At 68.1% G+C, this 45517-nt stretch carries 45 protein-coding genes and 3 pseudogenes; 44 read left to right on the plus strand and 4 right to left on the minus strand.

From position 1 onward, the window contains the following. The coding region (locus tag F1643_RS18070) for a hypothetical protein (protein ID WP_194914602.1) at positions 1-503 on the plus strand (503 nt) is incomplete at its 5' end. A gap of 41 nt (positions 504-544) precedes the next feature. Beyond that, entirely contained in the window at positions 545-691 is a 147-nt protein-coding gene (locus F1643_RS18075; protein WP_194914603.1) for a hypothetical protein, read from the plus strand. A gap of 682 nt (positions 692-1373) precedes the next feature. Here the strand turns inward: F1643_RS18075 and F1643_RS18080 are convergent. After that, entirely contained in the window at positions 1374-1571 is a 198-nt protein-coding gene (locus F1643_RS18080; RefSeq protein ID WP_194914604.1) for a hypothetical protein, read from the minus strand. On the opposite strand from F1643_RS18080, the gene F1643_RS18085 reads away from it, so the two are divergent. From F1643_RS18085 to F1643_RS18105, 5 genes are all read left to right on the plus strand, one after another. Continuing rightward, positions 1570-1815: a hypothetical protein gene (locus tag F1643_RS18085; RefSeq protein ID WP_194914605.1), complete on the plus strand. Its 246-nt coding sequence runs from the start codon at positions 1570-1572 to the stop codon at positions 1813-1815. The two genes, F1643_RS18080 and F1643_RS18085, sit on opposite strands and share 2 nt — an antisense overlap. A gap of 135 nt (positions 1816-1950) precedes the next feature. Next, positions 1951-2286 (plus strand): hypothetical protein, encoded by a 336-nt coding sequence (locus F1643_RS18090; RefSeq protein ID WP_194914606.1) that lies wholly within the window; start codon positions 1951-1953, stop codon positions 2284-2286. After that, positions 2283-2795 (plus strand): hypothetical protein, encoded by a 513-nt coding sequence (locus F1643_RS18095; protein ID WP_194914607.1) that lies wholly within the window; start codon positions 2283-2285, stop codon positions 2793-2795. Before F1643_RS18090 ends, F1643_RS18095 begins: the two co-directional genes overlap by 4 nt. Further along, positions 2795-3661: a hypothetical protein gene (locus F1643_RS24280; RefSeq protein ID WP_194914608.1), complete on the plus strand. Its 867-nt coding sequence runs from the start codon at positions 2795-2797 to the stop codon at positions 3659-3661. The genes F1643_RS18095 and F1643_RS24280 overlap by 1 nt, the downstream gene beginning before the upstream one ends. Positions 3662-3987: 326 nt before the next feature. Next, entirely contained in the window at positions 3988-4779 is a 792-nt protein-coding gene (locus tag F1643_RS18105; RefSeq protein ID WP_255542999.1) for an EamA family transporter, read from the plus strand. Between the two features lie 140 nt (positions 4780-4919). Here F1643_RS18105 and F1643_RS23845 read toward each other — a convergent pair. Next, positions 4920-5138 (minus strand): annotated as a pseudogene (locus tag F1643_RS23845) (DeoR/GlpR transcriptional regulator); the annotation flags it as partial. Further along, a complete protein-coding gene (locus F1643_RS23850; protein ID WP_255543000.1) occupies positions 5089-5556 on the minus strand; it encodes a DeoR family transcriptional regulator in 468 nt (155 codons plus the stop codon). The pseudogene F1643_RS23845 and the gene F1643_RS23850, both read right to left, overlap by 50 nt. A 554-nt stretch (positions 5557-6110) precedes the next feature. Between F1643_RS23850 and deoC the strand changes: the two genes are divergently transcribed. The 24 genes and pseudogenes from deoC (at position 6111) to F1643_RS18220 (ending at position 29233) form a co-directional block, all read left to right on the plus strand. Beyond that, positions 6111-6515, plus strand: coding sequence for a deoxyribose-phosphate aldolase (deoC, locus tag F1643_RS23860; protein WP_370540682.1), 405 nt, complete (start codon positions 6111-6113; stop codon positions 6513-6515). Positions 6516-6841: 326 nt separating this feature from the next. Beyond that, on the plus strand, positions 6842-7747 hold the full coding sequence (locus F1643_RS18120; RefSeq protein ID WP_370540683.1) for an autoinducer 2 ABC transporter substrate-binding protein: 906 nt from the start codon (positions 6842-6844) through the stop codon (positions 7745-7747). An 85-nt stretch (positions 7748-7832) separates the two neighbouring features. Continuing rightward, positions 7833-8765: an ATP-binding cassette domain-containing protein gene (locus F1643_RS23865; RefSeq protein WP_255543002.1), complete on the plus strand. Its 933-nt coding sequence runs from the start codon at positions 7833-7835 to the stop codon at positions 8763-8765. Further along, positions 8749-9336: an ATP-binding cassette domain-containing protein gene (locus F1643_RS23870; RefSeq protein WP_255543003.1), complete on the plus strand. Its 588-nt coding sequence runs from the start codon at positions 8749-8751 to the stop codon at positions 9334-9336. The genes F1643_RS23865 and F1643_RS23870 overlap by 17 nt, the downstream gene beginning before the upstream one ends. Before the next feature lie 11 nt (positions 9337-9347). Continuing rightward, positions 9348-10325, plus strand: a complete 978-nt coding sequence (locus F1643_RS18130) for an ABC transporter permease (RefSeq protein ID WP_194914609.1) — start codon at positions 9348-9350, stop codon at positions 10323-10325. 11 nt (positions 10326-10336) lie between these two features. After that, positions 10337-11329, plus strand: a complete 993-nt coding sequence (locus tag F1643_RS18135) for an ABC transporter permease (protein WP_194914610.1) — start codon at positions 10337-10339, stop codon at positions 11327-11329. Positions 11330-11866: 537 nt separating this feature from the next. Then, the gene (locus tag F1643_RS23875) at positions 11867-12439 is read left to right on the plus strand and encodes a DUF4432 family protein (RefSeq protein WP_255543004.1); all 573 of its coding nucleotides are present in this window, start codon (positions 11867-11869) and stop codon (positions 12437-12439) included. Between the two features lie 31 nt (positions 12440-12470). After that, positions 12471-13394 carry a ribokinase gene (gene rbsK / locus F1643_RS18145; RefSeq protein ID WP_194914611.1) on the plus strand — a complete coding sequence of 308 codons (924 nt, stop codon included), beginning with the start codon at positions 12471-12473 and terminating at the stop codon, positions 13392-13394. Between the two features lie 21 nt (positions 13395-13415). Continuing rightward, positions 13416-15056, plus strand: coding sequence for an FGGY-family carbohydrate kinase (locus tag F1643_RS18150; protein WP_194914612.1), 1641 nt, complete (start codon positions 13416-13418; stop codon positions 15054-15056). 440 nt (positions 15057-15496) lie between these two features. Continuing rightward, positions 15497-16648, plus strand: a complete 1152-nt coding sequence (locus tag F1643_RS18155) for a penicillin-binding protein activator (RefSeq protein WP_194914613.1) — start codon at positions 15497-15499, stop codon at positions 16646-16648. Positions 16649-16687: 39 nt separating this feature from the next. Next, the gene (locus F1643_RS21810; protein WP_206692551.1) at positions 16688-17044 is read left to right on the plus strand and encodes a branched-chain amino acid ABC transporter permease; all 357 of its coding nucleotides are present in this window, start codon (positions 16688-16690) and stop codon (positions 17042-17044) included. Positions 17045-17103: 59 nt separating this feature from the next. After that, the gene (locus F1643_RS21815) at positions 17104-17559 is read left to right on the plus strand and encodes a branched-chain amino acid ABC transporter permease (RefSeq protein WP_206692552.1); all 456 of its coding nucleotides are present in this window, start codon (positions 17104-17106) and stop codon (positions 17557-17559) included. 97 nt (positions 17560-17656) lie between these two features. After that, positions 17657-18358: pseudogene (locus F1643_RS18165) on the plus strand (branched-chain amino acid ABC transporter permease); the annotation flags it as partial. Positions 18359-18515: 157 nt separating this feature from the next. Continuing rightward, complete coding sequence (locus tag F1643_RS18170) at positions 18516-19304, plus strand: ABC transporter ATP-binding protein (protein ID WP_194914640.1); 789 nt, start codon at positions 18516-18518, stop codon at positions 19302-19304. Continuing rightward, positions 19301-20059 carry an ABC transporter ATP-binding protein gene (locus tag F1643_RS18175; protein WP_255543008.1) on the plus strand — a complete coding sequence of 253 codons (759 nt, stop codon included), beginning with the start codon at positions 19301-19303 and terminating at the stop codon, positions 20057-20059. Before F1643_RS18170 ends, F1643_RS18175 begins: the two co-directional genes overlap by 4 nt. A gap of 215 nt (positions 20060-20274) precedes the next feature. After that, positions 20275-21495: an FAD-dependent monooxygenase gene (locus F1643_RS18180; protein WP_194914615.1), complete on the plus strand. Its 1221-nt coding sequence runs from the start codon at positions 20275-20277 to the stop codon at positions 21493-21495. 11 nt (positions 21496-21506) lie between these two features. Further along, on the plus strand, positions 21507-22262 hold the full coding sequence (locus tag F1643_RS18185; RefSeq protein WP_304488783.1) for an Asp/Glu racemase: 756 nt from the start codon (positions 21507-21509) through the stop codon (positions 22260-22262). Between the two features lie 11 nt (positions 22263-22273). Next, positions 22274-23080, plus strand: a complete 807-nt coding sequence (locus F1643_RS18190; RefSeq protein WP_194914616.1) for an alpha/beta fold hydrolase — start codon at positions 22274-22276, stop codon at positions 23078-23080. Positions 23081-23104: 24 nt separating this feature from the next. Beyond that, positions 23105-24151, plus strand: coding sequence for a 2,5-dihydroxypyridine 5,6-dioxygenase (locus F1643_RS18195; protein WP_194914617.1), 1047 nt, complete (start codon positions 23105-23107; stop codon positions 24149-24151). After that, the gene (locus F1643_RS18200; RefSeq protein ID WP_194914619.1) at positions 24148-24762 is read left to right on the plus strand and encodes an N-carbamoylsarcosine amidohydrolase; all 615 of its coding nucleotides are present in this window, start codon (positions 24148-24150) and stop codon (positions 24760-24762) included. Before F1643_RS18195 ends, F1643_RS18200 begins: the two co-directional genes overlap by 4 nt. Before the next feature lie 88 nt (positions 24763-24850). After that, positions 24851-25582, plus strand: coding sequence for a TetR/AcrR family transcriptional regulator (locus F1643_RS18205; protein ID WP_370540684.1), 732 nt, complete (start codon positions 24851-24853; stop codon positions 25580-25582). Positions 25583-25696: 114 nt separating this feature from the next. Beyond that, positions 25697-26110 (plus strand): hypothetical protein, encoded by a 414-nt coding sequence (locus F1643_RS18210; protein WP_194914622.1) that lies wholly within the window; start codon positions 25697-25699, stop codon positions 26108-26110. 206 nt (positions 26111-26316) lie between these two features. After that, positions 26317-28020 (plus strand): methyl-accepting chemotaxis protein, encoded by a 1704-nt coding sequence (locus F1643_RS18215; RefSeq protein ID WP_194914623.1) that lies wholly within the window; start codon positions 26317-26319, stop codon positions 28018-28020. 535 nt (positions 28021-28555) lie between these two features. Further along, positions 28556-29233 carry a TerC family protein gene (locus F1643_RS18220; protein ID WP_194914624.1) on the plus strand — a complete coding sequence of 226 codons (678 nt, stop codon included), beginning with the start codon at positions 28556-28558 and terminating at the stop codon, positions 29231-29233. 674 nt (positions 29234-29907) lie between these two features. Here the strand turns inward: F1643_RS18220 and F1643_RS18225 are convergent. Next, positions 29908-30846 carry an exonuclease domain-containing protein gene (locus F1643_RS18225; RefSeq protein WP_194914625.1) on the minus strand — a complete coding sequence of 313 codons (939 nt, stop codon included), beginning with the start codon at positions 30844-30846 and terminating at the stop codon, positions 29908-29910. A 433-nt stretch (positions 30847-31279) separates the two neighbouring features. Between F1643_RS18225 and F1643_RS18230 the strand changes: the two genes are divergently transcribed. The 13 genes and pseudogenes from F1643_RS18230 to F1643_RS18285 all read left to right on the plus strand — a co-directional run. Then, positions 31280-32554 (plus strand): FAD-binding oxidoreductase, encoded by a 1275-nt coding sequence (locus F1643_RS18230; protein ID WP_206692553.1) that lies wholly within the window; start codon positions 31280-31282, stop codon positions 32552-32554. A 55-nt stretch (positions 32555-32609) separates the two neighbouring features. Next, positions 32610-33692 (plus strand): ABC transporter substrate-binding protein, encoded by a 1083-nt coding sequence (locus F1643_RS18235; protein ID WP_194914626.1) that lies wholly within the window; start codon positions 32610-32612, stop codon positions 33690-33692. A gap of 186 nt (positions 33693-33878) precedes the next feature. Continuing rightward, a complete protein-coding gene (locus tag F1643_RS18240; protein ID WP_194914627.1) occupies positions 33879-35006 on the plus strand; it encodes an ABC transporter ATP-binding protein in 1128 nt (375 codons plus the stop codon). 1 nt (position 35007) lies between these two features. Next, positions 35008-36795: an ABC transporter permease subunit gene (locus F1643_RS18245; protein ID WP_206692554.1), complete on the plus strand. Its 1788-nt coding sequence runs from the start codon at positions 35008-35010 to the stop codon at positions 36793-36795. Positions 36796-36845: 50 nt separating this feature from the next. Further along, a complete protein-coding gene (locus tag F1643_RS18250; protein WP_194914628.1) occupies positions 36846-37778 on the plus strand; it encodes a dihydrodipicolinate synthase family protein in 933 nt (310 codons plus the stop codon). A gap of 150 nt (positions 37779-37928) precedes the next feature. Further along, positions 37929-38765 carry an IclR family transcriptional regulator gene (locus tag F1643_RS18255; RefSeq protein ID WP_370540685.1) on the plus strand — a complete coding sequence of 279 codons (837 nt, stop codon included), beginning with the start codon at positions 37929-37931 and terminating at the stop codon, positions 38763-38765. 32 nt (positions 38766-38797) lie between these two features. Beyond that, on the plus strand, positions 38798-39952 hold the full coding sequence (locus F1643_RS18260; protein ID WP_194914632.1) for an alpha-hydroxy acid oxidase: 1155 nt from the start codon (positions 38798-38800) through the stop codon (positions 39950-39952). 359 nt (positions 39953-40311) lie between these two features. Next, positions 40312-41101: pseudogene (locus F1643_RS18265) on the plus strand (SDR family NAD(P)-dependent oxidoreductase). Between the two features lie 291 nt (positions 41102-41392). After that, positions 41393-43243, plus strand: a complete 1851-nt coding sequence (locus F1643_RS18270; RefSeq protein ID WP_255543005.1) for a TonB-dependent receptor — start codon at positions 41393-41395, stop codon at positions 43241-43243. Beyond that, a complete protein-coding gene (locus F1643_RS23880; RefSeq protein WP_370540686.1) occupies positions 43189-43875 on the plus strand; it encodes a TonB-dependent receptor in 687 nt (228 codons plus the stop codon). Before F1643_RS18270 ends, F1643_RS23880 begins: the two co-directional genes overlap by 55 nt. Positions 43876-43906: 31 nt before the next feature. Next, on the plus strand, positions 43907-44644 hold the full coding sequence (locus F1643_RS18275; protein ID WP_194914634.1) for a DUF4198 domain-containing protein: 738 nt from the start codon (positions 43907-43909) through the stop codon (positions 44642-44644). Continuing rightward, complete coding sequence (locus F1643_RS18280) at positions 44641-44922, plus strand: DUF3649 domain-containing protein (RefSeq protein WP_194914636.1); 282 nt, start codon at positions 44641-44643, stop codon at positions 44920-44922. Before F1643_RS18275 ends, F1643_RS18280 begins: the two co-directional genes overlap by 4 nt. A 20-nt stretch (positions 44923-44942) precedes the next feature. Next, positions 44943-45517 (plus strand): PepSY domain-containing protein (locus tag F1643_RS18285; protein WP_194914644.1); only part of this gene is annotated, 575 nt, incomplete at its 3' end.

Here is a 45517-nt window from a genome sequence, read left to right on the forward strand (position 1 = left end):
AACCGTGGTCGGCCGCTTCGACCTCGGCCCATCTGTGGATCGGCCGCGCATTCCGCCGACTGGCCGCACAACTGGGGCATGGTGCTGGAGCCGTCGACAACAGCCCGTGGATACCACGCCCGGCGCCGGCGCATTCCGGATCGCCGGCCTGGCGCCGGTGTGTAAAACAGTCGCGCTTCGACGACCTCGCCGAGGATGAGGCGATGCGCATGCACGACATCGGTCTGCGTGCGGGCAAGACCGATCCGCTGCTGATGATCGAGGATGTCGCAAGGCCGTCACCAGTGGCGGCGGGTCAAGCTCGCCACGCTGGAGGATGGGACCATCCCCGTCACGCAGAGCGACGGCGACCTGTGGTCGCCACCCTGAAACTGCTGGATCATCGGATGACGACGACCCGCCCGACCGCGGCGATCGAGCGTTTGCGCGACCGCCACACAACGAGAACGCTTACGATCCGGAGGAAAACCCCGGTGGGCTGGATGAGTCTGATGACGGGCTGACGGCCGGCCATGTCACCAACTTTCCGGCGGCGTTGGCGGATGTGGGGGACGCGGCGGCCTATGTGGGAGAGGCGGCGGCCGATGTCAGCGCGGATGCGGCGGTGGCGCATGGCGACCGCCTGGCAGCCGATGCGGCGGCGGTGGAGGCGGCGCGGCCGCAAGGGCAGAGGCGGCGCAGTCGGCACTGACGGCGGCCAGCATCGTCCAGCACGTCGACGTGACCGAGATCGTGGGGCTGCCGCCGGTCGTCGATCTGCGCTTCTGCGATCCCGGCGGGCGTGCCGGCCTGGGGTGATACAGGGCGGGTCGGGCAAGTGGGTGCGGGCGGACAGTCGGGCTGCTGACCTACGTGCCGGCGGGAGTGCCGCCTATCGAGTATGACGCCGCCGGGGCGGTGCTGGGTCTGCGCTGTGAACGGTTGGCGCCCAACCTCTTGACGGCCAACAACGGTGCCTTTGACGCCGGGCCAGTGGACCCGCGTCGGCGCCAACCGTTGTCGCGAATGCCGGCGATCGGCCCGGACGGGGCGGCGACCAGCCGACAAGGTGGTGGAGGATGGCAGCAATGGTGTTCACACCGTCTACCAGGGCTCCACGGCGACGGCGGGTGCGGTGTGCTGTGGGTCGGTGTATGCCGCGCCCGAGGCCACGCACCCGCGGCGAGTTGATGCTGTACAATCCCGACCGATGGCATCATTTGCCTTGCGCATTTCGACCTGTCGACCGGCGCGGTCGCGCTCGCCACTGGCGTCGGCGACTGCGGCATTGAGCCGTGGGGCCGCTACTGGCGGCCGTGGGTCAGTGGCACCGCCACCGTCGCCGGCACTGCGCTCTATGTCCGGCTCAGATCGGCCACAGGGGCTACGAGCTATCAGGGCGACGGCGTCAGCGGCATGTACCTGGCGGCGGCGCAGGTGGAGCCGGGCACGCGGCCGTCCTCTCCGATCCCGACGCCCACCGGGACGGTGACGCGCGGAAGTGACGCCAGTGCTTTGCCCCTGGCGTCGGTGCCGGGGTGGTCGGCGACGGAGGGCGCGCTGTTTATCAGCTTCAGGCCGCTCGGGGCCATGCAGACCGGCAACTTGGTCTCGCTGCACGACGGGAGCGCAGCCAATTTCCTGCGACTGCTGATCAGCGCCGGGTCCCTCTCCTACGACATCACGGCCGCCGGAGCGTCTCAAGGCTCTCTGCCGGGTGGGGCGGTGGTGGCGGGCATGCCCAAGCGCGTGGCGATCACGTGGCGGGCCGGTAGTTTTGCAATCAGCGCTCAAGGTGCGGGCGCCTGCTACGGCGGCCTCTGGCGCGGTGCCTAATGGCCTGACGACGCTTGGGATCGGCGGGTTCGCCGCGTTCAGCGGGTATTTCGGGCACATCGACCGCTTGACCGTGTGGTCTCGCTCCGTGGGCGTCGACACCCTGCCGCTTTTGACTGCTGCGTAGGAGGGGAAATGCAGACGCTGAGATTGAGGGCAGGAGACGAGCGGGCGCTCATCTCTGCCCTGCCGATGCTGCGGGTGACCGATCCCGATGATGGCGAGCGGTGGCTGACCATCTGTCATGCCTGCTACGTCGATCCCATCGGCCCGCTGGTGCTGACGCCGTCTCTGATCGATCCGGCCAGCGGGCAGGAGGTCGCGCCCGCAGTGGTGGACGCGCGGTGGCACCTCAACATCATCGGCCCTCGCGCCGGCGCTGATCCAGAGGCATGGGCGGCCATCGTGGTCGCCGCCGCCCCCTACACGCTGGCCGAGATCGCCGCCCCGCGGCGGGGGTGGCAGCTATGAGGTACATCGCAAGTCGTTATCGCGCCGGCCTGATGGGGCCGGGGCATGTCGAGGCGGTCGAGCAGCTGCCGGGGCTGGTTGCCACGGTGGCCGCGCACACGGCCGGCCTGACGGCGGCACAGGCAACGGCCGGCGCCGCCCTGCCGCGGGCGGGCGGCGCTCTGACGGGTCCTGTCACCTCCTACGACCTGCAGGTGATGGACGCGGCCACCGTCTCCCTGGATGTGCGGCTGGGCCAAGTGTGGGACTGGACCGTGCCCGCCGACCGGACGCTCGGGCCATTGCTCGCGGTCGGGCTGGCCGACTTGGGGGCGGCGGCGGTCTGGGAGGGGGCGATCTTTCTCCACGCCACCAGTGCCGCGACCGTGACCATCGACCCCAGCTACAAGCTGCCCTCTGGAGCCGCCTACACCATCGTCATGGCCGCCGGGGACGTGTGGCGCGTGCACATCCTGTATCGGAGACGTCGGGGCCGGGCCTCGGCCAGCATCGCCAAGGAGACGCCGTAATGCTGTCCAGTGGCGGCGGGTTGATGATGGCCGGCGAGCGGCGGCTCAAGCGCTACCGCGCGCGCCTGCTGGGCGGCACAGGCGGTGCCGGCGGCGCTGACGGCTCTGTCGCTGGTCAGGATGGCCTCAATGCCATCAATGTGGGGCTTGGGGCGGTGCCGGTCGAATTCGACTTCTATGCCCCACAAGGTGATCTTGCGGAGATCATCATTGGGCGGCGCGGAACCGGGGGTAAGGGTCGCCGGGCGCGCCTCGATCCGGATCCGCGATTTGACCAGGGGGGTGCCGGGGGCGGCGGATGGGGCTGGCGCGTCGGCGGGCGTGGCGGCTGTCCAGGGACGGTAGGAGCCGCCGGGTATGGTGGCGGCGGCGGTGGGTCGACGGCTCTGCGCGTGGCCAGCGTGCTGCGTGGCGTGGCGCCCGGCACGCCGGGTGGCAAGGGCGCCTGTGCCGCCGGTCTATTCATCGTCGCGGACCTCGACCGGTATACGGCTGGCACCTATGCCGGGGCCGACGGTGCAGGGCAAGAGGGTGCATCCCCACCGCCTGGACAGGAGGGGTGTGGCAGCGGCGGCGGTGGTGGCGGGCATGACAAGGGCGGCAATGCTGGCAACTGGGGAAGCGACGCCGGCGGGCCGGCCAGCAACAGTTGTCGCGGCAACAGCTTCAGCGCGGCCGACAACCTGCCCTACAGCGGCACCATTGGCGACTACAGCGCCTTCGCCGGTCGTGGGGAGGGTGGCCTCGGCACCGCGTCGGGTGATGGTGACGGCGCCGATGGGCAGGACGGAAGGGTCATCCTAGAGGATGTCGAGACCGGGCAGAGCTACGTCTACGACGTCGATGCGGCGGTGGCGCTGCCGTAACGTCAAACCACGCTGCGTCTCACGTCAAACCATTTTGCGCGCTACACGCTGGAGGATGCGCAGGATCGCGCGGTCCTGGTCGTCGAGCTGATCCGGAGGCCGAGCGGTTGTTGAGCGCATGGGGGCTCTTGCGAAATAACGATGCGTCGATGGGGCAAAACTTAAGCGCTCAGCGCCATTCCGTCACAGTATCTTTTCGTCCGCACCCACCCTCAATCCGGAGCCCCCGAGCGTGGCGAACGCCTCCACCGATCCGACGACCGCCGGCAGGACGGAGCCTGCGGCGCTTCCCCTGCTTCTCCTGCTGGCCTCGCTGCTGTCGCAATATGTCGGCGGCCGCATCGGCCAAGTCGCTGTTCCCGCTGGTGGGGGCGGAGGGCGTCACGGCGCTGCGGGTCGGGCTGTCGGCGCTGATGCTGGCGGCGATCCTGCGGCCCTGGCGCAGCCGACCCGGCCGCGGCGATCTGCGCAACCTGCTGGTCTACGGCACGACGCTGGGGGCGATGAACCTGTCGATCTACCGCGCGATGGAGCTGATCCCCATCGGCATCGCCATCGCCATCGAGGTGACCGGGCCGCTGGCGGTGGCGCTGCTCGGCTCCCGCCGGCTGAAGGATTTCCTGTGGATCGCTTGCGCCGCGGCCGGGCTCGCCCTGCTGCTGCCCTTGCAACAGGCGGCGACCGCGCTCGACCCGCTGGGCGTCGTCTATGCGGCGGCGGCGGCGCTTTTCTGGGCACTCTACATCGTGTTCGGCAAGCGCGCCTCTTCCCTGCCCGGCGGACAGGCGGTGGCCTGGGGCATGCTGGTCGCCGCCAGCTTCACGGTGCCGCTGGGGATCGCCCATGCCGGCGGCGGATTGCTGGTCCCGTCCGTGCTGGCGGTCGGCCTCGCGGTGGCGGCGTTGTCCAGCATGCTGCCCTACACGCTGGAGATGATGGCGCTCCGCCGCCTGCCCGGCCCCGTGTTCGGCCTCGCCGTCAGCGCGTCGCCGGCCGTGGCGGCGCTGATCGGCTTCCTGATGCTGGGCGAACGGCTGAGCTGGGTGCAGTGGGCGGCCATCGCCTGCATCATGTGCGCCTCGGCCGGCAGCGCGCTGGGCAAAGCCAAATCAGGCTGATCGGCGTTCTGCAGCTTAGGCCGGTACGATGCGGACACCCGCCGCGTGAGCCGCCCTGCCCGCTCGCCGTCGAGGCCGCGGTCGCAGCAGAGGATGTCGAAGCTGTCGAGCTTGGCGAAGAAGGCCGGCTTGACCTGATCGAACTTGCTGGTGTCGATCACCAGCGCCTTGGTCACGGCGTTGGCGATGGCGGTCTGCTTGATCTCCACCTCGTGGAAGTTGGAGCAGCTGATTCCCAGCGACTCGTGCACGCCGCCGGCCGAGATGAAGGCGGTGTTGATGCCGATGCCGCGCAGCATCTCCAGCGACTCAGGGCTGGAGAAGGACGCCGACGAGGCGTGATAGAGGCCGCCCAGCATGACCACGCGCACGCCCCGGCTTGCGGCAGACGATCTCCGCGATGTTCATGGCGTAGCAGACCACCGTGATCTGGCTGTCGGCCGGGATGCGGCTGGCGAGGTGGGTGGTGGTGGTGCCACAGTCGATGAACACCGTCTCCCCAGGCTTCAGCAGGGTCGCCGCCGCCTCGCAGGCCGCCCGCTTCATCTCGATATGGGCGTCGCGCTCCCGGTCCAGCATGTAGCCCATGCCGCCGCTGCTCTCCAGCCCGCCGGCGATGTAGCCGCCGAGATAGGCGAAGCGCCCGCCGCAGGACGCGATGTCGCGCCGCACCGTCATCTCGGAGACGCCCAGCAGCCGGGCCGCGTCCTTCAGCCGAAGATATCCGCCGGCATCCAGCGCAGTCTGTAACCGGTCGAGGCGATCGGCCCTTCTCATCGACATATCCGCATCCCGTAGCGCTTCCCACCCGGCCGGTTCCGCCCTGCCCGGGCACGGCCGCAGCCTACAATCCAAACGGGTTAACCCCAATGGCGCGATCCCCGGAACGGCATGGCCGTAGCCAAACTCACAATCGCATGCATTGATCTTGACACACTGCGCGGCAGCGTGAAACTATCCTTTCAGAAAATGTTAGGATGTTAACACCGGAACATACGGGGTTGGCATCACGGCGACAATCGAGGAGAGGCCCGGCGAAAAGGGTCTCCCCGGGAGGACCAAGATGCCCGTTCCCAGCGTCCCGACGGAGTCGGCCGGTCTGGCTCCGTTCATCGACCACACCATCCTGCGCCCGGACGCCCAGCCTGCCGATGTCGAGCGGCTGTGCGACGAGGCGCGCGCGCATGGCTTCAAGGCGGTCTGCGTCAACCCGGTCTTCATCCCGCTGGTGACGGAGCGGCTGGCCGGAACCCCGGTGGCGCCCTGCGCCGTGATCTGCTTCCCCTTCGGCGGCCGACCCCACGGCGATCAAGGCCGACGAGGCGGAATGGGTGGTCCGCCACGGCGCCCGCGAGGTCGACATGGTGATCCCCATCGGCCTGCTGAAGGCCGGCCGGACATCGGAAGTCCGCGACGACATCGCCGCTGTCAAGCGCGCCTGCGGCGACGCCCTGCTTAAGGTCATCATCGAGACCTGCCTGCTCACCGACGACGAGAAGATTCTGGCCTGCCGCTGTCGCAGGAGGCCGGGGCCGATTTCGTCAAGACCTCCACCGGCTTTCGCCGGGGGCGGCGCCACCGTCGAGGATGTGGCGCTGATGCGCCGCACCGTCGGCGACGAAATGGGCGTCAAGGCGTCGGGCGGCGTGCGGACGACCGAGGATGCCCGCCGCATGATCGCGGCCGGCGCCTCGCGCATCGGCGCCAGCGCCAGCGTGGCGATCGTCGGCGGCTGACGCCGCAGACCCTTGCCGCACAGCGTGCTGGTCGGGCGGGTGTTCCGTCCGTCCCAGCCGGCACGGCATCACGAAAAACGGAACGCGGAAGGGGGTGGCAAACACCCCGGCGCCGTCGGCGGGTCGAGGTTTCCCCCTCCCCCACCTTGCGGCGCACATCGCCTGCCATGGGAGTCACGCCAACATGAAGAAGTTGCTGTCTTCGCTCATCGTCGCCGCGTCGCTGGTCGCCGGGCCGGCGATGGCCGCCGATCCGGTTCCGACCCCGGATGCCGTCAAGACGCTGAAGTCCGACGCCACCAAGAAGAAATACTCCCATCGCCACCGTGGTGAAGGTCGACGGCATCGCCTGGTTCGACCGCATGCGCGACGGCGTGAAGCAGTTCGCCGGCGACACCGGCCACGACACCTGGATGGTGGGGCCGAGCCAGGCCGACGCGGCGGCACAGGTCCAGCTGGTCGAGAACCTGATCGCCCAGGGCGTGGACGCCATCGCCATCGTCCCCTTCTCCGTCGAGGCGGTGGAGCCGGTGCTGAAGAAGGCGCGAGACCGCGGCATCGTGGTGATCGCGCATGAGGCGTCGAACATCCAGAACGCCGACTATGTGCTGGAGGCCTTCGACAACTTCGCCTATGGCGCCAAGCTGATGGAAGTGCTGGGCAAGGCGATGGGCGGCGAAGGCAAGTATGTCTGCACCGTCGGCAGCCTGACCTCGAAATCGCAGAACGAGTGGATCGACGGCGCCATCGCCTACCAGAAGCAGAATTTCCCCAAGATGCAGATGGTGACCAACCGTCTGGAGACCTATGACGACGCCAACACCGACTACAACAAGCTGAAGGAAGTCCTGACCACCTATCCGGACCTGAAGGGCATCATCGGCGGCCCGATGCCGACCTCGGCCGGTGCCGGGCGTCTGGTGGCCGAACGCGGCCTGAAGAACAAGCTGTTCTTCTCCGGCACCGGTCTGGTTTCGGTCGCCGGCCAGTATCTGGCCCAGGGCGACATCCAGTACATCCAGTTCTGGGATCCCGCGGTCGCCGGCTATGCCATGAACATGATGGCGGTGATGGCCCTGGACGGGAAGAAGGACCAGATCAAGGCCGGCCTGAACCTGGGCCTGCCCGGCTACACCAACCTGACCACGCCGCAGGGCGCCAAGGCCAACCTGCTGTACGGCCAGGGCTGGGTCGGCGTGACCAAGGAAAACATGGACGCCTACGACTTCTGATGACCTGAAGGCGGGCGCCGATGGCCGGCGGACGGCTGCCGGCGCCCCCGTCTTCATCCTTTCCTCGAACCGCCGGGCGGAAGACATGTCAGACGGTTTCATCGAACTCCGGAACATCCGGAAGGTGTTTTCCGGCGTCGTCGCGCTGGACGCCATGTCCCTGGTCATCAAGCCCGGCGAGATCCATTGCCTGGCCGGAGAGAACGGGTCGGGCAAATCCACCGTCATCAAGATCATGTCCGGCGTCTACCAGCCGGACGGCGGCGAAATCCTGATCGACGGCAAGCCGGTGCCGGCCATGTCGCCGATCGAGGCCATCGCCCACGGCGTCCAGGTCATCTACCAGGACTTCTCCCTGTTCGGGAACCTGACGGTCGCCGAGAATCTGGCGATGAACGTCCATCTCGGCGAGAAGCGGCGCCTGATGAACTGGCGGCGCACCCGCGCCATCGCCCGCGAGGCGGTCGACCGGCTGGGCGTGGAGCTGGATTTGGATGCGGAGGTCGCCTCGCTGCCGACCGCCGGCAAGCAGCTGGTCGCCATCGCCCGCGCCCTGATGTCCGACGCCCGCCTGATCATCATGGACGAGCCGACCACGGCCTTGACCCGCAAGGAGGTCGAGACGCTGTTCCGCATCGTCCGCGACATCCAGGCGCGCGGCATCGCCATTCTGTTCGTCAGTCATAAGATGCGCGAGATGCTGGAGATCAGCGAGCGCATCACCGTCATCCGCAACGGCCGCAAGGTGGCTGAGGGGCCGACCGGCGACTTCGACGAGGCGTCGATCACCCGCCACATGACCGGCGGCGACATCCTCAACGAACCCTATGTCTGGACCCCGCCCGCCGGCACGCCGGTGCCGCCGCGGCTGGAGATCCGCGGCCTGACCTTGCCCGGCAAATGCGAGGGGCTGAACCTCGCCATCCGGCCGGGCGAGATCGTCGGGTTGTCGGGCCTGCTGGGCTCCGGCCGCACCGATCTGGCGCTGGCGCTGTTTCGGCATGGTCCCGCGCCATGAGGGCGAAATCCTGATCGACGGCGCGCCGGTGCGGCTGCACTCGACCCAGGAGGCCATCGCCGCCGGCATCGCCTATGTCCCGGAGGACCGGCTGACCGAAGGGCTGTTCCTGCCGCAGAGCATCAAGCGCAACATGCTCGCCACCTCCTACGAACGGCTGGCGCGCAAGCTGGTGATCGACCGCGAGCGGGCGGAGGAGATGACGCAGGGCATGGTCCGCGCCATGCAGATCGCCACCCCCACTGCCGAGAAGCCGGTGATGCAGCTGTCGGGCGGCAACCAGCAGCGCGTGGTGTTGGCCCGCTGGCTGCTGACCGATGCACGCGTGCTGATCCTCAACGGTCCGACCGTCGGCGTCGATGTCGGATCGAAGGCGGAAATCCACGCCAAGATCCGCGAACTGGCGCAGCATCACGGCCTTGCCGTGCTGATGATCTCCGACGACGTGCCGGAGCTGGTGCAGAACTGCAACCGCATCGTGCTGATGCATCGCGGGCGCTTCATCGAGGATCTGCCTGCCGCCGACGTCACCGAAGAGACGGTCAGCGACCGGCTCAAGACCTTTACCTAGGGGAGGAACCGATGGCCCTGCTCCGCCGGTCGGAAACGGTCATCGCGGGCATCCTGCTGCTCGCCATGGTCCTCATCGGCACGATCAACCCTGCCTTCTGGCAGCTCGACAACCTCTTCAGCCTGATGCGCAGCAACGTCATCATCGGCATCATGGCCCTGGGCGTGCTGCTGGTGCTGATTTCCGGCGGCATCGACGTGTCCTTCCCGGCCTTCGCCGTCGCCTCCATGTACCTGACGATCAAGGGCATGCTGGCGCTGGGATACAATGGCGTCGTGCTGCCGCTGCTGGCCGCCACCATCATGGGGCTGCTGTTCGGCGCGGTGAACGGCTTCTTCGTCTACAAATTCCGCATGATCCCGCTGATCGTGACGCTGGGCACCAGCGCCATGGTGCGCGGCTTCCTGCTGGGCGTCGTCGGCACCAGCATGATCAACATCAACAAGATGCCGACCGCGCTGATCGACTTCGCCCGCACCGACGTGGTCAGCGTGACCAAGGCCGACGGCACCACCTACGGCCTGACGGCGATGGTGCTGATCTATGTCGGGCTGGCCGTCGCCATGCATCTGGTGCTGCGCTACACTATGATCGGCCGCAGCGCCTATGCGCTGGGCGGCGATCCGGAGGCGGCGCGGCGCGCCGGATTCGACCTGCGCAAGACCATCTTCTTCATCTATTGCGTCGCCGGCGCCCTTGCCGGCTTCGCCGGCCTCTTGCACAGCGGCATGATCTGGCTGGCCAACCCGCGCGACTTCGTCGGCCTTGAGCTGGACGTGATCGCCGCGGTGGTGCTGGGCGGGGCGTCGATCTTCGGCGGGCGGGGCAGCGTTCTCGGCACCATGCTCGGCGTCTTCATGCTGGTGATGGTCAAGAACAGCCTGATCATCATGCGCGTGGACACCACCTGGCAGCTCGTCGTCGTGGGGTCGATCGTCATCGTCGCGACCGCCCTGTCGGCCTGGCGCGACCGTCGCCGGACGGCGTGAGGAGGCGGATCATGAAGGCACAGATGAACATCCGCAGTCTGCTCAACCGCGACAACAACATCGTCCAGCTTCTGGTGATGACGGTGCTGATCTTCGCCGTGATGACGGCGCTCAGCCCCGACAAGTTCCTGCGCTACTATAATTTCGAATCCATCACCTACATCTTCCCCGAACTGGGGCTGCTCTCCATCGCCATGATGATCGCCATGCTGACCGGCGGCATCGACCTGTCGGTGGTGGGTGTCGCCAATCTGTCGGGCATCCTGGCCGGCGTGCTGTTCCACAAGCTGGCGGGTGCGGCCGGTATCGCCGACGCCGGCATCCTGACCGTCCTGCTCGGCGGGGTCGTCGCGCTCGGCACCGGGCTGGTGGCGGGGACGGTGAACGGGCTGCTGATCACCCGGATGGGCATCACGCCGATCCTGGCGACGCTGGGCACGGGACAGGTCTTCACCGGGCTTGCCATCGTGCTGACCGGCGGGCCGGCCATCGTCGGCTTCCCCACCGCCTGGGCCTTCCTCGGCAACGGCAAGATCCTGGGACTGGCGACGCCCTTCGTGCTGTTCGCGGTCATCGCCGCCCTGATCGCCTTCATGCTGACCCGCACCGCCTTCGGCATCAACCTGATGCTGATCGGCACCAACCCGAAGGCGGCGCTGTTCGCCGGGCTGAAGCGGGAGCGCATGGTGCTCTACAGCTACATGCTGACGGGCGTGCTGGCGTCGGTCGCCGGGATCATCCTGTCGGGGCGGACCAACGCGGCGAAGTCGGACTACGGCAACTCCTATCTGCTGCAGGCGGTGCTGATCGCCGTGCTGGGCGGCACCAACCCGGCCGGCGGGCGCGGCACGGTTCTGGGCATCACCATCGCCGTGGCGGCCCTGATGCTGCTGTCGAGCGGCTTCCAGATCCTGCGCTTCTCAAACCACCTGATCGACTTCATCTGGGGCGCGTTCCTGCTGCTGGTCATCGTGATCAACGCCTACAAGAACCGCACCCGCTAGCCCGCTTCTTCGGGGGACCTCCCATGAACGTCCGGACCGCGATCCATTTCCGCAAGAGCTTCTTCGGCGAGGCGGAGCGCCCGATCGCCGAAGCGCACGGCATGACCGCCAGCCTGTTCCGCTACGACAGCGGGATCGAGGCGGTGCGGCTGTCCAACCGGCGCGGCCATCTGGTGGTGCTGCCCTATTACGGGCAGATGGTGTGGGATGCCGTGTTCGACGGCGTCGACCTGACCATGGCGAACATGTTCGACATGCCGCGCCCGGCCAGCGAGATCGTCGGAACCTACGGCTGCTTCGCCTTCCATTCCGGGCTGCTGCGCAACGGCTGCCCCGGTCCGCAGGACAGCCATCCTCTGCATGGCGAAATGCCCTGCGCGTCGATGGACGCCGCCGGGCTGGAGGTGGGGGAGGATGACGAAGGGCCGTACATGGCGTTGACGGGCCGGCGCGAGTATGTGATGGGCTTCGGCGCCCATTACGTTGCCCGCCCGCGCGTGGTTTCTGCGCCCCGGCTCCGCCCTGTTCGACATCCGGATGGAGGTGGAAAACCTGTCGGGTGCGACGATGGACCTGATGTACATGTGCCACGTCAACTTCGCCTTCGCCGAGGGCGCGCGCATCGTCCAGCCCGCTCCCTTCACGCCGGAGGCGACGGCGGTGCGCACCGCGGTGCCGGCCCATGTGCCGCGCAGCCCCGCCTATGACGCGCTGCTGTCCGACCTCGCCCGCGATCCGGCGGTGATGGAGGTGCTGGACGAGCCCGAGCGCTACGACCCGGAGCAGGTCTTCTACATCCGCGGCCTGCGCACCGACGAGGATGGCGGCACCGCCGTGATGATGCGGCGGCGGGAGGGCGACGCCTTCCACATCGCCTACAGCACGCGGGAGTTCCCCAAGACGGTGCGCTGGGTGCTGGTCAACAGCGACCAGAAGGTCTGCGCCTTCGCCCTGCCCTCCACCTGCGAACCGGAGGGCTACAATGCGGAGGCGATGAAGGGCAATGTCCAGACACTGGCGGGCGGCGAGACGCGACGTTTTTCCGTACGCCTGGGCTACCTGACCGCCGACGAAGCCGAAGCCGAGGAATGCGCCATCCGGGCGCTGTGATTTAGGGCGCTGTGACAAGGAGATACCGAAGATGGGCAAGATCGCCGTGGTCGGCAGCAACATGGTCGACCTGATCACCTACACCGCCCGCATGCCCGGCCCCGGCGAGACCATCGAGGCGCCGCGCTTCGAGATGGGCTGTGGCGGCAAGGGCGCCAACCAGGCCATCGCCGCCGCCCGGCTAGGGGCCGAGGTGATGATGGTCACCAAGGTCGGCGACGACATCTTCGCCGACAACACCATCCGCAACTTCGAGGCGTCGGGGATCGACACCCGCTATGTCGAGCGCGTGCCCGGCACCTCCAGCGGTGTCGCCCCGATCTTCGTCGAGCCGTCGGGCGAGAACAGCATCCTGATCATCAAGGGCGCCAACGCCCTGCTGTCGCCCGCCGACGTCGACCGCGCCGCCGACGATCTGAAGGGCTGCGACCTGATCGTCATGCAGCTGGAAGTACCGCTGGAGACGATCTACCACACCATTGAATTCGGTGCGCAGCACGGCATCGAGACCCTGCTGAACCCGGCCCCGGCGCCCGCCGACCTCGACCCCAAGCGCATCGAGCAGGTGACCTTCCTGGTGCCGAACCAGACCGAGCTGGCGACCATCTCCGGCTTGGCCGTGAATTCGGAGGCGGAGGCCGAGACGGCGGCGCGCTCCCTGATCGAACGCGGCATCCGCACCGTCATCGTCACGCTGGGCGCGCGCGGTGCACTGCTGGTGACGAAGGGCGAGGACACGCGGCGGATCGAACCGGTGCGGGTCACGCCGGTGGACACCACCGGGGCCGGCGACGCCTTCATCGGCAGCTTTGCGCGTTATTATGTGGAGAACCGGGACCTCGACGCCGCGCTGCACATGGCGGTGCGCTATGCCGCCGACAGCATCACCCGGCCGGGAACCCAGAAATCCTATGCCAGCCGCGAGGCGTTCGAGGCGTTCTGCGCCAGCCTGTAACTGTCAGACGGAGGACATGCCATGACGCGCGCCGTGATCGGGGTGGATGTGGGGACCGGCAGCGTCCGCGCCGGCATCTTCGACCTGGCCGGCCACCGGCTGGCCGCAGCCTCCCGCCCGATCCGGATGTGGAAACCGGAAGCGGAATGGGCGGAGCAGTCCTCCGACGACATCTGGAGCGCGGTCTGCGCTGCCGTGCGCGAGGCGATGGAGGGTTGCGCCGAAAAGCCGGAGGTGGTCGGCATCGGCTTCGACGCCACTTGCTCGCTGGTGGTGCTGGACGCCGCCGGACGGCCGGTAACGGTCGATCCGGCTGGGGACGACGCCCGCAACGTCATCGTCTGGATGGACCACCGCGCCATCGACCAGACCGACCGCATCAATGCCGGCGGCCATGAGGTGCTGCGCTATGTCGGTGGCCGGCTGTCGCCGGAAATGCAGACGCCCAAGCTGCTGTGGCTGAAGGAAAGGCTGCCGCAAAGCTGGGGCCGGGCGGCCCATTTCTTCGACCTGCCGGACTTCCTGACCTGGAGGGCGACTGGATCGACGCGGCGGTCGCTGTGCTCGCTGGTGTGCAAATGGACCTATCTCGGCCATGAGGGACGGTGGGACGATTCCTATTTCCGCGCCATCGGGCTCGGCGATGTGGTGGATGAGGGTCATGCGCGCATCGGCACCGATGTCGGGGCGGTCGGCAGCGCCATCGGCGGCGGCCTGACCGTCGAAGCGGCGCGCGAACTTGGCCTGACGCCGGGCATCGCGGTCGGCACCTCCATGATCGACGCCCATGCCGGCGGGATCGGCGTCATCGGCGCCCCTGTATCCGCCGGGGAGGTCATCGACTACGACCGGCGGCTGGCGCTGATCGGCGGCACGTCGAGCTGCCACATGGTGATGAGCCCGGCTGTACCGCGATTCATCCCCGGCGTCTGGGGACCCTACCACTCCGCCATGCTGCCGGGCCTATGGCTGAACGAAGGCGGGCAGTCGGCGACCGGCGCGCTGATCGACCATGTGGTGCAGGGCCATCCCCGCCATGCCGATCTCGTTGCCGAAGCGCAACGGCGCGGCACGACCGTCTACCAACTGCTGAACGACGAACTTGCCGCATTGGCGGAGCGCAGCGGCGGGCCGATGGCGATGCTGACCCGCGACCTGCATGTGCTGCCCGACTTCCACGGCAACCGCTCGCCGCGCGCCGACGCCAGCCTGCGCGGCGCCGTCAGCGGGCTTCGCCTGTCGGACGGGTTGGAGGATCTGGCGCTGCTCTATCTGGCGACGGTGCAGGCGGTGGCCTACGGCACCCGTCACATCGTCGCGGCGATGAACGACACCGGCTACGCCATCGACACCATTCTCGCCTGCGGCGGCGGCACCAAGAATCCGGTGTTCCTGGAGGCACATGCCGACGCCACCGGCTGCACCCTTGTCCTGCCGGAGGAACCGGAGGCGGTGCTTCTGGGCTCCGCTGTTCTGGGGGCCGTCGCGGCGGGCGCCTTCCCCGACATCGCCGCCGGCATGGCCGGCATGACCCGCGCCGGCCGCAGCATCGAGCCGGCCGAAGGGCCTTTACGCGCCTATCACGACGCCAAATACAGCGTCTTCCTGCGGCTTCACGACGACCAGATGGCTTACCGCGCCCTGATGGCCGCCGCCGGGTGACCCCTCCGCCACGTCACTGTCCATTCACTCCGGCAGCTGCCCAGGATTTGGGCGGCCTGCCTGGAATGCATGTGCATGCGCGGATTTTGGGCACTCCTATCCCCCTGATCTTCCATGTGCCCACCTCCATGGACCGCGGGAACCGCCGCGTTCCGCCGGTTGCCCACTCTGGCCCGTCTTTTGCGATGCAGCGTGAAATCCTCCGATCGGGTCGGCAGGCAGGCCGATAATCGGGATTGACAGGGGGCGCCGGCCCTCGTTAACGTTGGGACAAGAATTAATTGGGCGAATAATAAAATTGCCTAACCGTATGGAATACGGCGCATAAGCACCCCGAATGGGGGCAACCCCTGCGCGCGCCTTCGAACAGGCACGGCACCCGCGCAGGCGTGGGATCACGACCAGTTCCACACATTCCCCAAGGGACAGGAGGGTTTAAGATGTACCGCAATGTTCTGGGATGCGCGCTTGCGGCCGGCGTGGCCGCGTCCGGTATCGCCGCATCGGGTTCGGCCAACGCGCAGGACAGCGTGAAGATCGGCCTTGTAGAGCCACTGACGGGATCCGTCGCCTATAACGGGAAGTCGGTGGTCGAAGGCGCCAAGCTGGCGGTCGAGCAGATCAACGCCAAAGGCGGCGTGCTCGGCAAGCCGGTCGAGCTGGTGATCGAGGATGGGCAGTGCGCCCCCGCAAACTCGGTCAACGCCGTCGAGAAGCTGGTGCAGAAGGACAAAGTGGCCGTTCTGGTCGGCGCCTTCTGCAGTTCCGCCACCGCGGCGATCATGCCGGTGGCGGCGAAATACAAGATTCCGCTGGTGACCGGCGTGTCGTCGAGCGCCGCGCTGACCGAACAGAACAACCCCTGGTTCTTCCGCGCGGCCGAAACCGATGCGCTGATGGCCAAGGCCTTCGCCAAGATCCTCGCCAACGATCTGAAACTGAAATCCGTCGCCTATGTCGGCGTCAACGACGACTGGGGCCGCGGCGGGGTGGAGGAATTCTCCCGCGACCTGTCGGCGCTGGGCGTGAAGACGGCCCTGACCGAGTATTTCGACCACGGCTCCACCGATTTCTTCACCCTGCTGACCAAGCTGCGCGCCGCCAAGCCCGACGGCATCTTCGTCGCGGCGGAAACGCAGGACGGCTCGATCCTGGTCAAGCAGCTTCAGGAAATGGGCGTGCAGAGCAAGGTGTTCGGCGTCGGTTCCTGGGCGACCGCCGACTTCATCAACCTGACCGGCGACGCGGCCGAAGGCATCTATGCGGCCGTCCCCTACGTCTCCAGCGTCGACACCCCGCGCAACAACGAGTTCGTGAAGGCCTATGAGGCCAAGTACAAGGTGAAGCCCGGCAAGTACGGGGCGGCCGGCTACAACGCGCTGAACATCACCGCGCAGGCCATCGCCCAGGCCGGCAGCACCGATGCCGAGGCCATCCGCACGGCACTGGGCAAGACCGACTACAAGGCGCCAAACGGCGAATACCGCTTCACCGCCAAGGGCCAGGCCTATGGCTTCGACGCCGTGCTGGTCCGCATCGAAGGCGGCACGCCCAAGGTCGTCGCATCCTCCCCCGTCGAAGCGCCGCAGTAAGCCGGCACGGCCCCACGCCACAGCGAGGCTGAGACTGCAATGGATCTGTTCCTGCAATTCCTGACCAACGGGCTGGTGGTCGGCGTTTTCTATGCGCTGTCGGCGCTGGGGCTGACGCTGATCTTCGGCCTGATGCGGGTGGTCAACTTCGCCCATGGCGAATTCTACATGCTGGGCGGCGTGGTGGGGTGGTTCGTCACCACCCACCTCGGGCTCGATTTCTTCTCAGGGCTGGTGCTGGTGGCGCTGGCGATCGGCAGCTTCGGCTGGCTGGTGGACCGCTTCCTGATCGAGCGCGTCCGCGGCCAGGGCGAGGAGCCGGGCATCCTGCTGACCATCGGCCTGTCGATCTTCCTGGTCAACATCACCCTGCTCGCCATCGCCCGGCGCCGCTGAAGGTCGCCCGCGCCATCACCGAAGGGCCGATCTTCCTCGGTCCCGTCACCATCACCAAGATGCGGCTGCTCGCGATGGTCATCGGCGTCGCGCTGATCGTCGGCGCGCACGCCATCATCCACCGCACCCGGCTGGGCAGCGCGATGCGCGCCACCTTCCAGGACCCGATGGCCGCCAGCCTCGCCGGCATCCGCACCAAGCAGGTCTACGCCGCGACCTTCGCGCTGGGCTGCACCCTGTCGGCGCTGTCGGGCATGCTGCTGGCCAGCATCTATTCGGCGCAGGCGTCGGTCGGCGGGCTGGTCAGCCTGAAGAGCTTCGTCGTGGTGATCCTGGGCGGCATGGGCAGCTTCCCCGGCGCCATCGCCGGCGGACTGCTGCTGGGCGTCGCGGAGGCGCTGTGGGGCGGCTATGTCGCCACCGGCATGGTCGACATCATCGGCTTCCTGCTGGTCATCCTGATCCTGGTGCTGCGGCCGCAGGGTCTGTTCTCGATCCGGGCGGAGAGGGCCTGACATGACGCTCGAACGCAACATCCTCCTCGGCCTCGGGGTCCTGGCGGCGCTGCTGCCCTTCGCGATCACCGACCAGTACATCCTGCACCTCGCCATCATGGCGATCTTCTACGCCATCCTTGCCAACAGCCTGAATCTGGTGGTCGGCTATGTCGGCGAGTTCTCGCTCGGCCACACCGCCTTCCTCGGCACCGGCGCCTACACCGCGGCGCTTCTGTCGGTGAATGCCGGCTGGCCGATGTGGGCGGCGATACCGGCGGCGGGCGTGGTGGCCGCGCTGTTCGGGCTTGCCATCGGTGCCATCACGCTGCGCCTGCAGGGTCCCTACTTCGTCATCGTCACCCTGTCCTTCGCCGAGGTGCTGCGCATCGTCGCCAACAACTGGATCGCCGTGACCAACGGTCCGATGGGGCTGGCCGGCGTCGGCCAGGGCGGCATCGCCGACAAGAGCGCCTTCCTCGCCATCGCGCTGGGGCTGGCGGCGCTGACCTTCTACCTGTCCTACCGCTTCGTCTATTCCAATGCCGGCCGCGCCGCGGTGGCGGTGCGCGAGAACCGCTACGTCGCGCAATCCATCGGCGTGAACCCCTTCGGCACCGCCATGCAGGCCTTCGTCCTGGGCGCCTTCCTGGCGGGGTTGGCCGGCGGTTTCTATGCCTTCTACATCTCCTTCGTCGGGCCGGAGGTGTTCCGCTTCGCCTTCATGGCGACGATCATCATCATGGTGCTGATGGGCGGCAAGGGCACGCTGCTGGGCCCGGTGGTGGGGGCGGTCATCGTCACCCTGCTGGAGGAATATCTGCGCGAGTTGCAGGAGCTGCGCCTGTCGCTGTTCGGGCTGATCGTGATGGCGATCGTTCTGTTCCTGCCCAACGGCCTGATGGGTTTCGTCGCCCGCCGCCGCGAACAGCGCGGCGACGCCCCGTCCTCTCCCCCGCCATCGAGGAGCGCACCGTATGACCGCCCTCCGCAACAGCGAGCCGCTTCTGCGGGCCGAGAACCTGACGATGCGCTTCGGCGGCATCACCGCGGTGAAGCAGGTGGGGTTCGCGGTCGCTCCCGGCGAGATCGTCGGGCTGATCGGCCCCAACGGCGCCGGCAAGACCACCTGCTTCAACATGCTGACCGGCTTCTACACGCCGACCGAGGGCCGGGTCTTCTTCAAGGGCACCGACATCACCAGCCACAAGCCGCACGCCATCGCGCGGCTCGGCCTGATCCGCAGCTTCCAGAAGACCAACGTGATGAAGCGGCTGACGGTCTTCGAGAATGTGCTGACCGGCCATTACATGGAAGGCCGCCAGTCGCTGCTCGCCACCTTCTTCCCCGGCGAGAAGGTCCGCCGCGCCGAACGCGAGGCGCGGGAGAGCGCGGCCGCCATCGTCGAGACCATGGGCCTGTCCCGCCGCATGAACGCCCCGGCGCATCTGCTGTCCTGCGGCGAGCTTCGCCTGCTGGAGGTCGCCGTGGCACTGGCGGCCAAGCCGACCCTGCTGATGCTGGACGAACCGGCCGCCGGGCTGAACAGCCACGAGGCCATGCAGTTCGGCGAAACGCTGAAGACGCTGGTCGGCAAGGCGGTGCAGTCGCTGCTGATCGTCGAACACAACATGGAGCTGGTCATGGGGGTGTGCGACCGCATCGTCGTGCTGAATTTCGGCCAGATGCTGGCGGAAGGCGAACCGCGCGCGATCCTGGACAACCCGAAGGTCGCCGAGGCCTATCTTGGCAAGGCGGCGGCATGAGCACGATCACCATGGACGCCCCGGACGCAGCCGCAAGCGCGGCGGAGCCGGTGCTGCGGGTGCGGGACCTGCATGTTTCCTACGGCAGCACCGCGGCGCTGCACGGCATCTCGCTCGACGTCCATGCCGGGGAGACGGTGGCGCTGATCGGCGCCAACGGCGCCGGCAAGAGCACGACGCTGCGCGCCATCTCCGGCCTGCTGAAGGCGCGGTCGGGGAGCATCGCCTGGAACGGCAAATCGATCGCCAACCGCCCGGCGGAGGAGATCGTCGCCGCCGGCATCGCCCATTGCCCGGAGGAACGCCATGTCTGGCCCGGCATGACGGTGGAGGAGAACATCGCGCTCGGCGCCTATCTCTGCCGCTCGAAGGACGAGGTGCGCACCCGTATGGGCATGGCCTTTCACCGCTTCCCGCGCCTGCGCGAGCGGGCCCGGCAGATGGCGGGCACGCTCAGCGGCGGCGAGCAGCAGATGCTGGCCATCGCCCGCGCGCTGATGTCGGAACCCCGCCTGCTGATGCTGGACGAGCCCAGCCTGGGCCTCAGCCCACGCATGGCCGAGGAGGTGTTCGAGGTGGTGCGCGCCATCAACGCCCATGGCGTCACGGTGCTGCTGGTCGAACAGAACATCCACAACGCGCTGGCGGTCGCCAGCCGCGCCTATGTGGTGAAGACCGGCCGCATCGCCGCGGCCCGTCCGGCCGCCGAACTGCGCGGCGACCCGGAACTGCTGAAGGCGTATCTGGGCGGGTGAGCGGCGGGCGCGTTAGACCCCCACCCTGACCCTCCCCCGCTGGGCGGGGGAGGGAACTGCCGCCGCCCTTCCGAAGCAGCACTTGCCCCCTCCCCCGCCCAGCGGGGGAGGGTCAGGGTGGGGGCAGGCAGCAACCAACCCACTGAGGCCAAGCGCAAATAGTAATTAAACAGCCGGCCGATTAATTATCGGCATCTCCCTGAAGGAGGGATAGAGTGAGAAGCAAACCGCGGATTGGAATCGTCGGCGGCGGCATCGGCGGCGTGGCGCTGGCCGGCTGCCTGCTGCAACGGGGCTTCGAGGTGCGTCTGTTCGAGCGCGCCGGCGGCTTCGGCGAAATCGGCGCCGGCATCCAGATGACGCCGAACGCCGTCAAGGTCATCAAGACCCTGGGCCTGCTCGACAAGATGCTGGAGGCGGGCTTCCTGCCGCAGGCGCTGGTCGGGCGCAACTGGCGCACGGCGAGGGAGAATTTCCGCACGCCGCTGACCGACTGCCCGACGCTGTACGACGCGCCCTTCATCCATATCCACCGCGCCGACCTGCATGCCATCCTCGCCTCGGTGGTGCCGGAATCCATCGCGACCTTCGGCGTCGGCTGCACCGGCGTCCGGCAGGAGCCGAACGGCGCCGTCGCCAGCTTCGACGACGGCAGCGAGTATGAGGCCGACCTGATCGTCGGCGCCGACGGCGTGCGCTCCGCCGTGCGCACCGCCCTGTTCGGGCCGGAAGCGCCGCGCTTCACCGGCCATATGTGCTATCGCGCCGTGGTGCCGGTCGGCGGCCCGGTGGATTTCGTGGCGCCGGAGGCGTCCTTCTGGTTCGGCCCGAAGAGCCATGTCGTCACCTACTATGTCCGCGGCGGCAAGGCGGTGAACATTGTCGCGGTTGCCGAGACCAGCGAGTGGGTGGAGGAGAACTGGAACGCGCCCAGCAGCCGCAGCGAATTGCTGAGCGCCTTCCAGGGCTGGCACCGCAATGTGGAGACGCTCTTCCAGCGGGTGGACACCGTCTACAAATGGGGCCTGTTCGACCGCGATCCGATGACGAGCTGGTCGAAGGGCCGAGTGACTCTGATGGGCGACGCCGCCCACCCGATGCTGCCCTTCCTGTCGCAGGGTGCCGCCATGGCGATCGAGGACGCCTATGTGCTGGCGGCTTCGCTGGACGGCCATGATCGCGACGTGCCTGCCGCCCTGCGCGACTATGAGCGCGAGCGGCTGCCCCGCACCAGCCGGGTCCAGTTGGAGGCGCGGGAACGCGGGCGGACCTACCACCTGCCCTCGCCCTTCGCCCAGGCCAAGCGCGACTTCGTCTATTGGCTGCGCGGCCTGATCAACCCGCAGGCCACCGGCATCCAGGCCAACTGGGTCTACGAATACGACGCCCGCAAGTTCCGCCCCGGCGTCGCCGCCGCTTCCGAACTCGCCGCCTGAGGACGCCCGCAATGACCATCCGCACCTATCGCATCGGCCAGATCGTCCCCAGCTCCAACACCACGATGGAGACGGAGATCCCGGCGATGCTGACCGCCCACGCGCTGGCGCACGGCACCCGCTTCACCTTCCATTCCAGCCGTATGCGCATGAAGACGGTCGCCAAGGAGGAACTGGCGGCGATGGACGGCGAGTCCGACCGTTGCGCGCTGGAACTCACCGACGCCCGAGTCGACGTGCTGGGCTATGCCTGCCTCGTCGCGATCATGAGCATGGGCCGCGGCTATCACCGGGTCTCGCAGGAGCGGCTGCAGGGCCGCACGGTGGAGAACGGCGCGCCGGCCCCGGTCATCACCAGCGCCGGCGCCCTGGTCGATGCGCTCCCCGTCATCGGCGCCAAGCGCATCGCCCTGGTCGCCCCCTACATGAAGCCGCTGACCAAGCTGGTCATCGACTACATCGAGCATGAGGGTGTGGAGGTCGCCGACTGGCGGGCGCTGGAGATCCCCGACAACATCGCCGTCGGCCGCCACGACCCCGAACGCCTGCCGGAAATCGTCGCCGGCATGGACACCCGCAACGTCGATGCAATCGTGCTGTCGGCCTGCGTGCAGATGCCGTCGCTGCCGGTGATCGCGAAGGTCGAGGCGATGACCGGCAAGCCGGTGGTCACCGCCGCCGTCGCCACCACCTACGCCAAGCTGAAGGCGCTGGATCTGAAGACGGCAGTGCCCGGCGCCGGTGCGCTGCTGTCCGGCGCCTATTGAGGGAGAACGGCATGGACAGCACCTTCCAATACGGCGCCAACATCCGCGCCAACGGCATCCGCCAGCATTACCTGCGCTATGGCGGCAGCGGCCGTCCGCTGGTGATCGTGCCGGGCATCACCAGCCCGGCGCCGACCTGGGGCTTCGTCGCCGAACGCTTCGGCCGCAACTTCGACACCTATGTGCTGGACGTGCGGGGCCGCGGACTGTCGGAAGCCTCGGACAGCCTCGACTACGGGCTGGACGCCATGGCCGCCGACGTGGCGGCCTTCGCGGCGGCGCTGGGGCTCAAGGACTATGCGCTGGTCGGGCACTCCATGGGTGCGCGCATCGGGCTGCGCGCGGTCAGCCGTCATGGGGCCGAGCCCGGCTGCCTCGTCATGGTCGATCCGCCGGTGTCGGGGCCGGGCCGCCGCCCCTATCCGGCGCAGCTTCCCTGGTATGTCGATTCCATCCGCCTGATGACTCAGGGTGCCGATCTGGAGGCGATGCGTCCCTTCTGCCCGACCTGGACCGACGAACAGCTGCGCCTGCGCGCCGAATGGCTGCACACCTGCGACGAGCGGGCCATCGTCGCCGCCTATGAGGGCTTCCGGACCGACGACATCCACGCCGATATCCCACGCGTCCGCTGCCCGGCCCTGCTGATCGCCGCCGGTCGCGGTGACGTGATCCTGCCGGATGAGGAGGCGGAGATCCGCGGCCTCAACCCCGCCATCGGCGTCGTCCGCGTGGAGAACGCCGGGCACATGATCCCCTGGGACGACGAGGAAGGCTTCTACCGCGCGTTCGGCGATTTTCTCGGCAAGCCGGTCTGACCCCCAACAGAAAGGACCCCCGCGATGTCCGTCAGCGATGCCGACATGGTCCGCGCCTGGACCCATGTCCTCACCCTGTCCAACCTGAAGCCCGGCAACACGGTCACCCTGCTGACCAGCGCCAACACCCACCCGCAGACCCTGCAGACCGCGCGGATCGCCGCCGGGATGATGGGGGCGGTGGTGAACCGGCTCGACCTGCCGCCGATGAACGCCGAGTTCGCGCACAGCCGCGACAGCCTGGCCTATCTCGGCACCACGCCGCTGACCGGGAACCGCGCCGCCATCGCAGCGCTGAAGGAAAGCGACATCGTGCTGGATCTGATGACGCTGCTGTTCTCGCCCGAACAGGCGGAAATCCTGGAGAACGGCACCCGCATCCTGCTGGCCGTCGAACCGCCGGAGGTGCTGGTCCGCCTGCTGCCCAGCCTGGAGGACAAGGCCCGCGTCGGCGAGGCCGCCGCCCTGCTGGCGGGGGCGAAGGAGATGACCGTCACCTCGGCCGCCGGCACCGAGCTGCGGCTGCCGTTGGGCGAGTTCCCGGCGATCCAGGAATACGGCTTCGTCGACGAACCCGGCCGCTGGGACCATTGGCCGAGCGGCTTCGGCCTGACCTTTCCCAACGAGGGCAAAGCGGAAGGCCGCGTCGTGCTGGAGCGTGGCGACATCCTGCTGCCGATGAAGTCCTACGTCACCGACCGCATCGAGATGATCGTCGAGAAGGGCTATGTCACCGCGATCACCGGTGGGATGGATGCCGATCTGCTGAACGACTACATGGAAGTCTTCGACGATCCGGAGGCCTATGCCGTCTCCCATGTCGGCTGGGGCCTGCAGAAGCGGGCGCGCTGGTCGACGCTCGGCCTGTACGACCGCGAGAACACCATCGGCATGGACGCCCGCGCCTTCGCCGGCAACTTCCTGTTCTCGATGGGGCCGAACAACGAGGGAGGCGGATCGCGCACCACCGCCTGCCACATCGACATTCCCATGCGCAACTGCACCGTCCGGCTGGACGGCCGCGAGGTGGTCCGTGAGGGCCGCCTTCTCGAACAGGAGTCCGTGGTATGAGCGAGCCGACGCAAGCGGTCTACGAGCGCCAGGGCTTCGGCCAATCGCTGGGCATCCAGGGGCGGATCGGCCTGCTGATCGTCGATTTCGTCAACGGCTTCGCCGACCCGGCGGTGTTCGGCGGCGGCAACATCCCCGCCGCCATCGCCCGCACGGTGACGGTGCTGGAGGAGGCGCGCAAACGCGGCTGGCCGGTCGCCCACAGCCGCATCGTCTACGCCGACGACGGAGCGGACGCCACGGTCTTCTCGATCAAGGTGCCGGGCATGCTGACATTGACGGAGAACGCCCCGGCCAGCGCCATCGTCCCGGAGCTGACGCCGGCCGCCGGCGAGCTGGTGGTGCGCAAGACCAACCCGTCGGCCTTCTTCGGCACCGGCCTCGCCCCCTGGCTGACGCAGAAGGGGGTGGAGACGCTGCTGGTCGCCGGCTGCACCACCTCGGGATGCGTGCGGGCCAGCGTGGTGGACGCCATGTGCCACGGCTTCCGGCCGGTGGTGCTGTCCGATTGCGTCGGCGACCGGGCCATCGCCCCGCACGAGGCCAACCTGTTCGACATCGCCCAGAAATACGGCGACGTCGTACCCGCAGAGCGTGTGCTGGCGCTGTAACGGGGTGAAAGGAGTGGATGCGCCCTTGCCCAAGGATGGTATACGTGTCGGCGACAGGGACGATTCCTCCGCGGATGCCATGAAATCAGTGAGTTCACAGTCCAAGGCGGCACCGGAACCGGAGACGGCACATCCGGAGACGGCGGCAAAGAGGGGACGCCCGGCGCAACGCCGCCGGGCCGGCCCCGGCCGTCCGGAAGGCGTCAGCAACGTGCGCGACGAGATCCTCGACGCGGCGGAGATCGAGTTCGCCAATCTCGGCTATGCCGGCACCAGCCTGCGCAACGTCGCCGAAGCCGCCCAGGTGACGCAGGCGCTGATCAACTATTACTTCGGCTCCAAATACGGCCTGTTCGAAGAGGTCTTCCTGCGCCGCGGGCGGCAGATCGCCGACGACCGCATGCAGCGGCTGGAGGAGCTGCGCCGCAGCGGCAAGCCCCCGGCGGTGGAGGACATCGTCCGCGCCTTCCTGATGCCGGCCCTGTCGATGCGCTCCACCGCGGCCGGCCGCACCTTCATGCGGCTGCAGGCCCGGCTGCACACCGAACCGCCGGAGATCTCCTACAAGCTGCGCAACGAGGCCTACGAGACCTCCACCCGCCTGTTCACCGAGACCCTTCGCGACGCCCTGCCCCAACTGTCGGAAAAGGACGTCTACTGGCGGATGACGCTGATGATCGGCGCCTATCTCTACGCCTTCTCCGACACCCACCGGCTGGAGGAGATGGCGCCCGGCATCGTCAACCTGGACGATCCGGAGGAGATCCTGAAGGCGATCACCAGCTTCGTCACCGCCGGCATGCTGGCTCCTGCACCCTGAGGGGGCTCCGGCCCCCTCGCCTTCCCCGTCACGCCCAAAACTGATCTGCATCAAGGCATCTCCACCCCCTGTTGCGGCCTTATTAATCGGTCGATCAATTAGAGGGTGCCGATCATGCCGAACTCCTTCCCCACATCCGCCGCCGCCCCCTCCCGCAGCGCCATTGCCGGCGGCTGGTGCGCGTCGCTGCTGGCGCGCTGGCGCGGCGGGCGTCAGATGCAGGCGCTGGCGGCGTTGGAACCGCTCGACCGCAAGGCGGTGCTGCAGGACGCCGGGCTGACCGAGAGCGACCTGCCGGCCCTTGCCCGCGGCGGCCATGTGCAAAGCCTGCTGCCGGCCGCACTGGCCCTGCACGGCCTCGACGGCGCCACGCTGGAGGCCGAGCAAGGTGACGTCATGCACGACCTTGCGCGGGTATGCATGCATTGCCGCAAGGCCCGTGCCTGCGCCCGGCTGCTGGCCGGCGGCACCCGCGAGGACCATGGCCGCATCTGTCCGAACGCGACCACCATGGCGTCGCTGGAGTAGCACCCGGACACAATTTGCCGGTGTCGGCCACACGGCCGGCAAGAAAAACTGTTTGTTCGGACACAAACTATTGTCTATCATATTTCAGTCAATGCAATCGTATAGCAATTATTCGGGCCGGGGATTTCCTGCTCCCGCTGCCGCCGGTTGCCTTGGGCAGAAAGCCCCCACTCGGCCCACTTCATATCCTCGGAAAGAGATACGCCATGGCCCTGCACCGCTGGTTTTCCGACCGGAAACTGGTCCATAAGCTGCTGATCCCGGCGGTCCTGCTGCTTGCCGTCATGGGAAGCGTGGTCTGGACCGCCCGGTCGGCGCTGATCGACCTGACCGCCTCCACCAGCCGCGTGACCGACGTGGTGGCCGGGCGGCTGTCGGCGGCGCTGGCGATCCAGTCGGCCATGGGCGACGCGATGGACGCGGAGTCCAACGCGCTGGTCGCCGGAACGCGCGAGCGCATCGACGCCGCCTTCGCGACCTACAAGGACAACATCGGCAAGGCGACGGCCGCCATCGACCGGCTGGCCGCGGCCTATGACGCCCCGGCCGACCGCGAGGCGATCGCCGGCATCAAGTCCATCGTCGGCGAGTATGAGCGGGTGTCGCAGAAGGCGGTGGATCTGGCGCGGGCCTACGACACCGACAGCGCGATCCGCGTGTCTATCGACGTCGGCCGCCCAGTCCGGCAGAAGCTGACCCTGGCGCTGTCGGAGCGGGTGGACCACAGCCTGGAAGAGACCAAGCGCGCCGAGGAGCGGGCGCTGGCGCTGTCCTCCAGCGTCATGACCCGCCTGTATGCGGTCACCGGCGCCGGCCTGCTGGTCGCCTTCGGTCTGTTCGGCTCCATCATCGTGGCCTTCGTCGTCCGGCCGCTGCACCGGCTGGTCGCCGACATGACGGCCATTGCCGACGGCAACCTCGCGGTCGACATCCAGGGCGCGGCGCGCCGGGACGAGGTCGGGCTGCTCGCCCGCGCGCTGCAGGTGTTCAAGAGCAACGGCCTTGCCATGCGCAGCCTGCAGGAGGAGCGCGAGGCGCAGAAGCTGCAGGCCGAGCGCGACCGGCAGGCCGCCATGCGGGCGCTGGCCGACCGCTTCGACGCCGACGTGCAGGACGTGGTGCAGGCGGTGGCATCGGCCGCGCGCCATCTGCGCGGCAATGCCGAGACCATGACCGCCATCGCCTCGCAGACGACGGAGCAGGCCTCCACCGTCGCCGTCACCACGGCGCAATCCTCCGCCAACGTCGCCACCGTCGCCGCGGCGTCGGAACAGCTGGGCAGCTCCATCGGCGAGATCGGCCGGCAGGTCAACGCCGCCGCCGCCATCGCCCGCAACGCGGTCGAGGAGGGCGAGCGGACCAACGCCCTGGTCGCCCGACTGGTCCAGGCGGCGCAGAAGATCGGCGACGTCGTCAGCCTGATCCAGAACATCGCCAGCCAGACCAACCTGCTGGCGCTGAACGCCACCATCGAGGCGGCGCGTGCCGGCGAGGCCGGCAAGGGCTTCGCCGTGGTGGCGCAGGAGGTGAAGGCGCTCGCCACCCAGACCGCCCAGGCGACCGAGGAGATCGGCAGCCAGATCGCCGAAATCCAGACGGTGACCGATGGCACGGTGACGGCGATCCAGACCATCGGCCGCACCATCAACGACGTCGATTCCATCGCCGGCGCCATCGCCGCAGCGGTGGAACAGCAGACCGCCGCCACCCAGGAGATCGGCCGCAACATCCAGCAGGCCGCACAGGGAACCCAGCTGGTGACCGGCAACATCGCCGCGGTCAGCAGCTCCGCCGGGCAGGTCGGACAGGCGGCCGGGGAAGTTCTGGGCGCCGCCGACAGCCTGTCCCGCGACTCCGACCGCCTGCGCGAGCGGATCCAGGCCTTCATCGGCGAGGTCCGCACGGCCTGACGCGGGGATCCGGACCGGCCCCGGATGGAACGTCTGAAACGCCGTGGAACGGTTTTCCGGGCCTGTTTCATTGTTCCATCCGCCGGCTGCATGGATGCGCAACGCCGGGTCCAGGCCGCGGAAACGGCGGCTTCGCTCGATTGTTTCGGAAGAAGGACGAGTGGACCGCGGCCACCGGGCCATGTCTTCCCTCCGCCGGATGAAACACAGGGGGTCCATCAGGTTCTATCACTACCGGCGGCGGCCGCTAAGCACGGGATGAAAAAGCCGTTTTGCGGCCGGGAGCCTTTCCGCGCCGAACGCCGCCCGCTGCATGGCCGTTGCAGCCAAACCGCAATTGTCATGTGCGGACCGTTCGTCTAAAGGTCGGCCCTGCCAGGCCGGGCCCCTCTGACAGTTCGTCGAACTGTGATGTCGGACTGGAAAGACGTTCAGAGTGGCCCCGACCCGTGCCTGCCGGCAGCGTTCATTCCGTATGTCCGGATCGGCTCCCTTGGGTGCCACTCTCTTGCCCGATGTAAGAGGAAAGCACCATATGACCGATCTGTTCACGGCCGACGCGCTGGCCGCGTTGCTTCAGGTTATCGCCATCGACCTCGTGCTTGCCGGCGACAACGCCATCGTCGTCGGCATGGCCGCCGCCGCGGTGCCGTTGGCCCAGCGCCGCAAAGTCATCTTCTGGGGAATCGCCGCGGCCATCGTGCTGCGCATCTTCTTCGCCCTCATCACCACGCAGCTGCTGGCGATCATCGGCCTGACGCTGGCCGGCGGCGTGCTGCTGCTGTGGGTATGCTGGAAGATGTTCCGCGAACTGCGCAGCCATGGCGAGGACGAGATCGCCCCCGACGAGGCGATGAGCATGCCCGATTCCACAGGCGTCGCCACCGCCGGTTCTGCCGGCAATGCCGCCGTCGCGGCGGCCGGAGCCACCACGTTCGGGGCGGCCATCTGGCAGATCGTCGTCGCCGACGTGTCGATGTCGCTGGACAACGTGTTGGCGGTGGCCGGCGCCGCCAAGGAGCACCCGACCATCCTGGTGATCGGTCTGGTGCTGTCGGTCGTGCTGATGGGTGCGGCCGCCAACATGATCGCCCATGTGCTGCACAAGCACCGCTGGATCGGCTGGGTCGGCCTGCTCATCATCACCTATGTCGCCCTCGACATGATCTGGCGCGGCAGCAACGAGGTTCTCCGGCAGATGGCGCTTGTCTGATCGCAGCCTTCCGCACCCGCCGGCTGGAACCACCAGCCGATTCGAAGCCATTGCAATAAAGTAGTATAGGCACAGACCTGTGAGGCCATTCACAGTGCGTTAATCTGTAGGGCCTTATGGTCTCTCCAGGTTCATCGTTTCCTCCCGAACCTGAACTAAAGGCCGCGCCGTCCTGGCAGCGGCCTTTTTCTTTTGCGGGTTCATCGGGTCATCCGGCAGATGCTTATCGACTATTGGGGCAAAAAGGACGGTGGCTGACGTTCAGGCACGCGAGGCTGGCAGTTGGCTTCCGCTGAAGGTGCGTTCGAATGCCTGCATGATAACGATTATTATTCGCATATCAAGCGCCTGCCTGCGGTCACCCAGGGCATCACGGTACTTATTCGGCCGCCATTCCCGCGAAGGCCCATAGGCGCTAACTTTGAGGGCTTTGCCCGTTTCCCAAGGGGTTAGGCACTTCTTTCAGTGTCATCCCCGCGAAGGCGGGGATCCAGGCTTGCCCATTGGTTCTGCTTGGAAAACCCTGGATCCCCGCCTTCGCGGGGATGACGCAAATTTCCTTTGGTTCCAGAGACTTAATGTCGATCCAAGATCTGTGCATGCCGTAGTGCGAAGGCGGGGATGACCGGCATTCTTGCAAAGGAACACGATCTTCATATGCGATTATACTGCCCTCACCCGCGCCTCCCGCCGCCGGAGGCCGCGACCATGGCGAAGAACTGCGCCTCGTCGATGGTGTCGGGCTTGCCGTATCTGGCGCGCCGGGCGGCGGCGGTGTCCAGCTTGGTGGCGCCGGGAGCGTGGCCGACGACGAGATAGTCGGTGTCCTTGCGGACGCTGTGATGCCAGCTTCCGCCCAGCGCCAGGATGCGGGCCATGACGGCTTCGCGCGACAGGCCGGTCAACTCTCCGGTGACGGCGAAGGCATAACCGGCAATGCCGTGGGTGATCGGGGTGGCAGGTTGCCGGACCACCGGCGGCGGGTCGATCTGGTTGGTCGGCGCCAGATGGGGAACCGCCAGCATGTCGGCGCTGCCGAGCATCATCTTCTGGAACAGGCGGCTGGTGATCTCGGCATCGACGAAGGCGCCGTGGAAGCGCGCCCGGATGCCGACATCGATGCCGAACAGGGTCGCCACCGCGTCGAGCGACACACGCCCGGCAACCTGCCCCCTGGCGTGATGCATCGTGCAGACCGATTGGGGCGGCGCCCAGGGGATGCCGCAGAGTTGGAACTCGTGCCGCAGGAATTCGATGTCGAAGCCGACATTGTGGCCGACCAGCACCGCTCCCTCCAGGAAGGCGCGGACGTCCCGGGCGACGCTGTGGAACGGATCCTGGTGGCGCAGCAGGTGATCCGGCAGCCCGTGCACCCTCAGCGCATGCGGGTTCGACTTGCGCCCCGGATTGAAGATGAGGCTGAGACAGCGGCCGGTCGGCGTCGCCTCCGCCAGTTCGATGGCGGCGAAGCTGACCATGCGGTCGCCCCCGGCCGTCGACAGCCCGGTGGTCTCGCAGTCGATGACGACGAAACGGCGGGCGGATGATTGCGCCCGGACGGGCCTCGCCGCCGCCGACGGACGGGCAAGCACTGCATCGATCAAACGGCTCATGAACTCTCGCCCCGGGGGCAGGACGGCCCTGCCACATCACAAAGTCCCGGACTATAGGCCGGTCCGCCACCGCAGGTCGAGAGTCCCTGCCGTCGCAGTGCGGGCGGTTCGTCCGATCCGGTCATCCATCGCTCCCGCTCCTGATATTTCGATGCCTAACCAAAAATTCGGTCTCTATGCAAAAAGTGGATTGTTGGCGCACCAATCACGGAGTATCATATTTCAGTTGATGTAATCGAATAACGATTACAGAGACGGACACCATGCAGACCAAGGAGATCGCGTGTGGACGTGATCGCTGAGCTGTCGGGCCTGATCGGCGCCGACGCCCGTTCTGACATCCAAAATCGACCTTGAGGGCGCGACGGAGGACTGGCGCGGGCGCTATCGCGGGCCGGCGCTCTGCCTTGTCCGGCCGGCGAATGCGGAACAGGTGGCGGCGGTGGTGCGCTGCTGCGCGCGGCGCGGGATTCCGCTGCTGCCGCAGGGCGGCAACACCAGCCTGTGCGGCGGCGCCACCCCGTGGGAGACGGGGCCGGCCCCGGTCATCCTCAATCTGGCGCGCATGCGCGCGGTCCGCGGCATCGACCCGGTCAACAGCACGATGGAGGTCGAGGCCGGCTGCGTGCTCGCCACCGTGCAGGAAGCGGCGGCGGCGGCGGGACGGCTCTATCCGGTCAGCCTGGGCGCGGAAGGTTCCTGCCAGATCGGCGGGACCATCGCGACCAACGCCGGCGGCACCTCGGTCCTGCGCTACGGCAACACGCGCGACAATGTGCTGGGGCTGGAGGTGGTGCTGGCCGACGGCACGATCTGGTCCGGCCTCTACGGTCTGCGCAAGAACAACACCGGATACGACCTGAAGCACCTGTTCATCGGGTCGGAGGGGACGCTCGGCATCATCACCGCGGCGACGCTGAAGCTGCACCCGCTGCCGACGCGCCATGCCGTCGCCTGGGTCGGGATGGCGGATCCCGCCGACGCGCTGACCCTGCTGACCCGCGTGCAGGAACGCTGCGGCGCCCGGCTGTCGGCCTTCGAGATGATCAACCGCCTCCAGCTCGATCTGGTGGTGGAGCAGGTTCCGGGCCGCCGCAGCCCGATCGGGACGCCGGCCGACTGGCATGTGCTGATCGAGCTGTCCGACAACAGCGACGGCGACGCGCTGGACATGGAGCTTCAGCTGATCCTGGAGGACGCCTTCGGCGACGGGCTGCTGACCGACGCCGCGCTGGCCGCCAGCGACGCCCAGCGCCACGCCCTGTGGGAGGTGCGCCACAGCGTTTCGGAGGCGAACAAGAAGGCAGGCGTCGGGCTGACCACCGATTGCGCGGTGCCGCTGTCGGCGGTGCCCGCCTTCATCAATGCCGCGACCGCCGCCGTGCGGGCGCTGGTGCCGGACCTGCCGGTGATCGTCGTCGCCCATCTCGGCGACGGCAACGTCCACTTCATCCCCTTCTTCACCTTCGACATCTGGAATGCGTTCGCCGAGCGCGAGGCGCTCGCCAACGCCATCCGCCATGCGGTGAACGACGAGGCCGCCCGCCTGAACGGCACCTTCAGTGCCGAGCACGGCGTCGGCCGCGTCCAGCTGGGCGAGATGGCGCGCTACAAGCCCGCCGCCGAACTGGCGCTGATGCGCGCGGTGAAGCAGGCGCTCGACCCGCAGAACATCTTCAATCCCGGCCGCCTGCTGCCGCCGGGCTGAGTCCCCCTTTCCTTCCATTCTTCCGCCGTTCCGGCCCACCAAGAGGAGTTCCGACATGAGCATCCGCCAATCCGGTTGGTCCCGCCGCACCCTGCTGAAAGCCGGCGCCGTCGGCGCTTCCGCGCTTGCCATGCCGGCGATCTGGAGCCCGGCGCGCGCACAGAACAAGCGGATCGTCGTGCGCGACGACGGCGGCATCTACACCAAGGCCTATGGCGAGGTGTTCTACAAACCCTTCACCGCCGCGACCGGCATCGAGGTGATCGGCGTCCAGGCGAATGCCGAGCCGACGGCGCAGATCCGCTCGATGGTGGAAGCCAAGTCCTACACCTGGGACATGGCCAAGATCAGCCAGCCGGCCATCCTGATGCTGACCGGCGGCGACAAGCCGCTGCTGGAGAAGCACGGGCTGGAGGCCGACCCGGCCGTCGCCTCGATCCCCAAGCAGTACATGTCGGAATACGGCGTCGGCACCAACGTCTACACCACGGTGCTGGCCTACCGCACCGAGGCCTTCAAGGGCCGCAAGGCGCCGGCCTCTTGGAAGGACTTCTACGACGTCGCCAACTTCCCCGGCCGCCGCGCCCTGCGCAAGCACCCGTTCGACACCATCGAGCAGGCGCTGATGGCCGACGGCGTGCCGACCGCCGAGGTCTATCCCTGCGACCTCGACCGCGCCTTCAAGGCGCTGGACCGCATCAAGAAGGACATCTCGGTGTTCTGGACCAGCGGCGCGCAGGTCGAACAGATGCTGCTGTCCGGTGAGGTCGACATGGTGCCGACCTGGGTGTCGCGTCCGCAGGCCGCCATCGCCGCCGGCGCGCCGGTCGGCATCGTCTGGGACCAGAACATCTGGGGCCTCGACAGCTGGTCGATCCTGGCCGGCACCCCCAATGCCGACGCCTGCCGCCAGTTCATCAAGTTCGCCTCCGACCCCAAGCGGCAGGCCGAGTTGGTGAAGTATTTCCCGGCCGGCGTCACCCAGCCGGACGCCTTCAAGCACATCGACGCCAAGATCGCCGCCGATTGCCCGACCTTCCCGGCCAACATCGAGCGCGGCGTGCAGATCAACGCCGACTACTGGCTGAAGAACCAGCAGAAGGGTCTGGAGCGCTACAATGCCTGGCTGCTGAGCTGAGGCGAAGCCTCGGTTTTGCCCCCTCCCTAGCCCTCCCCCACCTTTGGTGGGAGAGGGAACTCCGCCGCGCTGCGACTGACTCCCTCTCCCACCAAAAGGTGGGGGAGGGTCGGGGAGGGGGCAATAGGCTCTACCCCCACCCCATTCCACCCCCTTCGGCCCCACCCCCTTCGCGAGGAGGCGCGCATGTCTTCTTCCAGCCTTTCCGTCCAGGGTCTTGCCAAGCGCTACGGCGACTTCGTGGCGCTCGCCCCGACGGATCTCGTCGTCGCCGACGGCGAATTCCTGACGCTGCTCGGCCCATCGGGCTCCGGCAAGACGACGCTGCTCAGCCTGCTGGCCGGGCTGGTGCCGCCCGACGAGGGAAGCGTGCGCATCGGGTCGCAGGACGTCACCTACGCCCCGCCCTATGAGCGCGACATCGGCGTGGTGTTCCAGAATTACGCGCTGTTCCCGCACATGACCGTCGAGGAGAACATCGCCTTCCCGCTGAAGATGCGGAAGGTGGCGGCGGCCGAGGCCAAGCGGCGCGCGCGCGAGGCGCTGGAGATGGTGCATCTGCCGCACATCGCCGGCCGCTACCCGCGCGAGCTGTCGGGCGGCCAGCAGCAGCGCGTCGCGCTCGCCCGCTGCATGGTCTACAAGCCGTCGATCATCCTGATGGACGAGCCGCTGGGCGCGCTCGACAAGAAGCTGCGCGAGCACATGCAGCTGGAGATCAAGCGCCTGCACCGCGAGATGGGGACGACGGTCGTCTACGTCACCCACGACCAGGAAGAGGCGATGACGATGTCCGACCGCATCTGCCTGATGAATGCCGGGCGGATCGAACAGCTGGGCACGCCGGCCGACCTGTATTTCCGTCCCCGCTCGCTGTTCGTCGCCGATTTCCTGGGCGAATCCAACATCCTGCCCGCCGCCCTGCGCCACCGCAGCGGCGACGAGGTGGAGGTCCGCTTGGGCACGCTGGGCGTTCCCGGCCGGGCGTTGGCCAACGGCAACGACCTGCCGCCGGGTGCCGAGGTGCGCGTGATGGTGCGGCCGCAGAACCTGACGGTCGTCCGCAACGCCGCAAACGCCGCCGACGGCCTACAGGGCCGGGTGTCGGAGGTGATGGTCACCGGCAGCCTGACCAAGGTCTACATGCAGCCGCTCGACCGCGACCTGCCGCCGCTGGTCGCCGCCTTCCCCACCCGCAACGAGGCCGACGCGGTGCGCATCGACGACGTGCTGACGCTGTCCTGGAGCGGGCGCGACGCCGTGGTGATCGCCGACGTGATCGCCGATGCGGCCCGTGCGGCGGGGACGGCGTGAGATGAGCGGACAGTCCATGGCCATGACCCGCGCCGCCGGCGCCAAACGCCATTCGCCCCCGCCCGCCTGGCGCAAGCCGGTGCTGATGGGCGCCCCGCTCGTCCTGCTGCTCGTCGCCTTCCTGGTCTTCCCGGTCGGGCAGCTGCTGATGCTCAGCGTCCACAACGGGCAGGGCTTCACCCTGGCGCCCTATGCGCAGCTGTTCGCCTCCAGCCTCTACGTCACCGTCCTGTGGATCACGCTGAAGATCTCGCTGGCGACGACGCTGGTCGCGGTGGTCGCGGCCTATCCCGTCGCCTACCTGATCTCCATCGCCAAGGGGCCGGCGAAGAGCCGGCTGATCTTCTGGGTGCTGCTGTCCTTCTGGACCAGCTTCCTGGTGCGCGCCTTCGCCTGGGTCGTCATCCTCGGCCGCAACGGCGTCATCAACAGCACGCTGATGTCGCTGGGCATCATCGACACCCCGGCCGACCTGCTCTACGGCTTCGGCGCCGTGCTGGTCGGCATGGTGCACGCCATGCTGCCGCTGGCGGTGATGACCATGCTGGCGGTGATGGAGAACATCGACCGCACCCTGCCGCGCGCCGCCGGCACGCTGGGCGCCCGCCCCGGCACCGCCTTCTGGACCGTCTATTTCCCGCTGTCGCTGCCGGGCGTCGCCGCATCGGCGATCATGGTCTTCGTGTCGGCCATCGGCTTCTTCATCGTGCCCGCCCTGCTGGGCGGCCGGATGGAGACGATGATCACCCAGCTGATCATCGATCAGGTGCAGCAGACGCTGAACTGGGGGCTGGCCGGCGCCATCTCGGTCCTGCTTCTGACGGTCGTGCTGGTGGTCTTCGTGCTGTACGACCGGGTCTTCGGCTTCGCGTCGCTGACCGGGGAGAGCGCCGTGGTGCGCAACCGCGACACCGCCATGCGGCGGCTGGGCGGGCGCGTGCTGGCGGCGCTCGGGTCGGCCAGCGATGCGCTGATCGGCATGCTGCCGCGCCGCCACCCCATCCGCGGCCGGTCCGAAAAGCCGGTGGCGCTGACCGCCTTCGTCTGGCTGCTGCTGGTGCTGATCAGCCTGCCCGCCTTCCTGATGATCCCGCTGTCCTTCGGCAAGGGCGGGCTGGCATGGCCGCCGTCGGGCTTCACGCTGCAATGGTACCAGCAGCTGCTGGATTCGCCGATCTGGATGCAGGCGCTGTGGCGCTCCATCGTCGTGGCCTTCGGCACCGGCCTGTTGTCGATGGCGATCGGCGTTCCCGCCGCCTTCCTGATGGTGCGCGGCCAGATGCGGGGCAAGGGCGCCATGCTGGCCTTCATCCTGTCGCCCATCGTCGTGCCGCGCATGATCATCGCCGTCGGCATGTTCTACGTCTTCGCCCAGATGGGCCTCGTCGGCACCGTGCTGGGGCTGGTCATCGGCCACACGGTGGTCGCCGTGCCCTATGTGGTGATGACGATGATGGCGGTGCTGCGCAACTACGACACCCGGCTCGACCTTGCGGCGCAGAGCCTGGGCGCCCGGCCGCTGGCGGCGCTGCGGCACGTCACCTTCCCGATCCTGGGAGCCGGCATGCTGTCGTCCTTCCTGTTCGCCTTCGCGACCTCCTTCGACGAGCTGACCATCTCCCTGTTCTCCTCGGGCGGGCTGAGCGCCACGCTGCCCAAGCAGTTCTGGGACGAGGTGACGCTGCAGGTCTCCCCCGTCATCGCGGCGGTGTCGACCGGGCTGCTGCTGTTCGTCGCCACCCTGATCTACGTCGCGGACCGGCTGCGGCGGCGCAGCCTCGCCAGCTGAGACCGGTTCCGCAACCGCTTATCACCACCCGCTTCTTCCAAGGATCCGATATGTTTGACGCCACGAAGCTTCGCGGCATTCTGCCCGCCACCCCGACGCCGGTGACAGCCGACGGCACCATCGACGTCGCGGCCTCGCGGGCGCTGTTCTCCTGGCTGTTCCGACAGGGGGTGGACGGTCTGGTCCCGCTCGGCGGCACCGGCGAGTATGGCGCGCTGGCGAAGGACCAGCGCATCCGCTTCGCCGAGCTTTCGGTGGAGGCGATGGCCGGCGCGGGTGAGAAGCGCGGCCCGGTGATCGCCGGCGTGCTCGACACCGGCTATTACGACGCGCTGTCGGCCGGCCGCGATTTCGCCGCGGCGGGGGTGGACGGGCTGCTGGTGCTGACCCCCTACTACACCAACCCGACGCAGGCCGGCATCCGCGACTATTTCCTGCGCTATGCCGACGAATCGCCGGTGCCGATCCTGATCTACGAGATCCCCTACCGCACCCGCATCGCCATCGATCCGGAGATCCTGCACGAGCTGTCGCGGCACGAGCGGATCGTCGGCATGAAGGCCTGCAACACCGACATGTACCATTTCCTGCGCACGGTGGCGGGGGTCGACCCGTCCTTCGCGGTGCTGAGCGGCGAGGACACGCTGTTCCCGCTGCAGGTCGCGGCGGGGGCCAAGGGCGGCATCGTGGTGACGGCCAACCTGCTGCCACGGGCATGGCGGCTGATCCACGACCTCGCCTCGACGGGCAAGCTGGACAAGGCGCTTGAGATCCACCGCACTCTGATCCCGATGATGAACCTCGCCTTCGCCGAGACCAATCCCGGCCCGATGAAGTCGGTGATGGACCTGATCGGCGTGAACGCCCCGGCGATGCTGGCGCCGCTGCGCGAGCCGGCCGAGCCGCTGAAGCGGGCACTGCGGCGCGAGCTGTCGCGCCTGCTCGTGACTTACGAGGGAATGCCGGCCGCCCAGCCGGTATGATCGGTGGCAACCGCGCGACGCGTGGCAATCGGTCCGCCGGATGCTATGCGTTGGCGCGGAGGCGCCGGGCCACGGCCCGGCCGGATGAAGAAGTCTTGGGGATTGCCGATGACGCGGACAGCAGGACGGACGCCGAAGGCGCAAGAGTCCGTGACGGAAACAGGCCCGGCTGCAGCGGCAGCGGAGCCGGACACGAAGAAGGCCGACCCGCGCGAGTCCTCGCTGTTCGTCGGCTCGACCGAGAAGACCTTCCAGATCCTCCATGCCTTCGACGGGCCACACCGGCAGATGCCGCTGTCGGAGATCGCCAAGGCCGCCAACCTGGACCGCAGCGCCGCGCAGCGGCTGGTCTACACGCTGGAGGTGCTGGGCTATCTGCGCCGCGTCCACGGCACGCGCAACTATGCGCTGACGCCGAAGCTGCTGCAGTTCTCCTACAACTACCTGCGCGCCAACGAGCTGATCGAGAAGGCCTTTCCCTATCTTCTCGACATCAGCCGCAGCGTCGGCGAGACCACCAACCTGCAGGAGCTGGACGGCGCCGAGATCGTCTTCGTCGCCCGTTTCCCCGGCAAGCATCTGGTCAACATCGAATTCATGGTCGGCAGCCGCCTGCCCGCCTATTACACCGCGTCCGGCACCGCCATCCTGTCGCGCCTGTCGGAGGAGGAGCGGGAGGAGATCCTGGCCCGCACCGACCTGCGCCCGCTGACCCCCTTCACCGTCTGCGATCCCGACCGGCTGCGCGCCCGCGTGCGCGAGGCGGGCGAGAAGGGCTATGCCCTGCTGGTCAACGAGACGGTGATGGGCGACATCTCCGTCGGCGCCGCCATCACCGACGAGCATGGCCGCGCGGTGGCCGGCCTCAGCATCTCCGTCCCCGCCACGCGCTGGACGCCGGAGCAGGTCGAACAGGAACTCGCCCGCCATGTGCAGGTGGCGGCGGCCTCCATCTCCGTCCACAAGTTCGGCAGCTATTCCCGATAGCGCCCCACCCCGCACAGGAGGCGGTTGACCCCATGGCGGCCCATCAGGCGTGCCTGAACATCGACGAGCTGCGCCGGCGCGCCCGCCGATTCCTGCCGCGCGGCCTGTTCGAATACATCGACCGCGGCACCGAGGATGAATCGGCGCTGCGCCGCCTGCGCGACAGCTTCGGGCAGGCCGAACTGACGCCGCGGGTGCTGGTCGATTGCGGCGAGCGCCACACCGGCGTGACGCTGTTCGGCCGCGAGCGCCCCCTGCCCTTCGTCATCGCGCCCACCGCCGCCGCCGGTCTGGTCCGCTATGACGGGGAGGTGCTGCTGGCACGGGCCGCCTGCGCGGCCGGCATCCCCTTCTGCGTCTCGACCCAGTCGATCACCAGCATCGAGAGGATCGCCAAGTCCGGGGCCGAGCTGTGGTTCCAGCTCTATGTCTGGCGCGACCGCAGCCTGACCCATGCCCTGCTGGACCGGGTCGCCGCCTGCGGCGTGGACACGCTGATCCTGACGGTGGACACCGCCGTTTCGCCGAAACGCGAGTATAACCGACACAACGGCTTCAACGTGCCGGTGGTGCCGTCACTGCGCGGCGCCCTGGACGTGGCGCGCCATCCGGCCTGGGCGGGCGGGGTGCTGCTGCGCCTGCTGGCCGATGGCGGCTGGCCGGGATACGCCCATTACCCGCCGCAGTTCCGCACCCGCATCACCGACGCCGCCGCGCACGATCCGATCCGGCTGTGCGACCGGGTCAGCTGGGACGATGTGGCCGAGCTGCGCCGCCGCTGGCCGGGGCGGATCATCCTCAAGGGCCTGCTGGCACCGGGGGATGCGCTGCGCGCGGCAGACGCCGGGGTCGAGGCAGTCGTGGTGTCGAACCATGGCGGGCGCAACCTCGACTGCGCGCCCTCGCCGCTTGCGGTGTTGCCGCGGATCATGGACGCGGTCGGCGACCGGATGACGGTGCTGGCCGACAGCGGCGTGCGGCGCGGCAGCGATGCCGCGAAGCTGCTGGCGGCCGGCGCCGCGGCAGTGCTGCTCGGCCGGGCGCCGCTGTTCGGACTCGCGGCCGGCGGACAGGCGGGCGCGGAACACGCGCTGGCGATCCTGCAGGACGAGTTGGACCGGACCATGGCCCTGCTCGGCTGCCGGACGGTCGCGGAGTTGCGGGGGCTCCCCTCTGCCCAGCAGTAGGGGAGTCGCATAAGCCAATTCCGGCAACCCGCCAGAGTTGAACGACTTCTTCAGGCGTCATTCCCGCGAAGGCGGGAATCCAGCCGACCAAGCTGCTGGACCGTGCAGTTTCCTGGATCCCCGCCTTCGCGCTACGGAAATGCACAGATCTCGCATCCACGAAAAAATGCGCCTTCCGGTGGCGAGCAGCCCTTCTCCCCTTGCGGGAGAGGGGCTTTTCTCAATGCAAGACTGCATACCTTTTCGCAAAGGCGAGATCTGCGCATCCCGTAGCCGGGGGGAGAGGGAGATCTTCCCGAAGCTGTGATAGTGTGGCGCATCAATCGGATGCCTCCAACGTCATGAGGAAAGATCGGACAATGTCGAACATCGCCCCGAACAACGCCCCGGCCAAAACCGCCATCGTCACGGGCGCCACGTCCGGTTTCGGCGATGCCATCGCCCGGCGGCTGGTGGCGGAAGGCTGGCGGATCGTCGCCACCGGCCGGCGCCGGGACCGGCTGGACGCCCTGGTCGAGGCGCTGGGCGGGCCGGCGGTGGTCCATCCGCTGTGCTTCGACATCCGGGACGAGGAGGCGACGCGCGCCGCCCTGGCCTCCCTGCCGGCGGAGTTCGCCGACATCTCCGTCCTGGTCAACAATGCCGGGCTGGCGCTGGGCACGGGTGCGGCGCAGGACTGCGACCTGGACCAGTGGCGCACCATGATCGACACCAACGTCACCGGGCTGGTGACCATCACCCGGCTGCTGCTGGACCGGCTGATCGCGCAGCGCGGGCTGATCGTCAATCTCGCCTCCGTCGCCTCCAGCTGGCCCTATCCCGGCGGCAACGTCTATGGCGGCACCAAGGCCTTCGTGAAGCAGTTCTCGCTCGGCCTGCGCTGCGACCTGTCGGCCAAGGGCGTGCGCGTCACCTCCATCGAGCCGGGTCTGGCGGAAAGCGAATTCACCCTGGTGCGCACCGGCGGCGACAAGGCGGCCTATGATGCGCTCTATGGCGGAGCCAACCCGCTGCAGCCCGAGGACATCGCCCGAGACGGTGCGCTGGGTGGTGTCGCTACCGAGCCACGTCAACATCAACAGCGTGGAGATCATGCCGGTCAGCCAATCCTGGTCGCCGTTCAAGATCCACCGCGAAACGCCGGCCTGACACGCAGTTCAACGCCCATCATTCACCGATTGAGACGGGCGCCGCCGGACCTGCAGCCGGCGGCGCCCGTTTTTTCGGCCCTGCCACTGGCATGTTTCGGAAAAAAATCAACGAAGCCAGACACCTGTTGCGCCCAGCAAGAATCGGTGCTTATAGTGCGAACGATTCGCATTATCGGTGCGAGTGATACGCATTCGCTAATTTAGCATCGACATCCGGACCGGCGTGGGGGGAACCGTGCCGGTCGCCGCTGTCGTGCTGAAGGCATCGTTTGGCAGGGGAGCCGACAGCATGAAACGAGTTCGCGGCAAGGCCGCCGTCCGCCACACCGCCCATCCGTGTGGCGACCGATCAGCCGCGCCTGATGCCCGCAAATCCGGCCTGCGTCCCGCCGCCGTCGCGGCCGGGCTGGCCGCCGCGGTCCTGGCGGGCGGTGCGTTCCTCGCGCCCGCGGCCCATGCCCAGGCGACGGCGGCCACCGTCAACGCCGACATTCCCGCCGGCCCGCTGGGCGAGGCGCTGAGCCGCTTCGCCGCGCAGGCAGGCGTCACGGTCCAGGCGGACCCGGCGGCGCTCCGGGGCAAGAGCTCGCCCGGCCTGAAGGGCGCCACCACGGTCGAAGACGGCTTCCGCCGCCTGCTGGCGGGCAGCGGCTATGGGATCGCCCGCGCGGGATCGGGTTATGCCGTGGTCGCGCAGAGCGCCGCTGCTCCGGCCGCAGCCGCGGACAGCACGACCCTGCCGGCGCTGCAGGTGACGGCCAACGGCATGATGCCCGGCGGATTGGCGCAGCCCTATGCCGGCGGGCAGGTGGCGCGCGGCGGATCGGTGGGCCTGCTGGGCAGCCGCGACGTCATGGACACGCCCTTCAGCACGGTCAACTACACCTCCGAGCTGATCGAGAACCAGCAGGCGCGCACCGCGGCCGACACGCTGATCAACGACGCCTCCGTCCGGCTGACCACCGGCAGCAACGGCTTCGACGACACCTTCCAGATCCGCGGCTATGCGGTGGGAGCCGGCGACGTCGGCTTCAACGGCATGTTCGGGCTGGTGTCGTCCAACCGCGTGCCGGCGCAGATCGTCGAGCGGATCGAACTGCTGAAGGGTCCGGGCGCTCTGGTCAACGGCATCGCCCCCGGCGGCAGCACCGGCGGCGGCATCAACATCCTTGCCAAGCGCGCCGGCGACGAGCCGCTCACCCGCGTCACCACCACCTACACCAGCGACGCCAATCTCGCCGCGCATCTGGATGTCGGCCGCCGCTTCGGCGAGAACAAGGAATGGGGCGTCCGCTTCAACGGCCTGATGCGCAACGGCGAGGCGTCGGTCGACGGCGGCAACCTGCGCTCCGGCCTGGGCGCCCTGGCGGTCGATTACCGCGGCGAGCGGCTGCGCTGGTCGATGGACGCCATCAGCCAGCGCGACGACACCGACAATTTCCGTCCGCAGATCAGCATCCTGCCGACCACCACCGCCATCCCCTCGCCGCCCGACGCCCGCAGCAACTGGTATCCCGGCACCGTGCTGGTGCAGAAGGACGTCACCGTCGCCTCGAACATCGAGGTGGACGTGACCGACAGCCTGACCGCCTATGCCGGCATCGGTTACCGCAAGGGCGAGAACGACCAGACCTTCCCCAGCTCGACCACCGCGGTGAACGCGCTGGGCAACTTCACGGTCCGCAACGCCTATTACGATTCCTATTCCCGCACGGTCAGCGGCACCGCGGGACTCCGCTGGCGCTTCGAGACCGGTCCGGTCCATCATCAGCTGAATGTCGGCTACAGCGGCTTCAAACGCGACGAGGGCAACGCCTACATCCAGTCGGCCGGCTCCGCCCTGTCGAACATCTACAACCCGGTGCCGCTGCCGGCCGTCACCGCGCCCCGCACCTCGGCGCGCAAGTCGGCGGAAACCTCGCTGACCAGCTTCGCGGTGGCCGACACCCTGTCGGTGCTGGACGACCGGGTGATGCTGACGCTGGGCGCCCGCCGGCAGAAGGTGCATGTCGACAGCTTCAGCACCGCGACCGGCCTGCAGACCGGCACCTATGACGCCAGCGCGACCTCGCCGCTGGCCGCCTGGTGGTCAAGCCGCTGTCCAACGTCTCGCTCTACGCAAACTATGCCGAGGGTCTGACGCGCGGCACCGTGGTCGGCGCCGGCTATGCCAACACCGGCGCGGTTCTGGCCCCCTTCAAGTCGAAGCAGTACGAGGCCGGGGTCAAGGTCGATTGGGGTTCGATCACCACCACGGCGGCGGTGTTCCAGCTGACCCGGCCGAACTCGATCCGCAACGCCGCCAACGAGCTTGCCTATGACGGCGAGCAGCGCAACCGCGGCCTGGAGCTGTCGGTCTATGGCGAGATCCTGCCCGGCCTGCGCGGCATGGCCAGCGCCTCCTTCATGGACCCGCAGCTGACGCGCACCGCCAACGCCGCGGTGCAGGGCAACGACGCCGCCGGCGTGCCGGACAAGACCTTCTCGGCCGGGCTGGATTGGGAAACCCCGTGGGTCCAGGGCCTCGCCCTCAACGGACGGGTGATCTACACCTCCGGCTCCTACCTGACCGACGCCAACACCCGACGCTTCGACGGCTGGACCCGCTTCGACATCGGCGCGCGCTATGCCACCACCATCGTCGGCACGCCGGTCACCTTCCGCGCCAATGTCGAGAACCTGTTCGACAAGGACTATTGGCTGACCACCGGCACCTACGTGACCGTCGGCGCGCCGCGCACGGTGCTGCTGTCCGCCTCCGCCGATTTCTGACCTACCTCTCCCCGATCTAGTTGGATTAGCCATGAACAGACTGTCCATCGCCATCGTCGCCCTGCTGGGGCTCGCGATGCCCGCCAACGCCCACCAGATCTGGATCGAACAGCCCGATGGCCAGAATGCGGTGATCCGCTTCGGCGAGTTCGGCGAGAACCTGCGCGAGGCGTCGCCCGGCCTGCTCGACAAATTCGTCAAGCCGGCCGGCACGCTGGTCTCCGCCAAGGGGGAACGGGCGTCGGACGCGGCCAAGACCGCCACCGGCTTCACCCTGCCCTTCAAAGCCGGCGAGGGCGAGAGCATCGTCGCCGACGACCCGCTCTATCCGCTCTATCCCGGCAAGGAGAACGGGAAGGAGACCGCCAACTGGTACCACCCGGCGGCGCGCCTGATCACCGGCTTCAAGGAACAGCAGCCGAAGCTGGCCCTGGATCTGGTGCCCGCCGGCCAGCCCGGCAGCTTCAAGCTGTTCTTCAAGGGCCAGCCCAAGGCGAAGACCAAGGTGTCGCTGGTCACCCAGTCCGGCTGGGCCAAGGAGGGCTACACCGACGAGCAGGGCGTCGTCAGCTTCGACCTGCCGTGGAAGGGCACCTATGTGGCGGAGGTCAGCCTGACCGACCGCACCCCCGGCGAGCGTCCGGGCACCAGCGGCACCAGCGGCACGGAGCGCTATGACGCCGTGAGCTATGCCACCACGGTGACCTACACCCATGGCGACGGTCTGGCGCCGCTTCCCGCCGGTCCGGCGGCAGCGCCGCACCAATGACCCCGCTGGTCGACCGCGCCCGCCGCGTCGGGCCGCTCTGCTCGCGCATCGTCGCCGCGCTGTTCGGCGGCTATGCGCTGGCGGCGCTCGGCAGCGTGGCGGCGCTGGCCCTGCCGATGAGCAAGCCGCAGGCCGTGCTCACCGGCATGCTGGCGAGCTTCGCCATCTATGCGGGCGCGGTGGTCTGGGTCTTCGCAGCGCGCAGCGCGCTGCGGGCCTGGGCCGGGCTGCTTGTCGCGGCGGCGCCGCTGGCAGCGGCGGCGTGGTCGGTCTGGTGAGGGGGAGAGCGCCCGTGAAGATGGAGAAAAAACAGAGTCCCGCCGGTCGCGGCCTCCGCCAGAGCATGTCCGGCCTGCACATCTGGGCCGGCCTGCTGATGGGCTGGATTCTGTACGCCATGTTCCTGACCGGGACGGTGTCCTACTTCAAGGACGAGCTGTCGCAATGGATGCGGCCGGAGCTGGCCCATCAGGCGGAACTGCCCGACCCGGCCCTGGTGGCCCAGCGCATCGCCGACGAGCTGGTCGCCAGCGTGCCCGGCAGCCCGCAATGGAGCATGCGCCTGCCGGACGCGCGCACCAACAGCGTCTACGCCTTCTGGCGCACGGCACCCGGGAACGCGGAAGGTGGCCGGCGGGCCTTCGGGGAAGCGAATTTCGATCCTGCCACCGGCGGCAAGGTGACCGCGCGCGACACGCTGGGCGGCGATTTCTTCTACCGCTTCCATTTCCAGTTCCACTACATGCCGGCGCTGTGGGGACGGTGGATCGCCGGGGCGGCGGCGATGTTCATGCTGGTCGCCATCGTCAGCGGCGTCATCACCCACAAGAAGATCTTCGTCGATTTCTTCACCTTCCGCGGCGGCAAGGGCAG

The organism is Azospirillum sp. INR13, from assembly GCF_015390205.1.
Lineage (GTDB): Bacteria > Pseudomonadota > Alphaproteobacteria > Azospirillales > Azospirillaceae > Azospirillum.

Bases quoted from the DNA above. Each gene is read 5' to 3' on its own strand.
- F1643_RS18215 (WP_194914623.1), top strand. From the start codon at position 26,317: ATGGCCCTGCACCGCTGGTTTTCCGACCGGAAACTGGTCCATAAGCTG.
- rbsK (WP_194914611.1), top strand. From the start codon at position 12,471: ATGGGCAAGATCGCCGTGGTCGGCAGCAACATGGTCGACCTGATCACC.
- F1643_RS18200 (WP_194914619.1), top strand. From the start codon at position 24,148: ATGAGCGAGCCGACGCAAGCGGTCTACGAGCGCCAGGGCTTCGGCCAA.
- F1643_RS24280 (WP_194914608.1), top strand. From the start codon at position 2,795: ATGCTGTCCAGTGGCGGCGGGTTGATGATGGCCGGCGAGCGGCGGCTC.
- F1643_RS23870 (WP_255543003.1), top strand. From the start codon at position 8,749: ATGGTCCCGCGCCATGAGGGCGAAATCCTGATCGACGGCGCGCCGGTG.
- F1643_RS18150 (WP_194914612.1), top strand. From the start codon at position 13,416: ATGACGCGCGCCGTGATCGGGGTGGATGTGGGGACCGGCAGCGTCCGC.
- F1643_RS18250 (WP_194914628.1), top strand. From the start codon at position 36,846: ATGTTTGACGCCACGAAGCTTCGCGGCATTCTGCCCGCCACCCCGACG.
- F1643_RS18080 (WP_194914604.1), bottom strand. From the start codon at position 1,571: ATGGCCCCGAGCGGCCTGAAGCTGATAAACAGCGCGCCCTCCGTCGCC.
- F1643_RS18135 (WP_194914610.1), top strand. From the start codon at position 10,337: ATGAAGGCACAGATGAACATCCGCAGTCTGCTCAACCGCGACAACAAC.
- F1643_RS21810 (WP_206692551.1), top strand. From the start codon at position 16,688: ATGGATCTGTTCCTGCAATTCCTGACCAACGGGCTGGTGGTCGGCGTT.
- F1643_RS21815 (WP_206692552.1), top strand. From the start codon at position 17,104: ATGCGGCTGCTCGCGATGGTCATCGGCGTCGCGCTGATCGTCGGCGCG.
- F1643_RS18170 (WP_194914640.1), top strand. From the start codon at position 18,516: ATGACCGCCCTCCGCAACAGCGAGCCGCTTCTGCGGGCCGAGAACCTG.
- F1643_RS18260 (WP_194914632.1), top strand. From the start codon at position 38,798: ATGGCGGCCCATCAGGCGTGCCTGAACATCGACGAGCTGCGCCGGCGC.
- F1643_RS18270 (WP_255543005.1), top strand. From the start codon at position 41,393: ATGAAACGAGTTCGCGGCAAGGCCGCCGTCCGCCACACCGCCCATCCG.
- F1643_RS18275 (WP_194914634.1), top strand. From the start codon at position 43,907: ATGAACAGACTGTCCATCGCCATCGTCGCCCTGCTGGGGCTCGCGATG.
- F1643_RS18245 (WP_206692554.1), top strand. From the start codon at position 35,008: ATGAGCGGACAGTCCATGGCCATGACCCGCGCCGCCGGCGCCAAACGC.
- F1643_RS18090 (WP_194914606.1), top strand. From the start codon at position 1,951: ATGCAGACGCTGAGATTGAGGGCAGGAGACGAGCGGGCGCTCATCTCT.
- F1643_RS18280 (WP_194914636.1), top strand. From the start codon at position 44,641: ATGACCCCGCTGGTCGACCGCGCCCGCCGCGTCGGGCCGCTCTGCTCG.
- F1643_RS18210 (WP_194914622.1), top strand. From the start codon at position 25,697: ATGCCGAACTCCTTCCCCACATCCGCCGCCGCCCCCTCCCGCAGCGCC.
- F1643_RS18175 (WP_255543008.1), top strand. From the start codon at position 19,301: ATGAGCACGATCACCATGGACGCCCCGGACGCAGCCGCAAGCGCGGCG.
- F1643_RS18235 (WP_194914626.1), top strand. From the start codon at position 32,610: ATGAGCATCCGCCAATCCGGTTGGTCCCGCCGCACCCTGCTGAAAGCC.
- F1643_RS18190 (WP_194914616.1), top strand. From the start codon at position 22,274: ATGGACAGCACCTTCCAATACGGCGCCAACATCCGCGCCAACGGCATC.
- F1643_RS23850 (WP_255543000.1), bottom strand. From the start codon at position 5,556: ATGAGAAGGGCCGATCGCCTCGACCGGTTACAGACTGCGCTGGATGCC.
- F1643_RS18105 (WP_255542999.1), top strand. From the start codon at position 3,988: ATGTCGGCGGCCGCATCGGCCAAGTCGCTGTTCCCGCTGGTGGGGGCG.
- F1643_RS18130 (WP_194914609.1), top strand. From the start codon at position 9,348: ATGGCCCTGCTCCGCCGGTCGGAAACGGTCATCGCGGGCATCCTGCTG.
- F1643_RS18155 (WP_194914613.1), top strand. From the start codon at position 15,497: ATGTACCGCAATGTTCTGGGATGCGCGCTTGCGGCCGGCGTGGCCGCG.
- F1643_RS23865 (WP_255543002.1), top strand. From the start codon at position 7,833: ATGTCAGACGGTTTCATCGAACTCCGGAACATCCGGAAGGTGTTTTCC.
- F1643_RS18085 (WP_194914605.1), top strand. From the start codon at position 1,570: ATGCAGACCGGCAACTTGGTCTCGCTGCACGACGGGAGCGCAGCCAAT.
- F1643_RS23875 (WP_255543004.1), top strand. From the start codon at position 11,867: ATGGAGGTGGAAAACCTGTCGGGTGCGACGATGGACCTGATGTACATG.
- F1643_RS18240 (WP_194914627.1), top strand. From the start codon at position 33,879: ATGTCTTCTTCCAGCCTTTCCGTCCAGGGTCTTGCCAAGCGCTACGGC.
- F1643_RS18195 (WP_194914617.1), top strand. From the start codon at position 23,105: ATGTCCGTCAGCGATGCCGACATGGTCCGCGCCTGGACCCATGTCCTC.
- F1643_RS18220 (WP_194914624.1), top strand. From the start codon at position 28,556: ATGACCGATCTGTTCACGGCCGACGCGCTGGCCGCGTTGCTTCAGGTT.
- F1643_RS18095 (WP_194914607.1), top strand. From the start codon at position 2,283: ATGAGGTACATCGCAAGTCGTTATCGCGCCGGCCTGATGGGGCCGGGG.
- F1643_RS18225 (WP_194914625.1), bottom strand. From the start codon at position 30,846: ATGAGCCGTTTGATCGATGCAGTGCTTGCCCGTCCGTCGGCGGCGGCG.
- F1643_RS18185 (WP_304488783.1), top strand. From the start codon at position 21,507: ATGACCATCCGCACCTATCGCATCGGCCAGATCGTCCCCAGCTCCAAC.